Origin of the sequence: Methylobacterium planeticum, from assembly GCF_008806345.1 — a bacterium.
GTDB lineage: Bacteria > Pseudomonadota > Alphaproteobacteria > Rhizobiales > Beijerinckiaceae > Methylobacterium > Methylobacterium planeticum.
On record NZ_VZZJ01000020.1, the window covers coordinates 55,935 to 100,535 of the forward strand.

42 protein-coding genes, 2 pseudogenes and 1 other annotated feature (1 of these 45 cut by a window edge) are annotated in these 44,601 nt (G+C 65.0%); of the genes and pseudogenes, 17 read left to right on the forward strand and 27 right to left on the reverse strand.

The window, feature by feature from the left end; all coding sequences use genetic code 11:
* The 5 genes in view from F6X51_RS20020 to F6X51_RS20040 are tightly spaced (at most 46 nt apart) and all read right to left on the reverse strand, a layout consistent with a single transcriptional unit that may run on beyond the window.
* Window positions 1–224: the beginning of a glycosyltransferase gene (locus F6X51_RS20020; RefSeq protein ID WP_150965440.1), read on the reverse strand. The gene continues 835 nt to the left of window position 1, outside the view; 224 of the gene's 1,059 nt are visible here — the first part of the coding sequence; the start codon lies at window positions 222–224; the stop codon falls past the left edge of the window.
* On the reverse strand, window positions 221–1,135 hold the full coding sequence (locus F6X51_RS20025) for a glycosyltransferase family 2 protein (protein ID WP_150965441.1): 915 nt from the start codon (window positions 1,133–1,135) through the stop codon (window positions 221–223). Before F6X51_RS20025 ends, F6X51_RS20020 begins: the two co-directional genes overlap by 4 nt.
* Before the next feature lie 46 nt (window positions 1,136–1,181).
* Entirely contained in the window at window positions 1,182–2,318 is a 1,137-nt protein-coding gene (locus tag F6X51_RS20030) for a glycosyltransferase (protein ID WP_150965442.1), read from the reverse strand.
* A gap of 21 nt (window positions 2,319–2,339) precedes the next feature.
* A complete protein-coding gene (locus F6X51_RS20035) occupies window positions 2,340–3,239 on the reverse strand; it encodes a glycosyltransferase family 2 protein (RefSeq protein WP_150965443.1) in 900 nt (299 codons plus the stop codon).
* Window positions 3,229–5,283: an HAD-IIB family hydrolase gene (locus F6X51_RS20040; RefSeq protein WP_150965444.1), complete on the reverse strand. Its 2,055-nt coding sequence runs from the start codon at window positions 5,281–5,283 to the stop codon at window positions 3,229–3,231. The genes F6X51_RS20035 and F6X51_RS20040 overlap by 11 nt, the downstream gene beginning before the upstream one ends.
* A 60-nt stretch (window positions 5,284–5,343) precedes the next feature.
* Here F6X51_RS20040 and F6X51_RS20045 point away from each other — a divergent pair, with 60 nt between their 5' ends.
* Both F6X51_RS20045 and F6X51_RS20050 read left to right on the forward strand, forming a co-directional pair.
* Entirely contained in the window at window positions 5,344–6,384 is a 1,041-nt protein-coding gene (locus F6X51_RS20045; RefSeq protein WP_150965481.1) for a glycosyltransferase family 4 protein, read from the forward strand.
* Complete coding sequence (locus F6X51_RS20050; RefSeq protein WP_150965445.1) at window positions 6,384–7,610, forward strand: glycosyltransferase family 4 protein; 1,227 nt, start codon at window positions 6,384–6,386, stop codon at window positions 7,608–7,610. Before F6X51_RS20045 ends, F6X51_RS20050 begins: the two co-directional genes overlap by 1 nt.
* Here the strand turns inward: F6X51_RS20050 and F6X51_RS20055 are convergent.
* Entirely contained in the window at window positions 7,598–8,581 is a 984-nt protein-coding gene (locus F6X51_RS20055; RefSeq protein WP_150965482.1) for a glycosyltransferase family protein, read from the reverse strand. The genes F6X51_RS20050 and F6X51_RS20055 overlap by 13 nt on opposite strands.
* Window positions 8,582–8,717: 136 nt before the next feature.
* On the opposite strand from F6X51_RS20055, the gene F6X51_RS20060 reads away from it, so the two are divergent.
* Window positions 8,718–9,323 carry a hypothetical protein gene (locus F6X51_RS20060; RefSeq protein WP_150965446.1) on the forward strand — a complete coding sequence of 202 codons (606 nt, stop codon included), beginning with the start codon at window positions 8,718–8,720 and terminating at the stop codon, window positions 9,321–9,323.
* Between the two features lie 28 nt (window positions 9,324–9,351).
* On the forward strand, window positions 9,352–9,996 hold the full coding sequence (locus F6X51_RS20065; protein WP_150965447.1) for a hypothetical protein: 645 nt from the start codon (window positions 9,352–9,354) through the stop codon (window positions 9,994–9,996).
* A gap of 374 nt (window positions 9,997–10,370) precedes the next feature.
* Here F6X51_RS20065 and F6X51_RS20070 read toward each other — a convergent pair whose 3' ends face one another.
* The 10 genes from F6X51_RS20070 to F6X51_RS20115 form a co-directional block, all read right to left on the reverse strand.
* A complete protein-coding gene (locus tag F6X51_RS20070) occupies window positions 10,371–12,608 on the reverse strand; it encodes a CHASE domain-containing protein (protein ID WP_246696913.1) in 2,238 nt (745 codons plus the stop codon).
* Between the two features lie 354 nt (window positions 12,609–12,962).
* Window positions 12,963–13,595 carry a tyrosine-type recombinase/integrase gene (locus F6X51_RS20075; protein ID WP_150965448.1) on the reverse strand — a complete coding sequence of 211 codons (633 nt, stop codon included), beginning with the start codon at window positions 13,593–13,595 and terminating at the stop codon, window positions 12,963–12,965.
* A 493-nt stretch (window positions 13,596–14,088) separates the two neighbouring features.
* Complete coding sequence (locus F6X51_RS20080; protein ID WP_150965449.1) at window positions 14,089–15,213, reverse strand: alpha/beta hydrolase; 1,125 nt, start codon at window positions 15,211–15,213, stop codon at window positions 14,089–14,091.
* Window positions 15,214–15,287: 74 nt separating this feature from the next.
* A complete protein-coding gene (locus tag F6X51_RS20085) occupies window positions 15,288–15,845 on the reverse strand; it encodes a DUF305 domain-containing protein (RefSeq protein WP_191970187.1) in 558 nt (185 codons plus the stop codon).
* A gap of 130 nt (window positions 15,846–15,975) precedes the next feature.
* Window positions 15,976–17,004 carry an AraC family transcriptional regulator gene (locus F6X51_RS20090; protein WP_150965451.1) on the reverse strand — a complete coding sequence of 343 codons (1,029 nt, stop codon included), beginning with the start codon at window positions 17,002–17,004 and terminating at the stop codon, window positions 15,976–15,978.
* Between the two features lie 394 nt (window positions 17,005–17,398).
* Window positions 17,399–17,611: a DUF4287 domain-containing protein gene (locus tag F6X51_RS20095; RefSeq protein WP_150965452.1), complete on the reverse strand. Its 213-nt coding sequence runs from the start codon at window positions 17,609–17,611 to the stop codon at window positions 17,399–17,401.
* A 293-nt stretch (window positions 17,612–17,904) separates the two neighbouring features.
* Window positions 17,905–18,393, reverse strand: coding sequence for a cyanase (cynS, locus tag F6X51_RS20100; protein ID WP_150965453.1), 489 nt, complete (start codon window positions 18,391–18,393; stop codon window positions 17,905–17,907).
* A gap of 27 nt (window positions 18,394–18,420) precedes the next feature.
* Window positions 18,421–19,398 (reverse strand): ABC transporter ATP-binding protein, encoded by a 978-nt coding sequence (locus tag F6X51_RS20105; RefSeq protein WP_150965454.1) that lies wholly within the window; start codon window positions 19,396–19,398, stop codon window positions 18,421–18,423.
* 4 nt (window positions 19,399–19,402) lie between these two features.
* Entirely contained in the window at window positions 19,403–20,242 is an 840-nt protein-coding gene (ntrB, locus tag F6X51_RS20110; protein WP_150965455.1) for a nitrate ABC transporter permease, read from the reverse strand.
* A gap of 3 nt (window positions 20,243–20,245) precedes the next feature.
* Window positions 20,246–21,604: a CmpA/NrtA family ABC transporter substrate-binding protein gene (locus F6X51_RS20115; RefSeq protein WP_150965456.1), complete on the reverse strand. Its 1,359-nt coding sequence runs from the start codon at window positions 21,602–21,604 to the stop codon at window positions 20,246–20,248.
* Window positions 21,605–21,788: 184 nt separating this feature from the next.
* Between F6X51_RS20115 and F6X51_RS20120 the strand changes: the two genes are divergently transcribed.
* The 5 genes from F6X51_RS20120 to F6X51_RS20135 all read left to right on the forward strand — a co-directional run bounded on the left by F6X51_RS20120 (window position 21,789) and on the right by F6X51_RS20135 (window position 26,830).
* Window positions 21,789–23,681 (forward strand): sigma 54-interacting transcriptional regulator, encoded by a 1,893-nt coding sequence (locus tag F6X51_RS20120; RefSeq protein ID WP_150965457.1) that lies wholly within the window; start codon window positions 21,789–21,791, stop codon window positions 23,679–23,681.
* 576 nt (window positions 23,682–24,257) lie between these two features.
* Window positions 24,258–24,947 (forward strand): AraC family transcriptional regulator ligand-binding domain-containing protein, encoded by a 690-nt coding sequence (locus tag F6X51_RS20125; protein ID WP_150965458.1) that lies wholly within the window; start codon window positions 24,258–24,260, stop codon window positions 24,945–24,947.
* Between the two features lie 58 nt (window positions 24,948–25,005).
* On the forward strand, window positions 25,006–25,278 hold the full coding sequence (locus tag F6X51_RS28075) for a hypothetical protein (protein ID WP_191970188.1): 273 nt from the start codon (window positions 25,006–25,008) through the stop codon (window positions 25,276–25,278).
* Complete coding sequence (locus F6X51_RS20130; RefSeq protein ID WP_191970189.1) at window positions 25,275–26,312, forward strand: head maturation protease, ClpP-related; 1,038 nt, start codon at window positions 25,275–25,277, stop codon at window positions 26,310–26,312. Before F6X51_RS28075 ends, F6X51_RS20130 begins: the two co-directional genes overlap by 4 nt.
* A 266-nt stretch (window positions 26,313–26,578) precedes the next feature.
* Complete coding sequence (locus F6X51_RS20135) at window positions 26,579–26,830, forward strand: hypothetical protein (RefSeq protein ID WP_150965460.1); 252 nt, start codon at window positions 26,579–26,581, stop codon at window positions 26,828–26,830.
* 631 nt (window positions 26,831–27,461) lie between these two features.
* Here the strand turns inward: F6X51_RS20135 and F6X51_RS20140 are convergent.
* From F6X51_RS20140 to F6X51_RS20175, 8 genes and pseudogenes are all read right to left on the reverse strand, one after another.
* Window positions 27,462–29,273 (reverse strand): Ig-like domain-containing protein, encoded by a 1,812-nt coding sequence (locus tag F6X51_RS20140; RefSeq protein WP_150965461.1) that lies wholly within the window; start codon window positions 29,271–29,273, stop codon window positions 27,462–27,464.
* Window positions 29,274–29,785: 512 nt separating this feature from the next.
* A complete protein-coding gene (locus F6X51_RS20145) occupies window positions 29,786–30,058 on the reverse strand; it encodes a YARHG domain-containing protein (protein WP_150965462.1) in 273 nt (90 codons plus the stop codon).
* Window positions 30,059–30,066: 8 nt separating this feature from the next.
* A complete protein-coding gene (locus F6X51_RS20150; RefSeq protein ID WP_150965463.1) occupies window positions 30,067–30,357 on the reverse strand; it encodes a hypothetical protein in 291 nt (96 codons plus the stop codon).
* Window positions 30,358–30,513: 156 nt separating this feature from the next.
* Window positions 30,514–31,416, reverse strand: coding sequence for a trypsin-like peptidase domain-containing protein (locus F6X51_RS20155; RefSeq protein WP_150965464.1), 903 nt, complete (start codon window positions 31,414–31,416; stop codon window positions 30,514–30,516).
* A gap of 402 nt (window positions 31,417–31,818) precedes the next feature.
* A complete protein-coding gene (locus tag F6X51_RS20160) occupies window positions 31,819–32,094 on the reverse strand; it encodes an integrase core domain-containing protein (RefSeq protein WP_281407654.1) in 276 nt (91 codons plus the stop codon).
* The gene (locus F6X51_RS20165; RefSeq protein ID WP_150965465.1) at window positions 32,051–33,115 is read right to left on the reverse strand and encodes an IS110 family RNA-guided transposase; all 1,065 of its coding nucleotides are present in this window, start codon (window positions 33,113–33,115) and stop codon (window positions 32,051–32,053) included. The genes F6X51_RS20160 and F6X51_RS20165 overlap by 44 nt, the downstream gene beginning before the upstream one ends.
* Before the next feature lie 201 nt (window positions 33,116–33,316).
* Window positions 33,317–34,329, reverse strand: a pseudogene (locus tag F6X51_RS20170) (IS3 family transposase); the annotation flags it as partial.
* Window positions 33,932–34,048: a sequence feature (AL1L pseudoknot), on the reverse strand. (Overlaps the previous pseudogene by 117 nt.)
* Before the next feature lie 50 nt (window positions 34,330–34,379).
* Window positions 34,380–35,060 (reverse strand): annotated as a pseudogene (locus tag F6X51_RS20175) (IS256 family transposase); the annotation flags it as partial.
* Between the two features lie 595 nt (window positions 35,061–35,655).
* Between F6X51_RS20175 and F6X51_RS20180 the strand changes: the two are divergent.
* The 5 genes from F6X51_RS20180 to F6X51_RS20200 all read left to right on the forward strand — a co-directional run bounded on the left by F6X51_RS20180 (window position 35,656) and on the right by F6X51_RS20200 (window position 39,186).
* Window positions 35,656–36,372, forward strand: a complete 717-nt coding sequence (locus tag F6X51_RS20180; RefSeq protein WP_246696915.1) for a Crp/Fnr family transcriptional regulator — start codon at window positions 35,656–35,658, stop codon at window positions 36,370–36,372.
* 132 nt (window positions 36,373–36,504) lie between these two features.
* A complete protein-coding gene (locus F6X51_RS20185; protein WP_150965467.1) occupies window positions 36,505–36,750 on the forward strand; it encodes a DUF6894 family protein in 246 nt (81 codons plus the stop codon).
* Between the two features lie 155 nt (window positions 36,751–36,905).
* The gene (locus F6X51_RS20190; RefSeq protein ID WP_150965468.1) at window positions 36,906–37,208 is read left to right on the forward strand and encodes a DUF6894 family protein; all 303 of its coding nucleotides are present in this window, start codon (window positions 36,906–36,908) and stop codon (window positions 37,206–37,208) included.
* Between the two features lie 102 nt (window positions 37,209–37,310).
* Window positions 37,311–37,550, forward strand: coding sequence for a DUF6894 family protein (locus F6X51_RS20195; RefSeq protein WP_150965469.1), 240 nt, complete (start codon window positions 37,311–37,313; stop codon window positions 37,548–37,550).
* Window positions 37,551–37,758: 208 nt separating this feature from the next.
* Window positions 37,759–39,186, forward strand: a complete 1,428-nt coding sequence (locus tag F6X51_RS20200) for a DUF1254 domain-containing protein (RefSeq protein ID WP_246696916.1) — start codon at window positions 37,759–37,761, stop codon at window positions 39,184–39,186.
* A gap of 330 nt (window positions 39,187–39,516) precedes the next feature.
* On the opposite strand, the gene F6X51_RS20205 is transcribed toward F6X51_RS20200, so the two are convergent.
* The 3 genes from F6X51_RS20205 to F6X51_RS20215 form a co-directional block, all read right to left on the reverse strand.
* Window positions 39,517–40,611 (reverse strand): two pore domain potassium channel family protein, encoded by a 1,095-nt coding sequence (locus tag F6X51_RS20205; RefSeq protein ID WP_150965470.1) that lies wholly within the window; start codon window positions 40,609–40,611, stop codon window positions 39,517–39,519.
* A gap of 23 nt (window positions 40,612–40,634) precedes the next feature.
* Window positions 40,635–41,240, reverse strand: a complete 606-nt coding sequence (locus tag F6X51_RS20210) for a cyclase dehydrase (RefSeq protein WP_150965471.1) — start codon at window positions 41,238–41,240, stop codon at window positions 40,635–40,637.
* 69 nt (window positions 41,241–41,309) lie between these two features.
* Window positions 41,310–42,482 carry a zinc-dependent alcohol dehydrogenase gene (locus tag F6X51_RS20215; RefSeq protein WP_150965472.1) on the reverse strand — a complete coding sequence of 391 codons (1,173 nt, stop codon included), beginning with the start codon at window positions 42,480–42,482 and terminating at the stop codon, window positions 41,310–41,312.
* Window positions 42,483–43,136: 654 nt separating this feature from the next.
* Between F6X51_RS20215 and F6X51_RS20220 the strand changes: the two genes are divergently transcribed.
* The 3 genes from F6X51_RS20220 to F6X51_RS20230 all read left to right on the forward strand — a co-directional run bounded on the left by F6X51_RS20220 (window position 43,137) and on the right by F6X51_RS20230 (window position 44,475).
* On the forward strand, window positions 43,137–43,625 hold the full coding sequence (locus tag F6X51_RS20220) for a MucR family transcriptional regulator (RefSeq protein ID WP_150965473.1): 489 nt from the start codon (window positions 43,137–43,139) through the stop codon (window positions 43,623–43,625).
* Window positions 43,626–43,715: 90 nt separating this feature from the next.
* A complete protein-coding gene (locus F6X51_RS20225; protein WP_150965474.1) occupies window positions 43,716–44,102 on the forward strand; it encodes a VanZ family protein in 387 nt (128 codons plus the stop codon).
* A gap of 136 nt (window positions 44,103–44,238) precedes the next feature.
* Window positions 44,239–44,475, forward strand: coding sequence for a hypothetical protein (locus F6X51_RS20230; RefSeq protein ID WP_150965475.1), 237 nt, complete (start codon window positions 44,239–44,241; stop codon window positions 44,473–44,475).
* The last annotated feature ends 126 nt before the right edge of the window (window positions 44,476–44,601 follow it).

Sequence of the window (44,601 nt, forward strand, 5' to 3'; positions counted from 1 at the left end):
CCGGCATCGCCTCGGTGTTCAAGCCCGGGGAAGCTGCGCTCGTGGTGGAGCGGGATCACGGGGTCGATGGAAAAGCGCGGGTCGCTGTCCCCGGCGGCGAACAGAACGACGTCGTGCCCCCGCGCGATCAACCCGTCGGCCAGCGCCCAGCAATAAGCCTCCATGCCGCCTGCGAAGGGCCGCGCCACCGGATGGCGCAGATGCGCGAGGAGCGCGATCCTCACGCGGTCGCCGCGGTGCCCCGCGCCTCGAGGAAGCGGATGACGGAGGCCGAATTGCTGTAGGGCTGGTGGCTCTGCTGGCCCGTCAGCGTGAAGTCGCCGGCCTCGGGGCGGCGCAGGATGCGAATGGGCCGGTTAGGGGTGTCGTCGATCAGCCCCATGACCTTGAAGGCGTAGAGCCAGTGGCCCATCGTCCGGTAGCCCCACTTGGCCTCGAACAGTTCGGCGTTGCGCACGACGCTGTCGAGGTGGTGGACCGGCGGCATGTGGTGGGGGTGGTACTGGTGATAGGCCAGTCCGCCCTTCATCCAGGCGATGGGAATGCCGGCTTGGTCGAGGACCTTGCCGAAATCCGTGTCCTCGCCGCCGTAGCCGGTATAGCGCTCGTCGAAGCCGCCGCAGCCTAAGAAGGTGTCGCGCCGGATGGCGAAGTTCAGGGACCAGAAGCACCGGTAATCCGGGCAGATCTCCAGACCGGAGGCCGGGGGGCCCCGGCGGTCGGAATGGCGCTCCGCCAAGGCCGCGAAGCCCTCGTAGGTCCAGTCGCCGGCGGTGGCGCGCTCGGGCAGGTGGAGGACCTCTCCCATCAGCAGGCCGTCGAGTTCGGCGAGGCCGCGCGCGTAATCGGTCACGAGGCCGGGGGCCGGGATGCAGTCGACGTCGAGGAAAACGACGGCGTCGCCACCGGCCACCGCCACCCCTCGGTTCCGCGCCGACGCCAGCGGCAATTCGGCGCCAGGCACCAGGATCTGACGGACCGGGAAGGCAACCTCGGGCAGGTCGTAGGGGGCGTCCTGCATCACCGCCACGATGAACTCAGTGGGGACTTGCGTCTGGCGCTCCAGGCCGAGGAGCACGTTGCGCAGGTGCGCCGGCCGTCCCTTGGCCAGGGTCACGACGGAAACGGTGGACATGGGGCGGTCTGGCTCCGGGGGGGGCGAGCGAGGAGAATGCGGGTGGTCAGCCGGTGGCAACGACCGTGCGGGCGGCGGGCTCCACCGCGCCGTGCCAGAGTTCGTCGGTCAGGTCCTCGAGCCAGCCGGCGGCGCGGGCCGCCGCATCCGGCGCGTAGAGGCTCCGCAGCGGGGCTGCGTCGAGGGCGCGGGCCCGGGCGAGGAGGTCGCGCCAGCCCTGGAGATCGCCCGGCCAGACCGGGGCCTGGACGGCGGCCCCGAGCCGGACCAGGGCCTCGGCCTTGCGGGTCTGCTCGCCGAAATAGCGCCATTCGGGCATCACGATCAGGCGCCCGCCGACGCGGGCGACCTCATGGACGGTGTTGTCGCCGGCGGAGGCCACCACGATGTCGGCGGCGGCGAGGTAGTCGGTCACCGAGGGCACCCAGCCGAGTTCGCGCAGGTTCGAGAAGTCGGTCTCGTGACCCTCGCGGTGGGTCGGCCCCAGGGTCAGCCACAGCGCCTCGGGCGCGGCCCGGGCGGCCACCGTGAGTGGCGCGTAGGGCGTACCGCTGCCCCCGCCTCCGGTCACCGCCACGACGATCTCGCGGTCCGGGTCGAGGCCGAGCCTTTCGCGGGCCTCGGCCCGATCCGGCACCCGGTCGACGCTGGTGCAAAGGCCGCCGCTGTAGAAGGTCTTAGCCTGCAGCGCGGCTGGGTAATCGTCCTGCTCCATGCGCGCGTCGAAGGGGGCGAGCATGCCGACGCAGGCCTCGTAGGCGCCCACATGGCCGATGTCGGTGCGGTCGCCATGCATCCGAATCTGCACCGCCGGCACGCTGGCGATGCGTGACAGCAGCGCGATCTCCGCCGAAACGTCCACGACGAAGAGGCCGACCTCGCGCTCGTCGAGATGGTCGAGGATGCGCCGCATGGTCCGGCGCATCGCGGTCAGGCCCAGCGGCACGCAGTGCATGACCTGCGGGGTCGGCTCCGTGTAGAGGCGCGGCGTCGGCACCCCGGCGCCGATCATGTTCGGCAGCGGCACGATCTCGATGTCGCGGGAGAACCCGTCGAACAGCTGCGGGCCGGCGGTGAGTACGGAGACGGGCCGGTCCTTGGCGAACTCGGCCGCCACCGCCATCGTGCGGTTGGCGTGGCCGCGTCCCTGGTGATGGACGAAGAACGCGATAGGTTTCTTCATGGCTCTCGGGTTCGCGATCCGTCAGGAGAACAGGGCGTCGAGCCGCAGGGCGGCGGCGATCTCGGGGCCGGCCGGCCGGCGCAGGATACGGATCGCGGGAGCGTCGTCGTCCCAATCGATCAGCCCGGCGGCCCGGAACTGGCCGAGCCAGTAGCTCATGCACCAGCGCCCGTGCCTGTCCCGAAAGCGGGCGGCGTTGGCCAGGATGGCGTCGAAGTGCTGCAGCGGCGGCACGTGGACGGGATGGTGCTGGTGGTAGGCGCGGGCGTTCCCGACCCAGTAGGTCGTCAGCCCCGAGGCGGCGAGGCGCGCGGCGAGGTCCGTCTCCTCGCCGCCATAGCCGCGATAGGCCTCGTCCATGCCACCGACGGCGCGCCAGGACCGGGCCGGCAGCGCGAAGGACAGCCCCCAGAGCTGGCCGGGATCGGCCTCCCGGCGCAAGGCCTCCGGCGGGATCGCGGGGCGGGCCGGATGGGTATGGCCGAGCCGCGCGAGGGCCGCTTCGTCGGCGGCCTCCTCCGCCGTCAGCCCCGGCGGCAGGTACAGCACTTCGCCGAGGAACAGGCCGTCGGTCTCCATCGCCGCGCGCCGATAGGCCCCCACGAGGGTGGGCGACGGGATGCAGTCGACGTCGAGGAAGGTCAAGAGATCGCCCGTGGCGGCCTCGGCCGCGCGGTTGCGGGCGGCCGCGAGGGGCATCGGCTCCCCCGCCACGTGGCAGTGGCGCACCGGACAGCCGGGGTCCGGCAGGTCGGGCGCGCGGTCCGGCTGCATCCAGGCGATGATCAGTTCGCGCGGGTGCACGGACTGGCGCGCCAGCCCGGCCATGAGGTTGCGCAGGCGGTCGGCCCGGCCGCGCACCAGGGTGAGGACGCTCACGCGAGGCCCGGAGGACGACCCGGCGGACGGATCAACTGGCATCGGCCAGCATCCGGCGGAAATGGCCGACGCCCTCAATGATGCCGCGGGCGTGCGAGGCCCGGGCCACGTAGGAGTGCTGCAGGGCGGCGTTGCTGGCGAGATCATCGGAGAAATTGGCCACGATGATCGCCTGCGTCTGGGCGCGCAGCATCTCGACGTCGTTGCCCGAATCGCCGGCCACGAACACGGCCCGCTCGGGCAGGCCGTAGAGGGCCCGGACATGACCCACCGCCGTGCCCTTCGAGGCCGTCTCCGGCAGCACGTCGAGGTAGAGCCCGTGGCTGTGGATCACGTTGGCAGAGAGTCCCGCCCGCGCGAGGGCCACGCGAACTCGCTGGGCGGTCGCCGCATCCGCGAAATAGCTCAGCTTGTGTCCGCGATGCTCCAGGGGTCCCTGGGGCACGAGGCCATCGAGATCGGACAGGGCGGTACGCACGCCAGCCCGGTCCCAGCCGGCCGAGACGATGGCGCGCCAAGCCGCATCCGCCGTGTAGGTCACGCCGTTGGGGTCGAGGTGGTAGATCTCCGATCCTACCGAGGTGATCATTACCTGCGGACGCGGGCTGGCCTGCTGCTCCAGGATCGCCATGGCGCTGTGGAAGGAGCGGCCGGTGGCGACCCCGAAGGCGAGACGCGCCTGACGGCTGCGCCAGCGTCGGAAGGTGCCGAGCGCCGCCTCGCAGCCCACCAGCGTGTTGTCGATGTCACAGACGAGGAGTTGGCGCGGCGCCGCCAGGGGCGGCTCAGGAGTCAGCAGCGCCCGCAACAGGGCGTGGTAGCGCGCGGCGTGCCGGTCCCAGTCATAGGCGGCGGCGGCGCGGGCGCCCCCCGCCACGCAGCGGGCATAGAGGTCGGGATCGTCCAGGATGCGCAGGCACGCCGCAGCGATGGCATCGGGATTGCGCGGATCGACGAGGAGCCCGTTGCCGCAGGTCTCCACGATGTCGTTGGGGCCGCCGCTGTCGGTGGCGACCAGCGGCAGCCCGGCAGCGGAGGCCTCGAGGAGGGTCAACCCGAAGGGCTCGTTGAGAGCTGGATTGACGAAGAGGCCGCCCCGCGCGCGCGCGTATGCGTAGAGCGCCGGCACGTCCTCCAGGCCATGGGTCTTGGGGTAGGCCACGCGCCCGTAGAGGTCGTAGCGGTCGATCAGCACCAGGATCTCGCGCATGGTGGCGGCCATGTCGCCGTCGAGGGCGTCGATGTCGTCGCGGGTTCCGGCCACCAGCACCAGGTTGGCGCACGCTTGCAGGGTTGGGCTCTCCCCGTAGGCCCGCACCAGGGCGCCGAGATTCTTGCGTGCCACCGGTCGGGCGAGGGCCAGCAGCACCGGCTTGCCCGGATCATGCAGGAACCGATTGATCGTGGTGTCGACCCGCGGCAGGGCCTCGGCTGCCGCGAACCGGGCGAGATCGCTGCCCGGCGGCAGGACGCGGATGCGGCCCGGATCGTAGGCCGCGTACCCGGCATACTGCACCTCCGCCTCGTCGCGGGAGGAGGCGACGACGAGGCTCGCGCGGGCCAGCGCGCCCTCCTCCGCGGCGATCCGGCGCGCGAGGTCGGTACCGCGCTCGGCGCCTGATCCCAGCATCGCCGCTTTCACCCGCCCGAGGGAGTGGGCCGTAAACACGAAGGGGATTCCGAGGGCCTTCTCGACGATCCTCGCCACGGAGGCGGCATCGGCGTAGTGGGCGTGAATGAGGTCGGGCGCCCGGGGCTGCGCTGCGATCCAGGCGATGAGGTTGCTCGCGAAGCTGTCCACCTCCGCGTGCATCTCCTCCTTGGGGCGGTAATCCGGCGATGCGCTCGCGAGCCGCAAGAGCGCGACCTTGTCGGAGATCGCCTCTTCGGGCACGGCATAGTCCGGGCCGAGCAGGCCCTGGAACAGGCGCGTCGCGATTACGATCCGGTCGATGTCCCGATCCTGGGCCGAGGCGGCCACGAGATCGAGCAGGTAGCGGATGTGACCGCCCGTATCAGCGGTGAGTCCGAACACGACCCCGCCGCCGCGCAGACAGCCTTGCAGGGCGACATGCAAGACGAACATCAGGCCGCCAGGGTCTTGAGCAAGGTGCGGATAAGAAGTGTGTCAGATGAGGTCCATAGCGTGATCCGCGTCGCCCAAATCGCCCCGAACATCTTCCCCGTTCCCCCCGAGCATCATGGCGGCACGGAGCGGGTCGTTCATGACCTCAGCACGGCGCTGCGAAGCTTGGGTGTGGAAGTAACGCTGTTCGCGCCGTCCGACAGTGCGACAGACTTGCCGCGCATCGGCGATCATCCGAGTCTTGCCGCCCTGGAGCACCGCCACGGGCAGGTCGCGGCCGGTGTCCCGGCGGCGCTGGACGCCCTGCAGCTGGAGGCGCTGCGGCTGCACCTTGACCAGTTCGACATCGTGCATTGTCACGGCGAGTTCGCCCATGCCGCCCTCCTCGGTGCGCGCCGGCGCCACAGCCTCACGACGGTGCACTGGCGGGTGGATGAACTCGATCGGAAGCTGTTCTTCGCAGGCTTCCCGGATCTGCCGGTGGCAGCGATTTCGGCAGCACAGGAGGCCGGAATCCCGGTCGTGAACCGGGCAGGCATCGTCCATCATGGCATTGCGCGAGAGCGTTACGCCCTCAGCACGCAGCCGGGTCCGCACGTCGCCTTCGTGGGCCGAATGACCGACCAGAAGCGGCCGGACGCTGCGATTCGGGTCGCACGCGCGGCCGGCCTGTCGATCCGGCTCGGAGGCACGATCGATGTCGGCAACCCCGACTACTTCGAGAACCGGGTGCGACCGCTGCTGGCAGACGACGCGACCTATCTCGGGCCCCTGAACGATGCCCGAAAGGCAGATCTGCTGGGAAGCGCGCGGGCGCTGCTGTTTCCCATCGACTGGCCGGAGCCCTTCGGCCTGGTGATGATCGAGGCGATGGCCTGTGGCACCCCGGTGGTCGCCTGGAACCGGGGCTCCGTGCCGGAGATCGTCGAAGAGGGCGTGACCGGCTTCATCGTCTCCTCCGAGGCGGAAGCGGTGGCGGCGCTGGCACGGATCGCGCACCTCGACCGGACCCGGGTTCGCCAGCGCTTCGAGGCGCGCTTCACCGCCGCGCGCATGGCGGCCGACTACCTCGCCCTCTACCAGCGCCTGCTGGCCACCTGATGCGCGTCGCCCTCCTCGCCTGGGACTACCCCCCGGCCCCGAGCGGCCTCTCGACCGCGGCCCGGGAGATCGCTGAGAGCCTCGCCGAAGCGGGTGCCGACGTCACGGTCTTCAGCCTCGACCGGACCGGCTGCGAGTGCGTCGGCGCCGTCAGGGTGGCGGGCTTCGCCCTGCCGCCCGGCGGCGGGCTGGCGCGCCTGCGCTGCTGGGGCGCCGCCGGGCATCTCGCCGCGCCGCTCGCCTTCCGGCACGCCGTGCTGGCGGCCCATGCCCGCCAGCCGTTCGAAGTCGCGGAAGCCACGAACTGGTACGCTCCCGCCGCCCTGCTGACCGGACGCCCGGACCTTCCGCTGGTGACCCGAAGCTCGACGCCCGCCGCGTTCACGCGCGACGCCCCTGCCACCCTGCGCGACCGCCTCGACGGCACCGCAGCCGATGCCCTGGAGCGCGCCCAGGCCCGGGGCAGCGCCGGGCTCATCGCCAACACCGAAGCGCACGGGGCGGTGATTGCTCGAAGCTACGGCCTGTCCGGGCGCCAGCCCGAGGCGGTGATCGGCCTCAGTCTGCCACCGGAGATCCTCGCGGCGGCGCGTGGTGCCCCCTACCCGGGCGAAACGGAGCCTGTGCGCCTGCTCTTCGTGGGCCGGGCGGAGGCGCGCAAGGGCTTCGACGCGCTCCTCGGCACGGTTGCAATCCTGGCCGACGAGGCGGAGCGGGGCACTATCTCAGCCTTCCGACTGGACCTCGTCGGGGTGCCCCCGGAGGATCTGCCGGACGATTTGCCCGTGGCAGCGCGGGCCCGCATCCGCGCTCGGGGGCGGGTACCGGCCGGGGAACTGGCGCAGGCCTATGCGGAAGCCCACGCGGTGCTCGCCCCCTCGCGCTACGAGAGCTTCGGCCTCGTCTACCAAGAGGCCCTCGCCTATGGCCGGCCGGTGGTGGCCTGCGCGCAGGATGCGAGCGCCCGGGCCTTCGTGGGCGCGCCGGGGGCGGGCCCCCTGGCACGGGAGGCTACCGGCGCGGCCCTGGCGGAGGCCCTGCGCCCGCTCCTGGCCGATCCGGCCCTGCGCGCTCTCTACCGGAGCCGGGCTCTCGCGGCGTCCGGCCTGTTCACCCGGAGGGTCCTGGCACGCGAAACACTCGATCTCTACGCTCTGGCCATCGCGGCGGCCCGACCCAGCCCGAGGCGCCGTGTGCGCCCGCGCTCGCCGTCTCAGTCCTGGTAGGGGCGCAGCAGCGCGGCTTCCTCCTCGGGGCGGCCGTGCCCGGGCGCGAGGCGCTCATAGTGCCGGGAGCGCGCCAGGACGTGGGCGCGGTCGAGATGGTGCTCGATCGCGCCGTGCAGCGCGATGAGGCTGCGCGGCCAGCCGCCGTCGAGCACGGGCCGCTCGTGTACGCGGCCGGCATAGCGCACGGAGCGCCGGTTCAGCCGGTACTGCACGTCCGGGTAGACATCCGAGAGGATGCCGTCGACGCGGTTCCGGCGCGCCAATCCGATCGAGACGACGTCCCCCGCCTCGGCCAGGGCCGCCAGTGCTGGCAGGCGCCGCCCGGCTTCGGCGGCCAGGGTCTCGTCGGCGTCGAGCTGCAGCATCCAGGAATGGCGGGCGAGATCCTGGAGGGCATTGCGCTGTGCGGCGAAGTCCTGCCCGAAGGGTCGAGCGCCCACCCGCACGGAGCCCCGGAGACCTCCGGTGGCCTGAACCGCCCGTACCGGCCTTGCCGACGCGTCGAGGAGGACCACGATGTCGTCGGTCCATGCCACATGGATCGCGAGCGCCGCGAGGACGGCCGCCAAAGCCTCCGGGCGGCAGAGCAGGCCAAGGGAGACGGGCGGACCCACCGCAAGGTCGAGCGCGTAGAGGTTTCCGTGCGCGGCGCACCGGTCGTGCGGCTGGCGCAGAGCCATACGCCCGGCCTCATCCACGGGCCGGACACCGCGAGCGTGGCCGGTCGCGGCGCTGCGGAGGGTGTAGAGGTCGAGGCCATAGGGCGCGTCCGGGTCGGGGCTGAAGACCGGGCCGGCGAGACGTTCGGCCAGGTGCGCGCGGCATCTCGTCGGATCGGCCTCCACCTCCAGCAAAAGGCCGCAGGAACCGCAGGCGATCGGAAACGCCCGGTCCCGCCCGTTCGGGTAGAGCAGGCGCCGGGCGCTCGGCCCGAGCATGTCGGCCGCGCAGACGAAGCATCGGCGCATCATCGGTCGCGGCCCCTTTCCCGCACGTCCGGCCTCCCGCCTCCACCGCAGGGCCCTTGTCGCGCCGGGCCGGCGCCATACCTCTGCTGCTCCGCCAACCCTTGCCGCAACGGACGCCCAGGTCGACTCTCCGCGCATGCTCGACCTGTCCGTCTTCGCTTCGAGCCCCGTCGCCATCGTCGGTAACGCTCCGGGGCTCGACGCCGCCGCCGCGATCGACGGGGCGCCCCGCGTCGTGCGCTTTAACAACGCGCCGGGTTTCGGGGGCCGCGCCGGGTCCCGGGTCACCCACCTTGCCCTGGTCAATCGCGGCGGGCAGATGCGCGAATGGCTTGCCGATCCGCGCTTCCTAGATCGCCCGGTGGTCCGGCATGCGGACGCCTTCATCTTGCCCTTCCCGAGGCTCCCCGCCAAGCACAACCGGCTCGAACAGGTGTGCTGGACCCGCGAGGCGGTGGCTCGGCTGGCTCCCCTCGGCAGACCCATCCACATCCTGTCCGAGGACCTCCACGAGGGGGCTCGGCGGCGTCTCGCTGCCGGCACGGTCGGGCGGCCCAACCCGAGCACCGGCTTCCTGGTGACGCTGGCGTTCCTCCTCGGCGGCCCCCTCGGGCACGGCTCGATCGAAGCCTATGGCTTCGGCTTCGACGGCTGGCCCGGCCATCCGTGGGCGGCCGAGCGCGCCTGGTTCCGGCAGGCCGAGGCGGACGGACAGCTGCGGCTCCATCCTTGTCATCCGTGACTGCTCCGAGCAGGAACCCGTGCATCCGATGTCCACTCTCATCACTGTCCTGAAGAGCGCCGGCCGCTACGACGCAACCTGGGTCGAGCGCCTTGCCCGCGGCGTGCGCCGCCACGCCCCGGCCTTCGACCGGATCCTCTGCCTCACGGATCTTCCCCTCGCGGTGGCCGACGTTGAGCGGGTGCCGCTCCGTCACGACTGGCCGGCTTGGTGGGCGAAGATGGAAGCCTTCCGCCCCGGGCTCACAACCGGGCCGACGCTGCTCTGCGACCTCGATACCGTTCTGACTGGGCCGGCCGATGCCCTGGCTGAGCCGGGCCTCACCGCCATGGAGGACTACTTCCACAAGGGCCGCGTCTCCAGCGCCCTGCTGCGATGGCCCGGCGGAACGCTGGATTTCCTCTACGCCGCCTTCGCGGCGGAGCCCGAGCGCTGGATGGCGCCCGGCGCCTGCGGACCAGTGCCGAACGCCGTCCATGGGGATCAGGTCGTCATCGATCGCCTGCTGCGCCGGGAGGGGCTGCATCCGGACTTTTTCCAGCGCCGCTACCCCGAACTGCTCGACTTCTACGACCCCCGGCGGGCCGATCACGGTCCGGTGGTCATCTTCATCGGTGACTCGAAGCCCGACACCGCGAGCGGCCCGGTCCGGGCGGCGTGGACCGAGCTCTAACCGGTTGCGGAAACCGACTTGCCGGCATTCCCAGCACCGCTCGTGCCGTGTCCGCTTCCAGCAAACCTACGTCTCGACTCAGGCCGGCAGGGCATTGTTCATTCCGGTCTTCGACCGCCGTCCATCCAACTGTCGCGAAGCGGACCTCGCGAGGGTCGGCAACGGGTCGTGAGCGGGATCAGCGAGGATGTCCGCTTCCATGCATCTCTGCTCCAAAGCGGACCCGCTGAGATCCAGCCTTGCCGGTCGTAGATTATCGTCTGGCAACCGGCCTGAAAGCGGACCTTCTGAGGGTCTGAGAAGAGTTGGAAGCGGCGGTTCAGTGCCTTTCGGCCCAAGGTCGGCTCATGGCGCTTTCCGGACCGGCTGCGGGGTCAGTGGTGCGTGTGGGCGAGCATCTCTCGGATGCGGGCGCCGAGCGTGTCCACTGCGAACGGCTTGGTTAGCACCGCCATGCCGGGCTCTAACTGTCCATTGGTCAGCAGCGCGTTTTCGGCGTAGCCCGTGATGAACAGCACGGGCAGGCTCGGCCGGCCGATGCGGGCCGCGTCAGCCATCTGGCGCCCGTTCATCCCCCCCGGCAGACCGACGTCGGTCACAAGCAGGTCGATGCGTACGTCCGATTGGAGCACCTTCAGGCCCGAGGCGCTGTCGGCCACCTCGATCGCCGTGTAGCCGAGCTCAGCCAGGACGTCCGCCACGAGCATCCGCACGGTCGATTCGTCGTCGACGACAAGCACCGTCTCGCCTGCCTGAGCCAACGGCAAGGCCGCCCGCGTCGTGCCGAATGTCTCCGCTTCGGCTTTGCCGGAGTAGCGTGGCAGGTAGAGGCAGACCGTCGAGCCTTGGCCGACTTCGGAGTGGATCCGCGCCTGACCGCCCGACTGCTTGACGAAGCCGTAGATCATCGAGAGCCCGAGCCCTGTGCCCTGGCCAGTGGGTTTCGTCGTGAAGAACGGGTCGAAAGCCTTGGCAATCACATCCCGCGGCATGCCCATGCCGGTGTCGGTCACGCACAGGGAGAGGTATTCGCCGGCTGCCATATCCTGCCGCAGAGCCCCCTGCCGGTCGATCGAACGGTTGGCCGTCTCGATGACGACCCTGCCACCCTCCGGCATAGCGTCGCGGGCGTTGATGCAGAGGTTCAGCAGCGCGTTCTCAAGTTGCGGCGGGTCGATGAGCGTGGGCCAGAGGTTGGGCGCACCGACGACTTCAATGGCGATGTTGGGACCCACCGTACGGCGGATCAGCTCTTCCATGCCGGCGACTAGCCTGTTCACGTCGGTGGGCTTGGGGTCGAGCGTCTGGCGGCGCGAGAAGGCGAGCAGGCGGTGCGTCAGGGCCGCGGCGCGCTTGGTCGCCCCTTGCGCGGCGCTCATGTAGCGGTCGACATCGTTGAACCGCCCCTGCTGCATACGGGATTGCATCAGCTCCAAACTGCCCGAGATGCCGGCGAGCAGGTTGTTGAAGTCGTGGGCGAGCCCACCTGTGAGCTGGCCGACCGCCTCCATCTTCTGGCTCTGGCGGAGCGTCTCCTCAATCCGCGCGCGTTCCTCACCGGCTTGCCGGATCTGGTCGTTCGCCAGTCGCAAGTCGCGGGTCCGTTCCTCGACCCGAGCCTCCAACGATGCGTTGAGGTAGTAGACCTCGTCCTGCATACGGCGTTGCCGGCGCGCGATAAGGCTTAGGATGATTGTGAAGAACATCCCCCCGATGCAAACGAGCCAGACCTCGCTGAAGGACGATGCGCGCCGAGACGAGGCCCGGCTTTCGAACAGCACCGTCCAGGCGCGGCCGCCAAGTTCAAGATTGGCCCGCCGTGTGTAGCGCGCGCTAGCTGCCGCCTGCGGATCGCGTTTGGACCGATGCAAGAGCGTCGCCGCGCTCGGCTCGCCGTCATAGACGGCGAAGGCGGCGTCTTCCTCCGCTTCAGCCGCGACGATCGTGCCGAACAGATCGCCGGCGCGGAACGCGCCGAAGACGAAGCCGATGAATCGGTTGCGTCTCTCCTCCGGCGTGGGTGGGACGGCCCCCCCAGCATAGACTGGCATGGCGACCAGAAAGCCGGCCTGCTTGTTCCTATCGATCTCCTGCACGAGGTGGATGCGTGCCGAGGCTGCTGCCAAGCCAGTGTCACGGGCGCGCTCGACCATGTCTTGTCGCACCGGGTCCGACATCACGTCGTAGCCGATCGCTGCCTGGTTGCGCGGGTTTGGCGGCTCGGCAAACAGCACGGGGCTGACCGTCGCATTGCTTGTCTCCGGGCGGACGCGGAAGTTGGGCACCCCGAGCGCCTCGGCACGGACGGCGAAGCTCTCCCGCTCAACTGCCGGCAGGTTCGGCGTGAAGCCGATCCCCAGAACGCCAGGATAGCGGCTCTGAAACTCGATCCTCTCTACGAAAGAGCGAAACTCCGTCAGCGAGACGGTGTCGTTCTTTGCTGCGAACAGACCGGCGCCGCCGCGCAGCAGAGCTGTGTATGTGCGAAACTGACTCTCGATCGTGCGAAGCTCAATCTCGGTTGCGTGCAGAAAGGTCAGCCGATCTCGAAGCTGGGTCGACTGCCACAACACGACGGTGCTACCGCCGGTCGCGAGCAAGCCGCCGAACAAGATGACGGGCGAGATCCAGCGCGTCGCTCTGACCCGCTGAGCCGAGATGGTGCCCGGATTGCTGGACCGGCTCCGCGATGGCCACAGGGAACGCACAGATTACGACCGGCTGTTCGAGGACGCTGCCGCTGCAGCAGCGTAACAGCTCATCGTCATTTAAAATGGCGTTACCGAGGCCCCATCTCGCATGTCCCCTTACTTTGAGGGTTCCGACGCGGTTCGAGTGGGACCTGTGATGCGGCCTGAGCTGGTGTCTGTTTCAAGGCCGGCGCCGAAGGCCGCCGAATGACCAGGATGGGCGCGAAGCGGTCCGGCAGTTCGAGGGCTCCTCGACTGCGCCGAGGAGCCCGACGCTCAGATTTCGGTGCCTTCCGCCAGCGCAAGCGCGTCCTCAATGTCGACGCCAAGGTAGCGCACGGTACTCTCGATCTTCGTGTGGCCCAACAGGATCTGAACCGCGCGTAAGTTACCGGTCCGCTTGTAAATCAACGAAGTCTTCGTCCGCCGTAGCGAGTGCGTCCCATAATCCTCTCGCCGTAGGCCGATACCTGACACCCACTCGTCCACCAGCCGGGCGTACTGTCGCGTGCTGATGTGAGCCGCGTGGTCGGTGCGGCTCGGAAAGGCGAACTCATTGAGTGCACCACCCCGACACTCCAGCCAAGCAAGCATGCTGGTGCGGGCCGGTTCCAGCAGTTCGAATTGCACGGGCCGCCCAGTCTTGCGCTGGATGATGATAGCCCGCGAGCGGACGCGGCCGCCGCTCACGAGATCACCGATCTTCAGCTTGACGATGTCGCAGCCGCGCAGCTTGCTGTCGATGGCGAGGTCGAACATGGCACGGTCGCGCACGCGCCGCTCGCCATCGAGCCAGAAGCGGATGGCCCAGACCTGCTGCGGTTTGAGGGCTTGTTTGGCGCCGAGCTTGCGGCCTGCGTTCCAGGGGCGTAGGTCTTTGAAAGCTGGGTCGTGTTCTGAATGTCCCATCGCTCATCTCCCAACCTGCCCATGCCGGCAGGGTGATGAAGGACGGTATGATCACGGCCGCTGCAGCAACTGGCTGACGATAGCGAACCTGCTTCGAGACAGGCGGCGGGGCCGGAAAGCGGACAGGCCCCTACCGACCCGACCCAGTCATTCGCGCTTCCCACCGCGATGCCTGAAACCAGAAGGACCGCTATCGCGTGACGAACGGGCCGAAGTGGTCCTAGCCTTTCGGGCCGGTGTCGACCCAACTCGGACGGTTGGGTTGGCATGCTGTGACGTTCGGAACGGTAGGTCACTCGTAAGAAGCCACCTTACAAAACGCAGCTCGTTTGTGTTCGTGCGCCGCACCGTTACCGTATCAAGCACGCCAGAGCCGGACGCTCTTTTGCAGGTAGGTGTGTATTCCATTCGCTACCGGCGCGCACGGGGCGATGGTGAACACCCGCATGGCATCAAGCCAACGCCATGCGGAGTCCATCAGGTCGGTCGGGAACTAGCGGCTCGACGTTCCGAAAGCGGCCTTAAGGTCGCGTGCGGCGACGTCCTGCGCCGTCTTGGCATCCGCCACCACGGCGTCGAGCCCGAAGAACTCGTGGGTGACGCCCTTGTAGCTGACGTGCGTCGCCTTCACGCCGGCCGCCTTGAGTTTGTCGGCCAGCATCGCGCCGTCCGAAAGGAGCGGGTCGATGTCCGCGTTGATGACCGTGGCGGGTGGTAGGCCCTTCAGGTCGGCCGCCGTGGTCAGGTTGAGCATCGGGCTCTTCGCGTCCTCGGGCTTGGCCAGCGTCTTGTCGACGAACCAGCCGACCGCGGCCTTGGAGAGCGGCATGGCGTTCTGGTCGGCCACGTAGGAGGGCGTCGTCATGTCAGTGCCAGCAACGGGATAGACGAGCACCATGTGCACCGGCGCCTGTACGTTGCCGTCGCGTGCCATGATGGCGACGTTGGCCGCGAGGTTGCCGCCCGCGCTCTCTCCCGCCACCGCGATCTTGGCAGGATCGCCACCGAACTGGCCGGCATTGGCTAGAACCCACTTGTAGGCCGCGAAGGCGTCCTCATGGGCGGCCGGGAACTTGTTCTCCGGCGCGTGGCGATACTCGACGCTGACCACGATCGCGTTCGCCTTCTTGGCGAGCGCCAAGGCCGAGGCCTCGTAGGTGTCGATCGTCGCGATCACCCAGCCGCCGCCATGATAATAGACGACCACCGGGAGGGGAGCCGATCCGGCGCCCTCTGGCGTGTAGACCCGCACCGCCTGCGTGCCGCCCGCGACCGGATAGGTCATGTCCTTCTTGGACACCTTCATGGCCGCCATGAGAGCGACCGGGTCCTTGCCCTCGGACTTCAGGATCGCCTTGGCGGCATCGCCCGGCGTCGGTTGGGTCCGGGCTTCCTCGACCGTGCGGGATTCGGTCGGCTTCACGCCGAGCTCCTGCATCGTCTGCAGGACGCGGAGCATGTCCTTGTCAGCCCGCTTCATGGTGCCGCTATCGGGGCTCTCGGCGATGGCCGAGGACACTGTCTCGGGTGCCGGCGCCTGGGCGTAGGCAGGAGCCGCGACCAGCGCGACGCCCGCCATGAGTTGGGCGGCGAGCAAAGTTCTGAATGGGTGCGTCATGGATCAAATCTCTCTTTCGAGGGTGTGGGATGGTTGTGGGCCGGCCGCGCGAACCCGGCCTAGAAGCCGTTGCGTCAGGCCTTGAGCTCGCCCGAGATGCGCTTGCAGATCGCGACGTGTTCCTTGAAGACGGCGAGCATGACCGCGGCGAGATGCCGGCCCTGCTTCTCGGCCGGATCGGTCGCGCCGGCTGAGTTGGCCAGGAAGCCGTCGGCGAGGTCGCGCAGGAACTCGTGGTTTTCCAGCTGGAACGCGATGTAGGCCCGGTCGAACGCGGCACCCTTGTCGGCCGTCATCTTCTCGACGAGCGCCTTCTCGGCCGATTTGTCCCTTGGCGGCACCGTCACGAGGATGTCCTTCATCACCATGTTGACGGTGATGGCTTCGCCGAGTTCGAAACCCGCGAATTCATGCGCGTTGTGGTTGGTCGCCTTCTCGACACCGAGTTGCGATGTCGAAAGCGACATCTCGGCCCGCGGGATCACGGCGGAGTAGAATTGCGCGGCCATCTTGATGTCCGTCGGCGCCGCTGCAAGCGTCGCTCGGCTGGTCGGCGAGGCCGATTGGGCAAAGGCCGGGGTGGCGGCGACGAGCGCGATGCCGGCGAGAATGGAACGACGGTCGGTGATCATTCTGTTTCCTTTGGAGCCAGGGCAGAAGGGATGCACCTGGGCGTTGTCCGCCCGTCCCCGCCCTCGACCCCGGAACCGCACGCGACGACGGCTGTTCCCCGAAACGACGTCCTGCGAACGGCAGAAGGCGCTATTCGGACGTTGGGAGACCACCTGCGGCCACTTCAGGGAATGCGTCCGCCGCTGCCGGGTCAACAATGACATCCGGAGACGTGGTATCGATCCTCTGAGGTTCGCCTTCGTCCTGACCGCCGACGAGCCGGAATTGCGTCGGGGCGACGCCGTACTGCGCTTCGAATGCCTTGCTGAACGAACTGCGGCTTGCGTAGCCGATGCTGTCCGCGATGACCTTGAGGGGCAAATCCGTGGCAGTCAGGATACGCGCAGCGATGCGGAGCCGGACCCTCTGGACGAACTCCATCGGGCCCTGACCGAAGGCGGTCGCAAAGCTCTCGGCGAAGCTGGTTCGACCCATCCCAGCGAGCGCCGCCATGCTTTTGACGGTGAAGGCGGCTCCCGGCTGCTCCAGGATCGCGAGAACGGCGCGGGCGAGCTTGGGGCTGTGCAGAGTGGCCAGGAGCGGTGAAGCGAAATCATTCGCCGCAAGATGCTGACGCAGCAAGATGATGAGGCACTGCTTCATGAGCGCCTCCGTCATCGCCTGTGTCCCAAGGCTCGGGCTGGCGACCTCGGCCAGCATTGACGCGAATGAGTTCTGCAACACGGCGTTCGACGGGAAGGCCTCCACCATCGGAGCCTGGAACAGCTCGAACAAGCCCATCGCTCCGCTGTGGTTATCGGCGATCTGACCACAGACGAAGAGACTGTCCGGACTCCCGTCTCCTGCCGCGAAACTGACGAGTCCGTCGCTGTGAAGGGCGCATTGATCCCCGGCCTGAACCTCGCCGATGCAGTGCTCCGCTGCGCCAAGCGTATGCGGGAGGCGGGCCGGGACGACGAGGATGGTGTGGGGGGTGTACAACAGCCAAGGTCCGTCCCCGACCCGAAGGCTCCCGTTCCCGCGAAGCACGTAGTGGATCGTGATCGCGTCGAAAGGGCTGAAGCCCAGCCTCCACCCTTGCTGGATCCGACATACGGAGAACGCACGAAGGCGCACGGCGAGCGTGACGAAGAGGCGGTCGAGGAGGTCAGCCTGCATCGCGCGACGTTATGAACCAGCTTTTGGCGCACGCCAATTGGTGAATTTGGCAGGGGACGCTGACCAGAGCGAACGTGGCTCTTGGTCAGACCTGTAGCGGCGTGAACGACGAGCCAAGGTACGAGGAGCCAGGGTACGAGCCGGTTAATATCACGCTCCGTGCATCCGTTTCGGAGCATTCCTTGTGACACCCGCAATGGCTGCAACGGGTCGATAACAGCCACCGCTACTGTAGAGAAAACGGTCAGTTCTCCGACATATAAGGGCTATGCACTCGACGCAGACCGAGCCTTTACCCACGCCATAGACCGGGTTGCGTTTCCTGTGACGCTAGAATGTCGTTCCGAAATTGAGAAGGGGAAACCAGTCGCGCCGTCTTGGCGGCAGAGATCGGCTACCCTCTTTCCATAGACAGCACATGAGCGACGATCGCGTTGGCGTGACCGTGGCCCATCCCGTGCTCACTCTTCAGCATCGAAACCAAATCCATGTGCTTTGCGGAAAGCCGGTCCCGGACAAGCTGCTGCCATTCGCCGATTGCTCGTCCGTATTTCTTCTCGATAGACGGAAAGTACGACGCAGGTCCCTTGGTGGGTTCGGCAGGCACAGGAGCATCTTTTACACGAGTTGGCCCCCAGCAGCTTCGCCGTAAGCCGTGCAGGTTGCAACCTCCCCGTATGAGTTATCGCCGCAGCAATGCTGATGCCCGTTACGAATGGGAAGCGGGCTTCAGCCCTCCGCTCGGAAGTAGACACTCCGCCTCCAACCCAACCTCGCCAATAAACCCGCCTCGGAGACCTTCGAAAGCGGGTGCTCTCCGAGTGATCTCAAGCAATGGTTCCGGTGCGATCTGGAATTCCTCCCAAACGTCATGGTGCGGCGGGATCCTCGTGGTAGCGATTAGTCTTCCTTGAAGCCGTATTCCGGCACGCCGTCATCGTTGCCGTAATACTTGTAGGGCAGGAACTTGCCTGAAAGGTTCATCTTCACTCGGTCGCCCTTGTTGTTGGGCTCACGCTCCATGGTCATGTTGAAGTCGATGGCCGACATGATGCCGTCGCCGAACTCCTCCTGGATCAGCTCCTTCCAGGTGGTGCCGTAGACCATGACCAGCTCGTAGAAGCGGTAGATCAGGGGATCGGTCGGGGGCATCTGCGGGATCGAGCCGCGATAGGGCGCCTCGTTGAGCAGGCGCTCCTCGGCTTGGCTCAGGCCAAACAGCTCGGCGGCCTTCCTGGCCTGCGCCTTGGGCAGCTTCATCTGGCCCATGCAGGCGGCGGTGATGAGGATCGGCGAGATGCCGCCGATCTCCTCCTGGATGTGCTTCCAGCTCCAGCCCTTCTCACGCTTGATGTCGAGGAGCTTCTCGGTGAGGTCGTCGCGCTTCATGGAATATCCTCTTTTGGAATTGAGAAATTAGGCCCGCTTCCCGACCGGGTCGGTCGATGCGATCGCGGCCGCGTCGGCCTCGCTCAGGGTCGGGCGCACCACCGGCGGGTTGCGCTGGTCGTAGCCGACGGGCATCGCGTCCCGCAGGGTCTTCGAGCGGGTCACGAGGAAGTCGATGAGGTGGTTGCGCAGGGCGTAGTAGCCGGGGGCATGATGCAGCTGAGTCCGGTCCCGATCCTTCGGCAGAGGGTTCTCGACGATCTCGGCAACCTTCGCCATCGGCCCATTGGTCATCAGCACGATGCGGTCGGCGAGATAGATCGCCTCGTCGACGTCGTGGGTGATCATGAACACGGTCTGCCCGGTCTCGACGCAGATGCGCCGGACCTCGTCCTGCAGGGTGCCGCGGGTGAGCGCGTCGAGGGCTGAGAACGGCTCGTCCATCAGCAGGATCTTCGGCTCGATTGAAAGGGCGCGGGCGATTCCGACGCGCTGCTTCATGCCGCCGGAGAGTTCGGACGGGCGCTTGTGCTCGGAGCCGGACAGGCCCACCGTGCGGATCGCCTTGCGCGCCCGGTCCTCGACCTCGGCCTTCGAGGCCTTGCGCCAGCGCGAGGAGACCGCGTAGGCGACGTTGCCCAGCACCGTGCGCCACGGCAGCAGCGCGTGTCCCTGGAAGATCACGGCGCGGTCGAGGCTCGTGCCCTCGATCGCCTCGCCCGCTGCGATGACGACGCCCTCCGTCGGGGCTTCGAGACCCGCCAGGATGTTGAGCACCGTGGTCTTACCGCAGCCCGAATGCCCGATCATGCACACGAACTCGCCGCGGCGCATGGGCAGCCACATGTCCTCGAAGACGGTCGAGGTCTTACCCCCGGGCGCCGGATAGCGTCGGGCGATCCCCTCGATGGAGATGTACTTGTCGTCGGACATGGCGCGGGTTCCGGCGGTCCTGGTGGCGGTCTGAGGTGCCGACGCACGCCCGGCGAAAGGAAGGATGCTCATCGCCTCACTCCGGGAAGGTCACGAGGCGCTGGGCGCGGGCCAGCAACTGGTCAAGGATCATGCCGACGAGGCCGATCACCAGGATCGAGACGATCACGTTGTTGATCGAGAGGTTGTTCCACTCGTTCCAGACGAAGTAACCGATGCCGGTGCCGCCTACGAGCATTTCGGCGGCGACGATGACGAGCCAGGCGATGCCGATGGAGATCCGCATGCCGGTGAGGATCGTGGGCGCGGCCGCCGGCAGGATCACCGTGAAGGCGCGGCGGATCGGCCCGACCTCCAAGGTGCGGGCGACGTTGAGCCATTCCTTGCGGGTGCCCGACACGCCGAAGGCGGTGTTGATCAGCATCGGCCAGAGTGAGCAGATGAAAATCACAAAGATCGCCGACAGGCCGGAATCCTTGATCGTGTAGAGAGCGAGCGGCATCCAGGCCAGCGGTGAGACCGGCTTTAAGAGTTGGATGAACGGATCGAGGGCGCGACCCATCAGCGGCGACATGCCGATGAGGAAGCCGACGGGGATCGCAACGATCACCGCGAGCAGGTAGCCGAGCGCCACGCGGCCGATGGAATAGGCGAGCTGGATGCCAAGCCCCTTGTCGTTGGGGCCGCGATCGTAGAACGGGTCCTTGAGGTGCTGCCAGATCGTGGCGCCGACATCCATCGGCCCCGGCATCGCCGACTTTCCGGTGGTGGCGGTCTGCCCCATCAGGGCAGCGTATTCGGGGTCCATGACCTGCGTCTTCGCGACGCCGCCGACCGCGACCTGCCAGACGAGCAGGACACCAACGAGGAGCGCGAGGGACAGGAGTGCCGCCCGCGCGGAAAGGTTGCGGGCCATGGCTCAGCCCGCCTTCCGGATCTTGAACGAGTCGAGGTAATCCTTCGGCTTGTCTGGATCGAAGACCTTGCCCATCACCGAGAAGGTCTTGCTGGTGGCGGTGGGCGGCGTCTGGCCCTCCGCCGTCATCAGCCGGGCGGCGTCGGTGGCCAGGAAGACCTTCTCGGCTACCGCCTTGTAATCGACCTCGCCCTTCACCTGACCCCAGCGCTGCATCTGGGTCATGATCCAGACCGCGAAGGACGACCACGGGAAGGGATCGAAATCGACGCGGTCCGGGACCTTCCTGACGTTGCCGAGACCGTCCGCGAAGGTGCCGGTAAGGACCTGCTCTACTACCGTTACCGGCTGGTTCAGGTAGTTCGCCGGGGCGATTTGGGCGGCGATCTCCTTCCGGTTTCCGGCCTTCGAGGCGTAACTGGTCGCCTCGATGATCGCGCGCAGGAGTGCAGCGTAGGTATTCGGGGTCTGCGTGATGAAGTCGTTCGAGGCGGCAAAAGCGCAGCACGGGTGCCGGTCCCAGATCTCCTTGGACAGGATGTGGATGAAGCCGACGCCGTCGTAGACGGCGCGCTGGTTCACCGGGTCGGGTGCGAGGAAACCGTCGATGTTGTCGGCCCGGAGGTTGGCGACCATGTCCGGCGGCGGCACGGCGCGGATCTGTACGTCGGTGTCGGGGTCGATACCGGCTTCCGCCAGGTAGTAGCGCAGCAAGTAGTTGTGCATCGAGTAGTCGAACGGCACTGCGAGCTTGAAGCCCTTCCAGTCCTTCGGGTCGCGCCGGTCCTTGTGCTTCATGGCCAACGTAATCGCCTGGCCGTTGACGTTCTCGATGGCGGCGGCCGTGTAGGGCGTCGGATTCGAGCCGACCCCTAGCGAGATCGCCAGCGGCATTGGCGCCAGCATGTGCGCGGCGTCGTATTCCCGGTTCAGGGTCTTGTCGCGGATCACCGCCCAGCCAGCGGTTTTCACCACATCGACGTTCAGGCCCTGCCGCTCGTAGAAGCCCATGGGCTTGGCCATGATGATCGGTGTGGCGCAGGTAATCGGGATGAAGCCGACCTTGAGATCCTTCTTCTCGGGTGTGCCGGCGGCGGCGAAGGCCTCGGCGGCAAACTTCGTTGGGAAGAACTGGCTCACAGCCGCGATGGCGGTCGCCGCGCCGACGCTGCGGAGGAAGGCGCGACGCTGGGCGTCGTGGGGGAACAGGGCGCGCATCACCGCGCCGTCCACCACCCGCTGGATCTCGGCATCGCCTGAGAGCGCGGCCTCATGATCGGCTTGGCTCGCATGTTCGCCGCAGGTGCAGCCGCCGCGCAACAGGCGCCGCTTAGCGTCGAAGGGATTGTCGAACAGGGCCATGGGGTTCTCGCGCAGCGCCAGTCTCTACGCACCGAAGCGCAAGCTGTGTGCCAATCAGCAAGCTTTCTGAAATTCGCTGTGTAGCAATGACTTATCGCTATCGATAAAAACCACGAGATTTCGTGTAAAATGATTTTTCGTAGTGAGATCACGAAACATCGTAGCATAGGAGGTCGGCTTGGCCATGGAAGCGAGTCACGAGGATTACGGCCCCGTGTTCGAGCAGCACCGCGAGCCGATGCTGGTGCTCGACCCGGCAGCGGACCGCATCGTTGACGCCAATTCGGCGGCGGCCCGCCTCCTCGGCTATGACCGCGCGGTGCTGCGCGCCATGGCGGCGAGCGCCCTGCACCCGGGCCAGCGCCCCGCGCTGATCGTGTTCACCCAAGGGGCGCTGGCCAAGGGGCAGTGGTGGTCCCAGGCGCTCATTCCCCGCCACGCGGACGGCAAGACCCTGCGCCTCGAATACGCAGCGAGTCCGCTCGGGGAGGACCGGCTCCTAGTGACGCTCTCCGATCTGGAGGCGCGCCGCCGCCGGGTCATCGACGGGCAGGCTGACGCGCATATGCGGGCCGGCCTCTCCGAGTGGCAGCGAATGGAGCGGATCTTTCGCGATATCGAGCGCGAGAACCAGCTGATCCTGCGTGCGGCCGGCGAGGGCATCTACGGCGTCAATGCCGAAGGCGTGACGACCTTCGTCAACCCCGCAGCCGAACGGATGCTCGGCTGGCTCGCCACCGATCTCGTCGGCAAGGACATGCATGCCACCGTCCATCACACCCATCCGAACGGGGCGCTTTACCACCACCACGATTGCCCGATCTATGCCGCCTTCCGCGACGGCGCGGTGCATCAGGTCGATAGCGAGGTGTTCTGGCGAAAGGACGGCACCGCCTTCCCCGTCGAGTACACCTCGACGCCGATCCGGGACCGGGGCCAGCTTCTCGGCGCGGTCATCGTCTTCCGCGACATCAGCCAACGCCGCGAGGCCGAGGAGCGCCTGCGCAGTGCCTTGGCCGAGGTCGACTCGCTGCGCGAACGGCTGGAACTGGAGAATGCCTACCTCAAGGAGGAGATTCGGCTCGAGAGCCACCACCAGGGCATCATCGGACGCTCGCCTGCCATCGAGGCGACGCTCCGCCAGATCGATCTCGTGGCCGGCACTGACGCCACGGTCCTCATCAGCGGCGAATCCGGCACCGGCAAGGAGCTGATCGCCCGCGCCATCCACGAGGCGAGCCGGCGGCGCGACCGCCCGCTGATCCGCGTGAACTGCGCCGCCGTGCCCCGCGAGTTGTTCGAGAGCGAGTTCTTCGGCCATGCCAAGGGGGCCTTCACCGGGGCCCTGCGCGACCGGGTCGGGCGCTTTGAGCTCGCTGACGGTGGCACGCTGTTCCTCGACGAGGTCGGCGAGATCCCCCGCGACCTCCAGGGCAAGCTGCTGCGAGTCTTGCAGGAGCGCTCGTTCGAGCGGGTCGGCGAAGAGCGTACACGGGCCGTCGATATCCGCCTCGTGGCCGCAACCAACCGCGACCTCAAGGAGGAAGTGCGCCGCGGGCGGTTCCGCGAGGACCTGTATTTCCGTCTGAACGTGTTTCCCCTCGCCGCAAGCCCCTTACGCGAGCGCCCGGAAGACATCGGGCTGATCGCACAGCACTTCCTGAAAGGAGCCGCGCGCCGCCTGAACATCCCCGAACCGCGGCTGACCGAGGGCGACGCCCGCCGGCTCGCGCACTACACGTGGCCCGGCAACGTGCGCGAACTCGAAAACGTGATCGAGCGAGCGGCGATCCTGGCCGTCGGCGGCCGGCTCCGCTTCGACCTTCCGGAAACCGAGCCGCAACGCCGCCCCGCTCCAGCGCCGGCTGCGCTTCCCGTCGACCGTCCACCAACCGAAACCGACCGCCGTGCGCGCGACCGCGCCGAGATCGAAGCGGCGCTCGCGCTCACGGACGGCCGGGTGTTCGGGCCAAAAGGCGCCGCCGCCCTTCTTGGATTGCGCCCCACGACCCTAGCCTCGCGCATGAAAGCCCATGGCTTTGTAAGAAAATCTGACATTCCTTTATATAAACGGTGAAAACGGAGCGCAAAAGCCACTCATCGCTCTCGTGAGCGATAGTTCATAATTTAAAATACTGTTGTATAAATTGGAAAGCATTCTAAATGAGTGATTTAGGTATAAGGATTTCTCTTGCTGACATGAACATTGAGTTCGCTTCGGCGGAGCTGCTCGCGGAAGGCGGCCTGGCGATGAGCCACTCAACCCGGTTGTTGACTTCTGCCTCATCAACAGCCGGGAAGTGGACCTTCCCCAGGCCTGCAACCGGTCGATAGCGGCTGCACCCCTGTGTAAGGAAAACAGTCGTTTTCTCTACATTCGGTGTGACAGCGCCCTGGAACATTCCAGTGGGGCAAACTCTATCGGAACGGCACCCGGTGGGCTTGGACGAAATCGGTCCGGCCACGATCGGACCATGCCGGCGCCTCTTCGCATCACATGCTCCTGCTTCGGTTGCCATCGACCCCGCTGCTTGTCGAGCAAGTAAGGACTGCGCCGATGTCAATGTCCCGTACGATCAAGACATTCCATTGCAGAGCTTGATTAACATGGATTAAATGCCTTGTATCGATACGAACAAAGTGAGGAATTTCCATGTCCTCATCTGCCGGATTGCATACGGGTGAGAGCGCGCAGCTATCTACCGCGACGGCAAGTCCTGGTGCGGCTGTTCAGCCATCACCCATAGGCTTCGTCCATCTTAGGGTCGCCCGCGCGATCCATGCTGTCCTCGCCGAACTCGGCGCCGATCCCGATGCTCTCACCGCTGAGGCGGGTCTCGACCCGCAGCTTTTCGAGGACGGCAGCAGGCTCATTCCGTTCTCTGGCCTTGGCCGCCTCATGGCTGTCGGAGGTGACCACACGCGCTGCCCCCATCTCGGGCTGCTCGTCGGGCAGCGCGCTACGCTCGCCTCGCTCGGGCTAATCGGCCTGCTGATGCGTAACTCAGAGACAGTCGGGGGCGCCTTGCGAGCGCTTGAAGCGCATCTGGGCGGGCACAATCGGGGGGCGGTGGTTGGCCTCGGCGTCTACGACGATACAGCCGTCCTCAGCTATGCTCCCTACGAGCCGGAGGCCGAGGGAGGTGGCCTGCATTCGGAGAGAGCACTCGCCACGGTGACCAATCTGCTGCGGGCGCTGTGCGGGGCTGACTGGACGCCCCTGGAGGTCCTGATGCCGCGCTCCGCGCCGAGATCTTCCGCAGTGCCGACACCGCCCTGGCCCATCTGGGCAGCGACCTTCGGCTGGATCCGAAAATCGAGCGCAAGGTCTGCGAGCGGCTAGAGCTTGTGCCGGCGATGCCCCGCCAGGAAGGCAACGTCACCGCGCTGCGGGGCGCCGCGTGATGGAGATCGTCCCCACTCACCTCGAACTCACCAGCACGATCCTGGCGCAGCGCGCCGCAACGCGCGAGCGGTACCGCGAGATCATGGACGCGCCCGAGGTGGTCGGACGCGAGAACCTGGCCTTCGCCCTGGCGCTCCGCTTCGACCTGCCGGCCGACCGAGCAGTGTCCCTGCTCAGTGGCGCGCCGCCCGATCTTCGGGCCGTGAACGACGTCCTGGGCTGGGTCGAGACCGTGCCGCGTCAGCCCGAGATGGAGACCGTGCAGTGACCGAATCTTCAGGCCGCAGCCTGATCTGCGACGGCGCCCTCGTCCTCCACGGCGACGTGGGAGAGGCCCGCTGGGCTGACATTGAAGGCTTCACCGCCTCCGATGTGCTGTTCGCCCTCGCTGAGCTTGGGGTCGATCGCGACGTCACGGTGCGCATCAACTCCGGCGGCGGCAATGCTTTCGAGGGGCTGGCGATCCACGCGATCCTAACGGCCCATCGCGGGAAGGTTACGACCCTCGTGGAGGGAGTCGCCGCGTCGGCCGCATCGATCATCGCTATGGCCGGCACGGAGCGTATCATGTCGCCCGGCTCCCTCATGATGGTCCACGATCCGGCGGGCCTCACGGTAGGCACCGCCGACGATCACGACGAATCGGCCGCCTTCCTCCGCACGCTGGCCGACACGCTGGCCTCGGTCTACGCGACCGCCACCGGCCGCACGAAAGCGGCCATCCTGGCCGAGATGAAGGCTGAGACCTGGCTGACGCCATCGGATGCGGTGGCGAAACGCTACGCGACCAAGGTCGGCTCGGCCACCGCCGCGACCGCATCGGCGCCCTTCCCATTCCGAGCCTACGCGAAAGCGCCTCAACGCCTCGTGGCGCTCGCCGACGCAAAGGGCTGGAGCCGCCGCACCTTCACCGCATCCGACGCAGCCGGTCCGCGCAGCCCGCGAGCCAGCGCCTCGAAAGGAAAGACTATGGGGGCTTCTCGCGCACAGGAAATCACTGAGCTTTGCCTGATCGCAGGCCAGCCCACCCGCGCCGCAGGCCACATCGCGGCCGGCACCGCTCCGGCGGCAATACTCGCTGAACTCCGGGCCGAGCAAGGCCAGAGCGGTCCTCAGCCCGATAGCCTCGCAGCACGGATGGCTCGGACCCAGACCGCTGTTGCCGACGCTCGCAGGCGCGCCGAGGCCTCCATGGGCCGCACGCTGAAGGCGCAGGGCATTGAGCCGAAGGCCGACCCCGGCGCCGGTCTCCCGCCAGCGCAGGCGAGCATGTACCGAATTCTGGCCCGTCAAGGCCGCTGATCTTCGGGGGAGTCCTTTGACGGAGCCGCAGCCCATCGAACAGCGGGAACCCAGCCTCCGGCCCCCGGACGGCATTACCGGGCAAGGTTGGGATGGCTGCTCAAACCATGTGAGGATGTGATGATCGAAGACCCAGACCCAGACCCAGACCCAGACCCAGACGAAGCCGGCGCCGGAGGCTGACCCCGCATCTGATGCGGTGAAGCTTTCATTCCGCACCGTCGAGACGCATCGGCCGGGGGAGGTCCTGCGGGATCGCACGATCGATGGCGGACCCTTCCGATCTCCGCGCCATCGTCCCGCCGCCGGGGCACGGCGGCTATTTTCAGACGCGGCCCGTGACACTCCGCCTGGAGGCGTTCGGCGGTCCTGCCTACGTGGCAGTCGGCGCGCATCCCGATCCGACCCGTGAACCCCGGCGGCTGATCCAGCCCGGCCCGACCGGCGCGCAGGAGTTCACCGCGGATCGCGGCGCGTACCTGTCCGCGATGCTCGTCGCCGGCATCCCGGCGTCCTGAGCATGAACGCCGCCCTCCGCATCCACATCGTGGACACCCCGCCGACCCGGCTGCGGTTCAGGTACTGCTCTCGGACCTTGCCAAGGTGCCGGGCGCGGCCATGATCGCGCAGGCAACCGCTTCCAACGTCGGCAACGGCGCCAGCACCGGGAAGGTGAAGGCGCCGTTGTCTGGGGCCTTCGCGAGCAGCGGGATGGGGTGGTGGCCACAGATTCACCTGAAGGCACGGAGGCTACTGTCCAGAAGCTCACTCAAGCGCTGGGCCTTGCGGCCAACGCAACGACGGGTCTCGCACAGCAGAATGCTGCGCTCATGTTCGCCGTGAGGTTCCTGTCCCGTGAGTTAGAGGTCCGCCTCGGCGTGGACCGGGCTACCCTTGCTGAGGGGGCCATCGCCAGCATGGTCGCAGCCTGTGCGGGGAGGATGCGGATCGCAAGCTGGCTCTTCGAGGCCTGTTTGGCCAGGAGCAAATGCCGAAGACCGCGCTGAAGCTGACCCTTATTGCCGGCGGTAAAGATGCCGACGCCGAGAGCGTGTAAGATCAACCCTCAGCGCCCTCCAGTTTTTTTGAATGGTATGGGCTGGTGCACCGGGATGACCGGACATTCACCCTGACTATGACTTCACATCATCAGCCAAGCTTGATGTTACCGAACGAGTCGTAGGGAGAAATTGAACTAATACCCGTCAAACTCACTTGAGCTTGAGCGCTGGCGATGTCACTCAATTCCTTTGAGCTTGCTGCATTCATTGAGTCTGTCGGAGCATGAACGGCAAACGCTTTGCCTTCATCGACCCAGCCTGTTCCCGCCGCCCCATGGTTGATCGCGTAAGCTTCATCTGCATTGGCTGCATAATGATGAAGCTGAGTTTTCGTGTTAAAGAAGCGTTCCAGAAACACGACGCCGGGATCAGAGCCGTCAGAACCGGCGTAAGCCTGAAATGCTACACCCTCATATTTGTATGTCGGCAAAGTCTTGACGATGCTGTCGCGTTCCGCGGTGCTAGTAGTAAAAAAATGCGTTCCCGTCTTCGAGTCGAAGAAGCGAAAGACGTCAGTCGTACCGGCTCCCTTATCGGGGGTTGCCCAGCCAATACCTTCGTAACGGTAGTTGGGTAGAGTGGTTTGAATAGAAGATTTTTCAGCGGCACTAGTCGAATAGAAATGATCTTGAGTCTTAGTGTCGAAAAAACGGTAAACCGCAGATACATTTTCGAGCTTAAGATCAAGCGTAGAGTCGGCTTTTCCGCCGAGTGCATTTGCCACTGTGTAAGTAAATGTATCGTGTAGAGGGTTGTTTGCGCTAGGGCCCGCGCCAATTGCTGCCGCATTGTCTGCATTGTATACAAACGATCCGTCAGCATTGAGCTTGAGATGCCCATACTTTCCTGCGATCGATGATCCAACGGAACCACCAGTAACCGCCACGATCGACAGGAACAGGCCATTTGGATCAACGTCATCGGCAAGAATACCCGAGCCGAACTGGCCGGCCGTACCCGTTGCAGTGCCACCAGCAACGGTCGTTGCGGTATTCGCTACGGTAATAGGATTCGCAATCGACCCGGTGAAGGCGTGAGTTCCGATGCTGTTCTTTACCAAATAGCTAGAGTCGTGATAAGATCCAGCAACATCTCCCGCATTATCAATACCATAAATTCGAGTTTCGTAAGCATTTGGAAATTCTATTGACTTCGCTGAGCCGCCGAAGTAAATAAACCCGTGGTCCTTCCCATCTGCACCGACATAATAACCCGCTACTTGACCGAGGTCATTAATTCCTTGTGGGGTGATCTTGGTGGCGTTGATGCTGTCGCTTATGGTGTCGATGAGTCGCACTGCGCCACTATCATCCCTTACGAAAGCGTGTTCTTTGCCCGCAATTGTCGCGACGCCGACAGTTTGGCCGAACGAATTGATCCCGGTTGAATGAATGTCTGCGGCACCATCTATTTTAAATATCTTATATGCTCCATCCTTATATGTGAAGCTACGTTCGTGCGTCTCACCATCTAACTTGCTAACATAGTTCCCAACCACCACTCCGTTAGAGCTAATATCTACTGCGCTGGTTGTTAATACGCCAAGCACCTGGCGGCCGTCGGCCGTAAGACCAACTAAGTTCTCCCCATCTATGCCTTGGCCTTTGAAAGGGTTTATCTGAAAATATGTTTCGCCTGATTTTAGAAAGCCGTACTGTCGTCCCACGGCGTCATTGTAGCTTCCGACTATTTCGCCCTTGCTATTGATACCTTCAGCGTGCCCGGTGCCTGCAATGGCGCCGAGGCGTGTCGCCAGATCAAGAGTTCCCCCACCTGGGATAATCTCGGCGCTTGCCGGCTCGGTTCCCGCGGCGCGAAAGAGGAACGTGCTTAAAGATCCAATAGCATAAATCTCGCCGTAGGGACCATTCAGGCTCACGGGTGAGTAATTATACATCATGGCGTGTCGGCCTTTTGCGATGATTAGTTGTTTGAGGTTTGCTTCTACAGCATTGGCCTCATAGAATGGATAGGAACGCTTATATGCCGTTCTTGGTTAAGAAATCCTTCGTTAGTTAACGTTTGAATGCTTGCAGGTGATCAGCCGCATGCCAATCGCGCAACGAGCCCCGATACCGAGGTCAATGACTCTGTCGAAGTGAAATTGAGCAGACGGCAGCGACAGCCATATAGCACTCAGAGCAAGCCGGCGCTGTTAGAGGCCGTCCATGCCCCGTTGGCTTCACACGGCATGCGCGCGCGCTCTCTACGTGGCCATTATGGCCGCGGTCATCCGCTCGGTGCTGCGCCGATCTCCGAGTGTCGACGCGATCGCGACCGAGCACCCGATCTCCGAGGAGCTGACGATCCTTGCCTTCGGCGCGGTGGCCGCGTTCGTTGTCTACGGCCTCTGGTTGCGCTCAGATCGCGAATGGGGCCAGGGCGACGGGGCCTTAGCGGGAGATCTGCCTCCTACTCGCGACACCCGCTCCGCTGCTTTTCACGCACGATGGCCGACACCTTCTGCCGGTCGCGAGCTGAGAGGGGCACGTCGCGGATCTCGTCGAAGCGGCAGCCGGCGTTGCCGAAGGCCTGGATTCCGCGCGGCGTGCGGAAGCAGTAACCGGCCTCGGCGTAGACCGCGTTCCGCTCGCCCCAGAGTTCGTCGCACAGCGGCGCCGCGCTCGCTGGCGCGGACCCAAGGATGGCGAGGCTGAGAGCAGGGGCGAGCAGGGCAGTGCGCATGGCGGGGCTCACGCGACGTCGGTCTGCGGCTTATGCCGGAAGCCGAAGCCCGGAGCGGTATCCTTTTGGCGCTCCCGCTCGATCACCCTCTCATCAGCGATGGCGCGGTCCACCGCCTCGATCTGCTTCTGAATGCCCTCGAGGTCGGCGCCGTACAGGTAGCCCGAAGTGACGTCTGGGGAGCTTGCACCGCTGCTCCCGGCCTCGCTTATCGCGAGCTGAGCGATCTGCCGCCTCTTCGCCACGAATGCTGATCGGAGAGCACGAAGATCAGAAATGGCTTGCGTGTCGTCTGACATGGCTGGCCCCCACGGGGCTAAGCGCCCCTCGTGCCAGAGCTATGTATCCGGCTATACGCGGTTGTCGAGTAGCACCGAGATGCCCCCGGCGACGACACCGCGAAGGATGGGCGGAGGGCGGGGGGAGAGTGATTAGCGAAGATTTGGCTACGTGATCTAAGTGTGTTCGTCTAGCTCAGCGATGCCTGCGCTAAGTAGCTTGTCGATTGTGAAGAAAACTTCCTGCTTGCCTCCGCCTTGATTCTCAATCCTAATCGGCAGAAGTGCCAAGATCGCTGATCCTGGGATGGAACGATCGTTTTTTGCGGGATCATCGTCGTCGCGTTGGTCGGAGGATATCAGCCCGAACGGGCGGACGGTGGTGTCCCGGGCATAGATGAACGCTGGGCCACCACTCATTCCTCCGAACGCCGGCACGGTCGTTTCGATGCATGGGCCGCGGCAGAGCAGGTGCCCTTCGGGGTGATGCGCTGTGACTGTGCCGACACGAAGTGCCAAGCGCCGACCTACTGTTAATGATCCCAGCCATCCACCTTCGAGTGTAACATTGGATACGCTCATGTGTGCGTAACCGAGAACGCCAATCATGGACCCGATCTTCGGCAGCTCAGCAGAAAGTGGAAACATTTTCTCAAATTGCAGGCCGTCAAGGTTGATCAGCGTCAACGAGAAGACGGCAAGGTCCGCGGCGACGTTCCAAACGGCCCAATTAATTCGGCCGCTGGATACCCTCTCGCCGCACTGATAAGTCACTTGGAGCCGACGAGGATCTATTGAAACTCGTTGAAAACCTGGAAGAAATTCTTCCAAAGCGCTGGGATGATGTCGTCCTATTGGCACCTGCGCCCGTGCTGCACCTGTCAGATTATGGGCCGCAGTGATGGCAACAGCCGTGTCTCCAGAGAATTCTGCGATGAAGGCGGTGCCGATGAGGTGAGGAGTGCCGCGCTCCTCAAAAGCCATGAGCATCAAAAGGCCCGAGTGCATCTCGCTGGGAGCGTCACCCGAGAGATCCGCTTGGTTCCACGCAAATCCAGGCGGCAACGGGTCGTTATTCATTCCGCGTGCCGCTCCACAGGCATAGCACCGGACAGAGTGTCGAAGGCGAAAACATCAGCGAGGAGGGCAAAGCGCATGGCGGGAATGTACCCGGCCATACGCGGTTGTCGAGATTGTTGCGTCCTCTGCGAGCATCCGAGCGGAGCGCCAGTGTGGCGTCGGCGGATCCACGTAGCTCACCAACGTCTGGTCGTGTCCCGTGACGTGGTGTGGGAGCGCCGGTCCTCGGTTCGGGTCCGAGGGTTGATCAGGCCGCCACGGCGGACAGCCTGAGGGTGGGATCATCGCTCAAGCTGGCGAGCGACTCCAGGCTCATGTAGCGGTGCGAGACCGCCCACTCGTCGCATTGCTCCAGCATCAGGGTGAACCGCCCCGGGTTTCCCGGAGGCCTTTTGGTTTGGGTCAAGCGGCCACGGCTTGCACCTCGGTCTGGGCATCATAGCGTGCCTCGGCCTCGGCGGGAGGGATGTGGCCGATGGGTTCGAGCAGTCGACGGTTGTTGAACCAATCCACCCATTCGAGGGTGGCGAACTCCACCGCGTCGAAGCTGCGCCACGGACCGCGCCGGTGGATCACCTCGGTCTTGAACAGGCCGATCACCGTCTCCGCCAGCGCATTGATGCTCCTATGTCCGTCAAGTGGTCTCGTGCGAGATGCGGCCTCCACATCCGCAGAGATGGCCGAAGATCTCGCGGGCTACGTACCGCTTCAGGCATCGTACGATCTCCCGCTTCGTCCGTCCTTGAGCTACGCGCTTCTCGACGTAGGCGAGCGTCGGCTGGTGGCCTCGCATGCGGGTGATGACGACCCGGTAGAGCGCGGCGTTCGCCTGCCGATTGCCGCCCCGGTTCAGCCGATGGCGCGACGTCTTCCCACTCGACGCCGGGACAGGACTGACGCCGCATAGCTTGGCAAAAGCCGCCTCCGAGCGGATGCGCTCGGGGTTGTCGCCGACCAGGATCAGCATCTCGGCCACGGTGCCGGTCGCGATGCCGAAGGCTGCCTTCAGGCCCGCAGCGCACCTGTTCGTCAGGTCATCGAGGGCCGCGTCATGCTCCTTGATCTCGGCATCAAGCATGAGCCAGCGTCGCGCGAGAGCCTTCAGAGCGGCCTTGGTCGACGCGATGGTCGAGGTGAGAGGGCCAGGGCGCAGACCAGCCAGATGACGAACCAGCGCGACGCGACCGGTGAGGCGGTCGAGCTGCTCTCGGAGGGCTGCTGGCGCGTTGATGATCAAGGTCTTGAGCGTGACCATGGCCCGGGTTCGGCTCTTCACGGCGGTGTCGCGCACAACCTTGAGCTGACGGATCATCTCGACGGCGCTGCTGCCGCTCTTGGGACGCGCCGTAGCCTGACCAGCCAGCACGGAACGAGCGGCGCTCTCGGCGTCGATCGGGTCGCTCTTGCCGTGCTGGTGACGCACCTGCCGATTGGGACGGTTCACCTCGACGACGGTGTGCCCTTGCGCCACGAGGGCGCGCGAGAGACCGGCCCCGTAAGAGCCGGTGCCCTCGATGCCGAAGGCGCGGACGCATCCGAAGGCGCAAGCCCATACCTCAAGCTCGCGATAGCCCTTCGGGCTCACGGGAATGCTCGTTGTGCCGAGCCGCGCACCGAGCCCGTTGAGGGCGACAGCAGCGTGGATGTGTTTGTGGGTATCCACACCGATGACAATGTCGGTTGGGGCGATGGTTTGCATGGACGGGCTCTCCGCGCGATGAGAGCCTGACTGGCCGGTGAGCGGACAGGACTGTGACGGGAGAGGGTCCCCCACGCTCCTATGAGGTCACGTCTCCTCCTGCCATCAGGCGCCGCCCGGCGAACCGACACGTCAATGCGAGGACACGAAGGTCAATCGTAGCAAGGGTCAGGTCCCCCGGGCGAAGCCCACACTCTCACAATCGTAGCTGTCTCCAACGCTGCCGACGGAGGGCTCGATACCCGCCTCAATGAGGCGCTCGGTATAGCGAATACTCACGTATTGCGACCCTCGGTCCGAATGACAGACGAGGCCGCTGCCGGCGAAGGGTCGGCGCTGATGAAGAGCCTGCTCCAGGGCATCGAGGACGAAGTCTGCGCGCGCCGAGCGCGACACGCGCCAGCCGACGATCCTACGAGCGAAGACATCGACCACGAAGGCTGCGTAGACGAAGCCGCTCCAGGTCGCGACGTACGTAAAATCCGCGACCCACAGTCGGTTCGGGCGGTCTGCCTTGAATTGCCGGTTGACCTGGTCGAGCGGACAGGCCGAGGCTGGATCGGGAACGGTGGTGCGCAGCTTCTTTCCGCGCACGACCCCCTGCAGCCCCATCGCTCGCATCAGTCGCGCGACAGTGCAGCGGGCGGACACGATCCCCTCCCGGGCGAGCTGCCGCCAGACCTTGCGCACGCCGTAGACGCGGAAGTTCGCCTCGTACACGCGCCGGATTTCGGCCATGAGCATCGCATCCCGCCTAGCTCGGGCTGGTAGCCGATCGGGGTCGGCCCGCCGCGCAGCGTGGGCATGATACGTCGAAGGGGCGATCGGCAGCAGCCTGCAGATCGGCTCGACCCCATAGTCGGCGCGGTGCTCGTCGATGAAGGCGATCATGACCGGAACCGGCGGTCGAGCTCCGCCTGAGCAAAATACGCCGAGGCCTTCCTCAGGATCTCATTGGCCTGCCGCAGCTCGCGGTTCTCGCGCTCCAGCGCTTTGATCCGCTCGCGCTCCTCCGCCCTTGGACCCGCTCGCACGCCTTGGTCGCATTCGGCCTGGCGGACCCAGTTCCGCAGCGTCTCGCCCGAGCAGCCGATCTTGGCCGCAATCGAACGGATCGCCGCATAGGGCGAGCTGTGCTCACCCTGATGCTCCAGCACCATCCGCACCGCGCGCTCGCGGACCTCAGGGGAAAAAGGTGGGGTTCGCTTCGTCATGGCTCCATCCTCGCAAGAGTTGAAGCCTCCGAAAATCCCGGGGCGGTTCAGTCGGCGACGACGAGCTTCACACCCCGCAGGCCCCGGTCGGCCAAGGAGCGCAAGAACGCCTTCCAGAACGGCTCCGCCTCCGAGGAGCCGGTCGTCACGCCCAGCACCTCGCGCCGACCATCCGTGTTGACGCCCACCGCCACTATAACCGCGACCGAGACGATGCGGCCGGCCTCGCGCACCTTCACGTCGGTGGCGTCGATCCACAGATAGGGCCATGCGCCTTCGATGGGCCGCGAGAGGAAGGCGTTCACCCGCCCGTCGATCTCTGCGCACAGCCGCGAGACCTGGCTCTTCGACACGCCTGACCCGCCCATCGCCTTGACGAGATCGTCGACCGCCCGGGTCGAGACGCCATGCACGTAGGCCTCCTGGATCACGGCGGTGAGCGCCTTCTCGGCCGTGCGGCGCGGCTCCAGGAACGAAGGCAGGTAGCTGCCCTTCCTCAGCTTCGGGATCGCCAGATCAATCCGGCCGGCCCGCGTCTCCCAGCCCCGCTCCCGGTAGCCATTCCTCTGGGTCAGGCGATCCGGGCTGCGCTGGCCGGCCGACGCGCCGGTGCAGGCCTCAACCTCCAACTCCATCATGCGCTCGGCCGCAAAGGCCAGGAGCTCGCGCACGAGATCGCCGTCCGCCCCCTTCTCGATCAGCTCGATCAGGGCCATCCTGTCATCGGTCATCGTCATCTCCGGTCGAGTTCAGCTCGCAACCGAACCCTAGCCGAAGACCGGCGATGACCACCTCAGCGGCAGCCCGCTCCTACACCACGTCCGGGGACATCACCGTTAAAAGCGTTCCTCGGACATTTAATTGCCTGACAGGCTTTCCAGACACGTTTGGCCTGCTTCAGGCTCACCACACGCGGCCTAACCGACCTGTCGGGTTTTCCGTCGTTTTCTCGACAGAACGTTCTGCGCCGTTTGGGCCGGTCTGTTGGGGCAAGCCCTATTGGAACGCCGGCAGTTGAGATCGCATCAGCCGAGGTAGATACAGCGCTCCAACGTCATCATAAAAATTCTCGCATTTACGTCCGCACTATTTCCAAAATCGTTTACCCAAAAGGGGTGGAAGAGCGTTGCTGTTGCGCAAAATTTTTCCTTCTTCACAAAAATATATCATGAAAACAACCTATGTAGTTGCGCGATCTGCAGATAGATTTACCTTGCGACCATCATCAGTGGATTTACCACAGGTACTGATGGCCGGGAGAGAGGCGCGCTTCCACCTGCGACGCAAGGTGAAGCTGCCATGTTGTCGACTTCCAACGACCACTCCATGACTATGCTCATCCGCAAGCTGGAGAGCATCGCAACCCTCTCGGACGAGGAGCGTCAGACTATCCTGAGGTTGCCGGTCAGGACCCGCGTTCTCAACGTCGGTCAGGACATCGTGCGCGATGGCGACAAGCCCTCGCAGTCCTGCCTCATCCTCGATGGCTGGGCCTGCCGCTACAAGATGCTGGATGGTGGACGGAGGCAGATCATGTCGTTCCACATTCCCGGCGATATCCCTGATCTGCAGAGCTTGCATCTGCACACCATGGACCACAGCCTCGCGACTCTGACCAAGAGCACGATCGCCTTCATCCCGCACGAAAGTCTGCGCGAGTTGACCACCCGATTTCCCGGCATCGCGTCGGTGCTCTGGCGGGACACGCTGGTGGATGGGGGGATCTTTCGTGAGTGGATGGTCGGCATGGGCCGCAAGTCAGCCTTCGGGCGGATCGCACACCTGTTCTGCGAGATGTACCTCAAGCTCGAAGCGGTCGGCCTTGCCGGCGAACACCGCTGTCCGTGGCCGATCACGCAAATCGACTTCGGCGATGCGCTGGGGCTCTCGAACGTGCACGTGAACCGAACGCTGCAAGAGATGCGTGGCCAGGGCCTGATCACGCTGCGCGGGTGCACGTTGGTGATCCAGGCCTGGGACGAGCTTATCCGTGCCTCGGAGTTTGATCCGACCTACCTGCATCTGGAGAAGCGGGCCACCTAAACCGCTCCAACGGCTGGCGCCTTGCGGCCGGTTGCTCCGCCTTGAGTGCGCCAGGGATCAGGACGCTGCTTTGGGGGGTTGAGCCTCGAACGCCGCTCACGGCGTACGCTTCTGTTTCAGGTGGAGTTGTTGGTGCCGCGCTATTTTTTCGACATCACATCTGCCGGCTCGCCGCAGGACCGGGACGACGAGGGCACGGAGTGCGCCGACCTCGCTGCGGTTCGCAAAGCGGCGATGAGGGTCCTGCCGGACATTGCCAGGGACGACCTTCCGAAGGACGGCGACCGGCAGACATTCACCGTGGTCGCACGGAACGAGGACGGGCAGGCAGTCTACACGGCGACGCTCACGTTCGCGGGTATACAACTTCTCCGGTAGCCCGGTTGCGACGCTTTATGACGCATAGCAACCCATCCTATGACGTTGCACATCCCATTCGAGTAAGCTTTGCTCCCAGCAATCGCGAGCCTCGATCCAGGCATGCACGCGAGTGAGAGCACACTTGCTCCCGCCCTCCTCGGCCGGAGCCTCGCGTGCCACGCTATTTTTTCCATGTCCATGATGGCGTTAGCTTGCTTGATCATGAGGGCACCGAGCTGGCCGATTGGCATCAGGCTCAGTTTCACGCCATCCGCACCGCTGGGGAAATCATTTCGGACAACGCGAAGCGTCTGAAGCTTGGCGAAGACTGGAAGATGGAGGTCACGGACGAGGTTGGGCTGGTGCTGTTCCGCCTCGATTTCCATGTCGCCAGCTCGGCCGCAGTGATGGGCGAAGATTGGAAGCAGAGCGCTGCTGAAGAGGCGGCTCGGTTGTCACCGAATCCCCCTACCTAGGACCGCCCGCGGCCCTTCGCGGGGCCTCTGCGGCCAATGACACCAATGCGTCCTGGAATTGAGAGATGCGCGCTTCCGCCTCACCCACGTAGAGAATAGCTCGTGTCCCTCTACTTTTTCGACGTTCACGACGGCACCCATCGGTTCGACGACAGCGGAACCGAGTGCACCAGCTTGGAACAAGCTCGTTTGCAGGCGAAGCGCCTTCTCCCTGACCTCGTGCGGGAACAGGCAGACGGCGATCAGGAGCGGCACACTTACACGGTGCTGGTGACAGATGCAGACCACCGGCCTGTATACTCAGCAACCCTGTCCTTCACAGGGCTTTGGCTGATCCGATGAGGTTTGCTTGGCCTCTCAGCAGGGTGGCAGAGGTCGGACTTAAGACACCGGATCGACAGTGAACATTCCATAACGCTCAGTCAGCGAACCACGTCGACGTGCGGTATGGGCTGTTGCCGTAGCGTTGCTTTGCTGCGCTGATGGAACGAGGGTTGGCGCTGTGCGCCATGCTCGTAGCTGATCCTGCTTCTGATCTGAGGAGACGAGGATGCGCCCGCCGCCGATCCTCTCCAACTTCAGCGTCGCCACTGTCATCGTGATGATGGCGGGTTCGGTCGGCGCGGCTCCCACGCACGCCGAGATGCCATCGGCCGACGAGGCCCGCGAGATCGCCACCGACGCCTACGTCTACGCTTACCCGCTTGTGATCATGGAGCTGACCCGGCGCAAATCGACTAACGTCCCGCAGGCGACAACGACCATGGCCGCGCCGGTCAACCAGTTCGCTCACCTCGCAGCTTTCCCGGACGCGAAGTTCACCGATGTCGTGCGACCCAACGCCGACACGCTCTACTCCTCGATGTGGTTCGATGTGACCAAGGAGCCCCTGGTCATCAGCCTCCCGGCCTCGGATGGCCGCTACTACCTCCTGCCGATCCTCGACATGTGGACGGAGGTCTTCACCTCGCCGGGCTCGCGCACGACCGGCAACAGCGCTCAAACCTTCGCGCTGGCGGGGCCGGACTGGAGCGGCACCATCCCCGAGGGCATCGACTTCGTTCGCTCCCCTACCGGCATGGGCTGGATCGTTGGCCGGACAAACACCGCTGGTCCCGCTGACTATGAGGCCGTGCACCGCTTCCAGAGAGCGATCAGAACCGCGCCCCTCAGCACCTGGGGCAAGGAGGCGCCTCCGCCTCCCGGCTCGGTGAACCCGGCGTGGAAGAGCGACAAGCCGCCGATCGAGCAGGTCGAGGAGATGGATGCGCCGGCCTTCTTCGCGCTTTTCAGCGAGATCGTGAAGGCCAACCCGCCGCACGATGTCGACTACCCGATCTTCGATCGCATGCAGCGGATCGGGATCGTGCCGGGCGAGCCCATCGACCCCGCTCGATTGGCGCCCGAGGCTCAGCACGCGATCTCGGATGCGAAGGCTCCGGCCCTACAGCGGATCGCGGCCAGCTTCCACGGGTCGGGCCAGTTCGTGAACGGCTGGCGCACCAACTACACCGCCGTTGGCACTTACGGAGCGGACTACACGCACCGGGCCGGGGTGGCCTATGCAGGGCTCGGGGCCAACACCATCGAGGACGCGCTCTACCCCACTGCCTTGGTCGATGCCGATGGCAAACCGTTCGATAGCAGGCGGCGCTACGTCATCCACTTCGACAAGGCCGAGCTTCCGCCGGTTCGGGGCTTCTGGTCCCTGACGATGTACAACGAGCGCCAGCTCTTCGCCGAGAACCCGATCAACCGCTACGCCATCGGCGACCGCGACAAGCTCACCTACAACCCGGACGGCTCGCTCGACCTCTACGTTCAGCGTGACAGTCCTGGAAAGGACAAGGAGGCGAATTGGCTTCCGGCCCCGGCGAGCGGCCCCTTCACAATGAACCTACGTCTGTACTGGCCGAAGTCACAGGCCCTCGATGGCACTTGGAAGGCCCCCGTGGTCAAGGCGGTAGGAGCCATGTGAGGTCAAGACCTTCCAGCCGATAGGTTACACTCCATAACGCCCAACCCCAGAACGGCGCTGCTCGCGCGCGGCTACAGGCATGGCTGTTTCGCTCAACGCTTTGAATTTCAGACACGCAATCCTGACAGGTTTAAGCGACTGAAAAACCGTCGTTTTCCCGACGCTTGCCCTGCAAACGCTGGAATAGTCCACATGAGCAAGCTCTATTGGAACACTGCCTTCCCCGGGGTCGCCTCAATTACCATCCGACCTCAGACATGCAGGCTTACAGCTCCCTTGAGGAACCTTGAGAAAGCTGGAGTACCAGCCTCGGAGTGACACAGCGCATCATCAACGCTTCTCTCCGCTGGGTTCAAATTCGTCGATATGGTAGGCCATCATGGGTGCCAGTCGGGCGATATGCGGCTGCCATTGTGCCCTCAGCGCGAGGTAAGTCTCCGCCCCTGCCTCATTGGGTATCGTCTCCACGCCGGCTGCCGACAGCCGCCTGACAGCCCCTGCGAGGCGGGTGCGCCATACCTCGCTCTCGGCGCTGTTCACGCCGGCTGAGACGGGCAGATCGCCGGGTAAAAACGTCGTTTCGAGCGTGACGACGAGCAGCATGGCAACGCGCCAGATCGCATCAACGGCGGCGGTCTCTTTCAGCCATGCTGCCTGACGATCTGCAATCCCACTGCGGATCAGTGATACGGCGTCGAGGGCCATGAATGCCTGTGCCGAGACCGAATAAAAGGGCTGCCGGAAGCGGAAGTAGAACAGCACGGGATAGAAGTGGTGTGCCTCCTTCATCTCGGCCATGGACCCTGCGATGTCAGCCAAGTGGGTGTAGCCTGAACTGAACTGCCCTTGCGGCCCGAGCCTCGCCAGGAGTTCGGCCGCATCTGCGGTTTCACCCGCCAACAGATGCAGCTTCAGTCCGAGCGCATTGCGCTGCCGAAGCGCGCTGTAGACCTGCATGACATAGGTCAGGACCAGCGACGTCGCCGACATCCCGACGAGCGAGTTCACGAGATAAAGACCGCGGTAGGCGTCTGTGGACGGCTTGAAGTCGCTGGCCCCGACGATCGTCATGCTGCTGCCGCCCGCATAGAGGGCGGTCACGAAGTCGGTCGGCGTTTCGCCGGTGCTTGCCCGAACGGACGTCCCGAGTGCCGGGTGGATGATCAGGCCGGCGCCGAGGGTCAGTCCCAGGGCCCAGAGAAGGACATAGACGATGAGGATGACCGGGCCGCAGAAGGAGAGCACAGCGCCTCGCTTCTGGCCAAACACATCGGCGGCACGGCAGAAGATCGCCCAGGTGAGATGGGCGACACGGTCCGCGATCAAACCTGTCCCGATGCGCGCGTAGAGGACCGTCAGGAAGATGTCGGTGAGGAAGACACCCATGACGAGCGCGCCCGACGCCCCTTCGAGCACAGGCAGCATCGGGCTAGCCCTCCCTTCCAGCCTCAGGCGTTGGTCAGCGTCCAGGGACGCATCGCCTCCGGGCTGATAATGTCGGGTGGCGGCTTGAAGTCGCGTGCCGCACCCCGCATCGCCTTGGCAGGACGGCGAAAGCCGCTGCGGCGGCGATAATCCTGTCGGACCTTCTGGGACGGGGCGAGGGGCGCCTCCGCGAGGTTCCGCGCGCAGATCACGTCTACGGCTGTGACGCCGGCTAAAGCCAGAAGGGTGATCAGCACGTTGTCCTTGCGCGGATTGTGGCCCTCAAGCCCGGGCAGGACCGTGGCGATATCGAGCGCGTCTCCCGCGACGCGCGCCGTGATCCAGGGTGTCGGATCGCGCGAGCCCAAGATCCCAGCTCCCTGGAGGATTTCGCGCACGCCATAGGCTTGGATCACCGGGGCTGCGCGCGGCATCCCGAGCCAGCGGGCAATGGCACCGCCACAGGTCACTTCGGTCAGACCGAGGCCGATCGAGAACCAGCCTAGGCCCTGAGCGAGTTCCCGGGTTGCCCGGTCCGGCCTACGGCGTGGGTCCGAGGTGAGGTAACTCGGCAGCGGATAAGAAACAGGAGCGCGGCCCTGGCCGCGTTGAGACATGGCATCGGACATGCTGACTACCTCGGTGCCGCAATGAGGAGAGTTGCGGGCCCGCCGCAACGCGACGAGCTGCGGAGCCGCTCAGGGCCGGAGCACGACCTTGATGCAGTTGTCTTTCTTGTCGCGGAAGGTCTTGTACATCTCCGGGCCCTGCTCCAGCCCGACCCTGTGGGTGATGACGAAGGAGGGATCGATCTCCCCGTCGTCGATGCGTTTGACGAGGTCATTCGTCCACCGGTTCACGTGGGTCTGCCCGGTGCGGACGGTCAGCCCCTTGTTCATCAGGGCTCCCATCGGCAGTTTGTCGACGAGCCCGCCGTAGACGCCCGGGATCGATAGGATGCCAGCGGGGCGACAGACATAGATCATCTCGCGCAGCACCGAGGCGCGGTCGCTCTCCAGCATCACAGCCTGCTTCAGTCGGTCGTAAGCCTGTTCCAGCGCGCGCGGCGAATGCGCCTCCATGCCCACGGCATCGATGCACTTCTCCGGACCCTTGCCGTCGGTCAACTCATTGAGGCGCTCGATCACGCTCTCCTGCTCATTATCGAGAGTGATGGCCCCACCCGCGCGTGCCATCTCAAGGCGCTCGGGAACGCTATCGATGCAGACCACCTGCTTGGCCCCGAGGAGGAGTGCAGAGCGCAGCGCCATCTGGCCGACTGGGCCCGCCCCCCAGACCACAACCGTATCGGTCGGCTGGATGTCGGCCTGCACCGCAGCCTGCCAACCGGTGGGGAAAATGTCGCCGAGGAACAGCACCTGCTCGTCGCTCAGGTTCTCCGGCACCTTGATGTGCGTCTTGTCGGCAAACGGCACGCGGACGTACTCGGCTTGTCCGCCTTGGTAGCCGCCGGTGAGGTGCGTGTACCCGAACAGGCCCGCGGTGGTGTGCCCGAAAGCCTTGTCGGCGATCTTCTTGTTGCGGTTCGAGCGTTCGCAGACGGAGAAGTAGCCGCGCTTGCACTGGTCGCACTCGCCACAGATGATCGTGAAGGGCACGACGATGCGCTCACCTTTTCGGAGAGCGCCGTTGACGCCTTTGCCCATCTCAACGACTTCACCCATAAACTCGTGGCCCATCACGTCGCCCTTCTCCATGCCTGGCATGACGTGATCGTAGAGGTGCAGATCCGAGCCACAGATCGCACAGACGGTCACCTTGATGATGGCGTCGCGGTCACCCTCGATCTTGGGGTCCGGAACTGTATCGCAGCGGATGTCCTGAGTGCCGTGCCATATCAATGCTCGCATAGGACTACTCCGCCATACGTGGGAATTATCGCGAAATCTTGGAAATAATATTGTCCTTCCCGATTATTTTCCGCACAATAACATAGGCTTATTTATTAGTTACGTTCCTTTCTATGTGTCACATTGGTTTTTATTTATGTAGAAACGGAAGGTGAACATTTTGTGACACGATAGTTTTCAATATCGATGGCAATCGCGAGCGAATAAAGCCCGCTGAAGCAGGGCTTGAGCAGAGGGCTATGATCAAGGCGCGCTTGGCTGAGCGAACGCTCCTTTGCAAAAAACACCGCTCGATCCATAACGTTCAATCCGCGGCCCACGCTCTCTTGGTATGCTTCTGAACATGGACAGACGCGCCCTCCCGCGCCATCGTGAGGCATGCTGGCGGCAGCTTTCCCCCCGATCGTATCCGCAAGCATAGGAACCGCCCGTCGTCCCCCCGGCGCGGGCGGTTTTTCTATGCCTAGACTGCGCCGCCCCTCACGGCCTCGACGAGCACTCCCGGAGACTTCAAAAAGGGCTGAATTTGCGTTCCATAAACGCGCTTACGCGAGCCGGATGGCTCCCTGGTACCCCCCGGTGTGCAAGCTCATGGCCTTGCATTCGAGATGGATAAGCGTATTGGCCTGATCTTCATTGAAGCAAGGTTGCTACATGGCTGAACTCGAAGAAGCTCTTCCCGCAAACCACCTCGAACTAGCTGCCGACATTGTGTCTGCCTATGTGTCAAACAATCCTGTCCGTGCGACTGACCTTCCGTCTCTCATCAGCGACATCCATGCGGCGTTGAACAACCTTGCCGCAGGTCCTTCGGGCAAGGCTGAGCAAGAGGCCGAGAAGGCAACTCCAGCCCAGATCCGCAAGTCCATCACCCCGGACGGGCTCATCAGCTTCGTCGACGGCAGGCCCTACAAGACCTTGAAGCGCCACCTCACCGGCCACGGGCTTGATCCTTACAGCTACCGGGCCCGCTATGGCCTCCCGTCGGACTACCCGATGGTGGCCGCCAGCTACGCCGCCCAGCGGTCAGAACTCGCCAAGTCACTCGGCCTCGGGCAGTTGGGCGGCAGGGTGAAGCGCGAGGCCGATGAGGGAGCTTCGGAGGCACCCAAGCGCCGCGGGCGGCCCAAGAAGGGCGAGTAACGCCCATCGAGCATCGCCCAGCAAGTCTCGTTGCTGGGCGATGACGGAGCTGCGATGGCCGGGCGGCTCTCGATTTGGTAAGTGCTGCCCATGTCGCTCAAGCTCGCACTCACCGGCCTCAGGACGCTCCGCGCCGCGGGCTGGCTTTGCATCTGCCTGCTCGTCTGGCTGTCGTGGATCCCGGCTGCCTTGGAAATCCGGACCGGTATGGCCGGACAGATCGAGCACGCTATCGCCTACTGTGGCGCCGGCGCCCTCCTCGCCTTCAGCTGCCAAGATCCGCGTCGCTGGCAGATTACTGCTGGCCTCGTCGCGCTGGCCGGCATCCTTGAGATCGGTCAGATCTGGGTTCCGGGACGAACCTCTCAGTTCATCGATTTCGCGGCCAGCGGCGCCGGCGCCGTGGTTGGCGTCCTAATCGGGCGAGTCGCGATCCAGGCGCTTGTCGGCTGGATCATACGTCCACACAGCTTATAGAGATTTCCACGCAGGACCCAGCAATGTTCGAAACTGGGCGGTACGGGAGTTGCGGTTTCTGCAGTGTCGTTCCTGATTTGGGACATGCGCATCTAGAGTCTCGCGCATTAACTAAATCCAACCGTCGTGCAGAGAGATGGCGAAATTTCAGCTTTATATCCCAAATACGTCATTTAATTTTCCCATAACAGAATTAGAGCAGACCTTCGGCAAGGCTGAAAGCGCGCCTGAGCTAGATTATTGCTCTCTTAATCATCCGGATTACCGGATAACCTACGCTACGGATCACGTGGATAATGTTCTAGCGGTGCTCGACATCGATACGCAGTGGCAAATACCGGCGCCGGTCCAGCACTACGTCCGCGGCGAGTGACCCTCTGCACCAACAGCTAGGAACGAATTATGGCTTCAAACATCGAATGGGACCGCTATGTCAAAAAGCTTTGGAACGGGACCCCGGATCGGCGTGCAATTGGGACCCCTTCGCAAGCTGGGTACG

Excerpts from the sequence above, each read along its gene's own strand:
- cynS (WP_150965453.1), bottom strand. The coding sequence starts at position 18,393 with ATGAAGCGCGACGACCTCACCGAGAAGCTCCTCGACATCAAGCGTGAG.
- F6X51_RS20155 (WP_150965464.1), bottom strand. The coding sequence starts at position 31,416 with ATGAATAACGACCCGTTGCCGCCTGGATTTGCGTGGAACCAAGCGGAT.
- F6X51_RS20075 (WP_150965448.1), bottom strand. The coding sequence starts at position 13,595 with ATGGGACATTCAGAACACGACCCAGCTTTCAAAGACCTACGCCCCTGG.
- F6X51_RS20140 (WP_150965461.1), bottom strand. The coding sequence starts at position 29,273 with ATGATGTATAATTACTCACCCGTGAGCCTGAATGGTCCCTACGGCGAG.
- F6X51_RS20150 (WP_150965463.1), bottom strand. The coding sequence starts at position 30,357 with ATGTCAGACGACACGCAAGCCATTTCTGATCTTCGTGCTCTCCGATCA.
- F6X51_RS20030 (WP_150965442.1), bottom strand. The coding sequence starts at position 2,318 with ATGAAGAAACCTATCGCGTTCTTCGTCCATCACCAGGGACGCGGCCAC.
- F6X51_RS20125 (WP_150965458.1), top strand. The coding sequence starts at position 24,258 with ATGTCCTCATCTGCCGGATTGCATACGGGTGAGAGCGCGCAGCTATCT.
- F6X51_RS20040 (WP_150965444.1), bottom strand. The coding sequence starts at position 5,283 with ATGTTCGTCTTGCATGTCGCCCTGCAAGGCTGTCTGCGCGGCGGCGGG.
- F6X51_RS20220 (WP_150965473.1), top strand. The coding sequence starts at position 43,137 with ATGGCTGAACTCGAAGAAGCTCTTCCCGCAAACCACCTCGAACTAGCT.
- F6X51_RS20085 (WP_191970187.1), bottom strand. The coding sequence starts at position 15,845 with ATGATCACCGACCGTCGTTCCATTCTCGCCGGCATCGCGCTCGTCGCC.
- F6X51_RS20080 (WP_150965449.1), bottom strand. The coding sequence starts at position 15,213 with ATGACGCACCCATTCAGAACTTTGCTCGCCGCCCAACTCATGGCGGGC.
- F6X51_RS20055 (WP_150965482.1), bottom strand. The coding sequence starts at position 8,581 with ATGCGCCGATGCTTCGTCTGCGCGGCCGACATGCTCGGGCCGAGCGCC.
- F6X51_RS20120 (WP_150965457.1), top strand. The coding sequence starts at position 21,789 with ATGGAAGCGAGTCACGAGGATTACGGCCCCGTGTTCGAGCAGCACCGC.
- F6X51_RS20200 (WP_246696916.1), top strand. The coding sequence starts at position 37,759 with ATGCGCCCGCCGCCGATCCTCTCCAACTTCAGCGTCGCCACTGTCATC.
- F6X51_RS20090 (WP_150965451.1), bottom strand. The coding sequence starts at position 17,004 with ATGCAGGCTGACCTCCTCGACCGCCTCTTCGTCACGCTCGCCGTGCGC.
- F6X51_RS20145 (WP_150965462.1), bottom strand. The coding sequence starts at position 30,058 with ATGCGCACTGCCCTGCTCGCCCCTGCTCTCAGCCTCGCCATCCTTGGG.
- ntrB (WP_150965455.1), bottom strand. The coding sequence starts at position 20,242 with ATGGCCCGCAACCTTTCCGCGCGGGCGGCACTCCTGTCCCTCGCGCTC.
- F6X51_RS20025 (WP_150965441.1), bottom strand. The coding sequence starts at position 1,135 with ATGTCCACCGTTTCCGTCGTGACCCTGGCCAAGGGACGGCCGGCGCAC.
- F6X51_RS20180 (WP_246696915.1), top strand. The coding sequence starts at position 35,656 with ATGACTATGCTCATCCGCAAGCTGGAGAGCATCGCAACCCTCTCGGAC.
- F6X51_RS20115 (WP_150965456.1), bottom strand. The coding sequence starts at position 21,604 with ATGGCCCTGTTCGACAATCCCTTCGACGCTAAGCGGCGCCTGTTGCGC.
- F6X51_RS20060 (WP_150965446.1), top strand. The coding sequence starts at position 8,718 with ATGCTCGACCTGTCCGTCTTCGCTTCGAGCCCCGTCGCCATCGTCGGT.
- F6X51_RS20215 (WP_150965472.1), bottom strand. The coding sequence starts at position 42,482 with ATGCGAGCATTGATATGGCACGGCACTCAGGACATCCGCTGCGATACA.
- F6X51_RS20165 (WP_150965465.1), bottom strand. The coding sequence starts at position 33,115 with ATGCAAACCATCGCCCCAACCGACATTGTCATCGGTGTGGATACCCAC.
- F6X51_RS20210 (WP_150965471.1), bottom strand. The coding sequence starts at position 41,240 with ATGTCCGATGCCATGTCTCAACGCGGCCAGGGCCGCGCTCCTGTTTCT.
- F6X51_RS20230 (WP_150965475.1), top strand. The coding sequence starts at position 44,239 with ATGGCGAAATTTCAGCTTTATATCCCAAATACGTCATTTAATTTTCCC.
- F6X51_RS20065 (WP_150965447.1), top strand. The coding sequence starts at position 9,352 with ATGTCCACTCTCATCACTGTCCTGAAGAGCGCCGGCCGCTACGACGCA.
- F6X51_RS20225 (WP_150965474.1), top strand. The coding sequence starts at position 43,716 with ATGTCGCTCAAGCTCGCACTCACCGGCCTCAGGACGCTCCGCGCCGCG.
- F6X51_RS20205 (WP_150965470.1), bottom strand. The coding sequence starts at position 40,611 with ATGCTGCCTGTGCTCGAAGGGGCGTCGGGCGCGCTCGTCATGGGTGTC.
- F6X51_RS20035 (WP_150965443.1), bottom strand. The coding sequence starts at position 3,239 with ATGCCAGTTGATCCGTCCGCCGGGTCGTCCTCCGGGCCTCGCGTGAGC.
- F6X51_RS20050 (WP_150965445.1), top strand. The coding sequence starts at position 6,384 with ATGCGCGTCGCCCTCCTCGCCTGGGACTACCCCCCGGCCCCGAGCGGC.
- F6X51_RS20135 (WP_150965460.1), top strand. The coding sequence starts at position 26,579 with ATGGCGGACCCTTCCGATCTCCGCGCCATCGTCCCGCCGCCGGGGCAC.
- F6X51_RS20105 (WP_150965454.1), bottom strand. The coding sequence starts at position 19,398 with ATGAGCATCCTTCCTTTCGCCGGGCGTGCGTCGGCACCTCAGACCGCC.